The organism is Rhodanobacter sp. DHG33, from assembly GCF_014843005.1.
Lineage (GTDB): Bacteria > Pseudomonadota > Gammaproteobacteria > Xanthomonadales > Rhodanobacteraceae > Rhodanobacter_A.
Genome location: NZ_JACYXM010000010.1, coordinates 1 through 56,093, shown reverse-complemented (window position 1 = coordinate 56,093; position 56,093 = coordinate 1). Strand labels below are relative to the sequence as shown.

Below are 56,093 nucleotides of genomic sequence, written 5' to 3'. Positions count from 1 at the left end.
CGCCCAGATCCGCCGGAGTGAGCCAGTCGATGGCCAGCACGCGGAAACGGGCGAGATCGATCGCCGCATCCTCGGCCACCAGCGGCTGCCACCAGCCCGGTGCGGCGCCAGCCGGCGCGGTAACGTCGCGATTCGCGGAAATCCCGCCCTGCACGATCACCGTTGGCGCATCCGGCGCACCGCACCACAGGTAGTGCACATCGGCCGCACACGCACCCTTGCCGTACTTCGGGCTGAGCGACAGCCGCCGCGTGCTGCGCTGCGCACCCAGCGCGCGCGGCGCCACGGACAGGCCGACCACCTCGGTGGTACAGGGAGTACAGGTTTCGGGCTGCGGCTGGCTCATGCGTCTCTCCGTTCGGCATCGTCCTGCGGATGCCGGAGAGGAGCCCCGCGCGAATGCGGCACGACGCCGCTGCGCAAGCTGCCCATCTGCCGGTGTGCCTAAGCACCACCGCAGGAGTTGGCACCGTCGCGGAACATTCCGCAGGTTGCCCCGGCTTCAAAGGGCCTGTCCCTCAGCCGGTCTCGATGAGTACGACGGATTCTGCATATGACATGTCGACATGTCAATAGACGTCTAAACGTCTGGACGTTCATATGTCCATTCGTCATGGATGCTTCGCGTGCCTAAGAAGCACGTTCGACACGGCTGCCACTCCCCGTCCGCGGAACGCGGAGACGGATGCCGCCGCCGCACACCGGAACCGCCCTCGGCAGCCTCCCTGGAGAAAGGCTTCTCCAGCCAAGGCAACGGTTTTGCCCGCATCCCGCCACGTACCAGCCAGTGCCGCTTCATGCGCAAACTGCTAGTTTGCACGGATGGACCACCCCACCCCTTCCGATCTGCACGCAGCCCTGCGGCTCGACGGCTTCGCCTTCGTCACCGCCGATGCCATGCGCGGCCTGCTCGACGCGGCCACGCTCGCCGACTGGCCCGTGTTCGCCGCGAGCTGGAACGCACTGGGCGACGACCGCTACCTCGCCGAACGCGGGCGCCACCGCCGTCGCCGGCACGCCGTGTTCGCCGCCGATGCCACCGGCACGATCCGCCGCGAACCGGATCAGCCGCACTACCAGAGCCTCTCCTACAACGCCCTGCAGGGCGGCATCGAACGCTGGTTCGAACCGGTGGAACCGGCCATCGCGGACGGCGCCAGCCTCGGGCGCATCCTCGCGTTCTGCCGCGACCGCTTCGACGCGCTGGCCCCGCAGGTACGCCAATGGCGCATCGAGGTGCACCAGTTCCGCATCGAGGCGCGCGCCGACGCGGCCGGCGAACCCACGCCCGAGGGCGTGCACCGCGATGGCGTGGATTATGTGCTGGTGCTGCTGATCGACCGCGAGAACATCGAGCGCGGCACCACCACCATCCACGCGCCCGACGGCAGCGAACTCGGCCAGTTCACCCTCGCCCGCGCCTTCGACGCGGCCCTGCTGGACGACCACCGCGTGTTCCACGGCGTCACGCCGGTGGTGCCGAAGGACCCCGCACAGGCCGCGCACCGCGACGTGCTGGTGGTGACGTTCAAGGCCGCCTGATCCCCATTCCACCCAAGGAACACCATGCCATCACGCTTTCTGCCACGCGCCTTCGCATTCGCCGCGCTGCTGTTCGCCGCGCAGGCCGCTTTCGCGCAGGCGCCCGCCACCGTGCAGCTGCAGGACCTCACCTGGACCGAAATCCGCGACCAGGTCCACGCCGGCAAGACCACCCTCATCATCCCCATCGGCGGCACCGAGCAGAGCGGCCCCTACATCGCGGTGGGCAAGCACAACCGGCGCGCCACGGTGCTGGCCGAGCGCATCGCGCAGAAGCTGGGCAATGCGCTGGTGGCGCCCACCGTCGACTACGTGCCCGAAGGCGGCTACAGCCCGCCGACCTCGCACATGCGCTTCCCCGGCACCATCACCATCCCGGACGCTACCTTCGAACAATTGCTGGTATCGGCCGCCAACAGTTTTGCCGTACACGGCTTCCGCAACATCGTGTTCCTCGGCGACCACGGCGGCTACCAGAAGGACCTGCAACACGTGATGGCGCAGCTCAACAAGCAATGGGCCGGCACGCAGGCGCGCGCCTTCGTGCCGCCGGAATACTACGAGGCGAGTTCCACCGGCTACGCGCAGATCCTGCGCCAGCACGGCATCCGCGACGACGAGATCGGCACCCATGCGGGCCTGGCCGACACTTCGCTGCAACTGGCGGTGGCGCCGCAGATGGTGCGGCTGGACGGCCTGCGCAGCGCGCCGAAGCTTGGCACCGCCGACGGCGTGTACGGCGGCGACCCGCACCGCTCCAGCGCGGCACTGGGCCAGCTCGGCATCGACGCCATCGTGGCGCGCACCGTCGAGGCGATCCGCAAGGACACGTCTGGGCGATAATGGCCCGCTCGCTTCCCCATTCCCACAGCGAAACCGATCATGACCCACCGTTCCCGTCGTTTCCCCCGCCTCGCGCTGCTGGCCGGCACCCTCGTCGGCCTCTGCGCCTCCGCCGCGACCCTGGCGCAATCCGTGACCACCGTGCCCGGCATGCCGCGTGTGGTGAATCCCGCCGACATGTACAGCCAGGCGGGCTTCAACATGTTCAGCCCGGCCGTGGCCGGCGCGCTGCAGCGCATCTACGTGCCGAACCTGCGCGGCGACAGCGTCACCGTGATCGACCCCGCCACCTACAAGGTGGTCGACACCTTCAAGGTCGGCCGCAGCCCGCAGCACGTGGTGCCCGCGTACGACCTCCAGACGCTGTGGGTCACCAACAACGCCGAAGGCCACAACGACGGCAGCCTCACGCCCATCAATCCGAAGACCGGCAAGCCCGGCCAGGCGATTCCGGTGGACGACCCGTACAACATGTACTTCACCCCCGACGGCAAGTACGCCATCGTGGTGGCCGAGGCGCACGCACGGCTGGATTTCCGCGACCCGCACACGATGGCGCTGAAGTTCAGCGTGAACGCGCCCGAGTGCAAGGGCATCAACCACGCCGACTTCGCCATCGACGGCCGCTACGCGATCTTCACCTGCGAGTTCGGCGGCAAGCTGACCAAGATCGACATGGTCAACCACAAGGTGCTTGGCTATCTCGAACTCGACAAGCACGGCATGCCGCAGGACATCCGCGTCTCGCCCGACGGCAAGGTGTTCTACGTGGCCGACATGATGGCCGACGGCGTGTTCCTGATCGACGGCGACAGCTTCACCAAGATCGGCTTCATCAAGACCGGCATCGGCACGCACGGCGAATACCCCAGCCGCGACGCCACCAGGCTGTACGTCGCCAACCGCGGCTCCAACAAGGTGCACGGCCCGCGCCACGGACCCGGCAGCGTGTCGGTGATCGACTTCGCCACGCGCAAGGTCGTCGCCAACTGGCCAATCCCTGGCGGCGGCAGCCCGGACATGGGCAACGTCAGCGCGGACGGCAAGACGCTGTGGCTCTCCGGCCGCTTCGACGACGTCGTCTACGCCTTCGACACCGCTACCGGCAAGGTGCGCATCATCAAGGTCGGCGCCGAGCCGCACGGCCTCGCAGTGTGGCCGCAGCCGGGCCGCTATTCGCTGGGACACACCGGCATCATGCGTTGATGGCCTGAGCCGTTGCCCCGCGCCCGGCCGCGGGGCAACGACTGGATGCCGATCCCTCGTCTCGAAGCGAGAGCAGCCGAACCGCCCTCGTGCCACCATGCGACGCTCCGGCGCAAACCATCGACCGCGGTTTCGACGATGCCCATCCTCCGACTTGCCGATTGCCCGGCCACGCCATGGAAGAACGGCCTGGGCCGCACCCGCGAACTGGCCATCCATCCGCCCGGCGCAGGCATGGACGATTTCCTCTGGCGCGTGAGCGTTGCCGAGGTGGAAAGCGCCGCGCCGTTCTCCGCCTTCCCCGGTATCGACCGCGTGATCGCCCTGCTCGACGGTGCCGGCTTCACGATGAAGATGGACGACGGGCACCACCACGCCCTCACCACGCCAGGCATGCCCTTCGCGTTCCGCGGCGAAACCGGCGTGGACGTGACGCTGGCTGGCGGACCCAGCCGCGACTTCAACCTGATGCTGCGCCGCGACCGCATGCGCGGCGACATCGAAGCGTGGCACGGCGCGGGTACACGGCACGCCGATGCCGGCATCGCGCTGGTGTACTGCATGCGGGGCAACATCGATACCGCCGAAGGTCCGCTGCACGCGGGCGACGCATGGCGACCCGGAAGCGGCACGCTGGTGTTGCACGGCGACGCGCTGGCGCTGGCCGTACGGGTCGCACCGCACTCGTGACGCTGCGCGCGGCCGCCTATACTCCGCGATACCGCCTGCGGAGCCGCCTGCCATGCCTGTGCTGATCCTCGGTCTCGTGCTTTTTCTCGGCATGCATTCGCTGCGCATCTTTGCCGATGACTGGCGTGCGAAGCAGATCGCCCGGCTGGGCCCGACGCGTTGGAAAGGTCTGTACGCGCTGATATCGCTGGTCGGCTTTGTGCTGATCTGCTGGGGCTTCGGGCTGGCGCGGCACACGCCGGTGCTGCTGTACTCGCCGCCGCTGTGGCTGATGCGGCTCAACGCACTGTTCACCCTGGTGGCTTTCGTGCTGCTCGCCGCCGCACGGGTGCCGCGCAACGGCATCAAGGCGCGCCTGCATCATCCGCAGGTACTGGCGGTGAAGACATGGGCATTCGGCCATCTGCTCGCCACCGGCATGCTGCACGACGTGGTGCTGTTCGGCGCCTTTCTGCTGTGGGCCGTGGCGCTGTTCGCCCCCTCGCGCCGCCGCGACCGCCGCGAGGGCACGGTGTACCCGCCCGGCACGCTCAAGGGCACGGCCCTCACCGTCGTCGTCGGCGTGGTGGCCTGGGCGGCTTTCGCGTTCTGGCTGCACGCACTGCTGATCGGCGCGAAGCCGGTGATGTGAGCACAGCTGCGGGGTGCCGAAAGACACTGCGCAGCGCGTCGCGAATCGCGCTACAGTTTTGCCATCCATCCTCTCCTGAGGTCATGTCATGGCCGCTTTCCTGCTCTGGCTCTTGCTGCTGGTGTTCTGCTGGCCGATCGCGCTGCTGGCGCTGGTGCTTTACCCCATCGTGTGGCTGATCTGCCTGCCGTTCCGGCTGGTGGGCATCACCGTAGGCGCGGTGTTCGCCTTCCTCGGCGCACTCCTGATGCTGCCTGCCCGCGTGCTGCGCGGCCGCCCCGCCTGAGCGTCTGCGCCGGGGTGGCATGAAGGCAATCGACACCCTCACACCTTGCCCCTGCGGCCACCCGGCCGGTTACGCCACCTGCTGCGGCCCGCTGCTCGACGGCGCCGCAGCAGCCAGCAGCCCTGCCCAGCTGATGCGTTCGCGCTACAGCGCCTACGTGCTCAAGCGCGAGGACTACCTGCTCGGCACCTGGCACGCCGATACCCGGCCCGCTTCGCTGCGGCTGAGCGCGCAACAGCCCGCGCCAACCTGGCTGGGGCTGGACGTGCGTGGCGAACAGCTGCTCGACGCCGATCACGCCACGGTGGAATTCGTGGCCCGCTATCGCCTCGCCGGTGGCAGCGCCCAACGCCAGCACGAAATCAGCCGTTTCGTGCGCGAGGCGGACCGCTGGTATTACGTGGACGGCGAGTTGCTCTAGGAGCCCTGCGTTCCGAGGGACAGCCGGCTCTCGCCAAGGAAGCGGCCCTCCGGCCCGAAGCGCCGCTCGACGATCACCCCTGACCCATCGTGGCCGATCGCCACCACCGTGCTCGCGCGCGTGCCGTAGTGTTCGCCGCGGATGAAGGCACTGGAAAGCCAGCGCTCGCGCTCCAGGCCCACGCCGGTATCGGGCAGGTCCGCATCGGGTGCCTGCCGCTCGTCGGCGAGCGCGCTGAACAGCGGCGCGAAATCCTCCTCGCGGCGATCGGCCAGCCACGCATCCAGGCGCGCCATCAACGCGCGCGTCTTTGGCCACGGCGTATTGAAATCCGCGTTCGACAGACCATGCACGCCGGGACTCACCGCCTCGGCACGGGACTCCGGGCGATTGCCCAGATAGAACGCGGCATGCGCATCGAACGTAAGCAGGTTGAAGGGACGATAGTCCCCGGCACGGGCACGCAACCGCTCCGCGTGCACTGTCGCGTCCGCATCGCCTGCAAGATAGTCGCTGACGAGCAGGCCGCGCGAGGCGCCCTGCTGCGGATCGCGTGGATCGCGCACGTTGGTGACCACGCAGCAGCGCCCGCCATCCGTCGCGCCCAGCCACGTGCCGCCGGCTTCAAGATCGCGCCCGGCGACGATGGGCAAGTCGGCCCAGCGCGCCAGCTCCGCACTGGGCCGCGCGTGGAATTCGTCGCGATTGCCGGCCAGCACCAGCCGCCAGCGCGGGTGCGCCTGCCAGGCGAAAGCGATCAGGCACATGGGCGGCTCCGAAGAAATCGATCCGCAAGCATAACCCCGCCGACAGCCACGGCATCGCGGCCCTCGTCGTCACTCCGCACATGCATTGCGTGCCGCGTCGACGAAACCCGCGAACGCAGCACCGGCGATGGCAATCAATCCAGCGCGCAAACCCACGCCGGCAAGCAGCCGGAGCCGTTCACGCCGCCGACCGGCGCTGCCACCACTGCCACAGCCAGTACACCGGCGCACCCAGCGCAATGATGAGCAGACTCATGCCCGCATCGTGCGGCGAGGAAATCGCGGTGGCGACGATCACGCCCGTCACAGTGAGCACGAACACCAGCGGCATCAGCGGAAACAGCGGCACGCGGTACGGCGCGGGTTCGTCCACGAACTTCCAGCGATACCAGAACAGCGTGCCGATGCCGACGGCGTGGCCCAGCCACTCGCCCACGGCGGTGTAGTCCACCAGCTGGCCGAAGTTGCCCCACAACACCAGCACCACGGTCCACGCACCCAGCACGACAAGCGCCACCTGCGGCGTGCGCGTGCGCGGGTCGATGTAGCCCACCGCGCGGAACAGCATGCCGTCCGCGCCCATGGTCTGCATCACGCGCGCGCCGCCGGCGATGGCGATGCTGCAATAGCCGAAGGTGGAACAGGCGATGCCGATCGCCATCACCTTCGCGCCGGTCTCGCCGAACAGGCGGCGCATCAGGTCGGCCGCAGGCGCGGAGCTGCCGGCCAGTCCCGCATGGCCCAGGCCGGTGAGGTAGGCCACGTTCGCCAGCACATAAGCCAGCACCACGCCCAGCATGCCGAGCAGCAAGGCGCGCGGCAGCGTGCGCTGCGGATCGCGCACCTCGCCGGCGAGATCGTTCAAATAATGAAAGCCGCCATAAGTGAACAACACCGGCAGCAACGCTCCCACGAAGGCGCCCCCGGACACCGGATGCGTGGTGTCGGTCGCCAGTACGCCGCCGAGATGGCCGTGCGCCAACGCCAGACCCACTGCCACCAGCATCGCGATCGCGGTGAGCTTCAGCACCGCGAAAATGTTCTGCATCATCGCGCCGGCGCGGATGCCGGTGAGGTTCACGCCCACGATGAACACGATCGCAGCCACACCCACCGGCTTCACCCACGGCAGCGGCAGGTCCAGCGCCTTGCAGAAATAATCGGCGAACGTGGTGGCCACCGCCGCCACGCTGCCGGGATAGTTGATCAGCGCCATCGCCCAGCCGAACAGAAAGCCCGGCAGCGAACCGAAAGCCTCGCGAATGTAGAGATAGATGCCGCCCGCGTGCGGCCGCCGCGAGCCCAGTTCCGCGTAGCACAACACGCCGGTGAGCGTGAGCAGCCCGCCCAGCACCCACACCGCCAGCAGCGGCAGGCCGGACGCCGTGCGTTCCGCCACCGTGGCCGGCGTGCGGAAGATGCCGGCGCCGATCACGCCGCCGACCACGATCATCGCGCCGTCCCATACGCCGAGCCGGCGCAGGTAGGCAGGGGAGCTGGTTTCGTTCGTCATCCGGCAACCTTGGCATGGCGAGCCGGGGTTCGACCAGTCCCTGACGGCAGGGACGACTTGCGCCGCCGCACGGCACGGCCCACGCTTCGCACGGGGAAACCGGGGGATACACGATGGGCAAGACCGCGCCTTTGTTGCTGGTGGTAGTGATCGTCGCAGCGACCTACCTGACCTGGCGCCACTACGCGAACGCGAAGGCCCTGCTGCAGGACTGGGCCAGCGCCAACAAGCTGCGCATCCTGCAGGCAAAGTCCAATGCCGTCTGGCTGTCTTTGCCGCTGTCGATGTGGTTCACCACCTCGAGGTACCAGCTGGTCTATCGCATTTCCGCGTACGACGAATGCACCCACCGCATCCGCACAGGCCTGGTGCGGCTTGGCACGCCCATCTGGGGTTTCATGAACCCCGATGCGGTCGAAGTGTTCTGGGACGACGCCGGCTAGAACCCGGCACCGTTCCGGGCTCAACGTCGCGCGCGGCGCAACACGTTCTCGGCCAGGATCGCGAGCAGGCCGGCCGCGAACACCAGCGCGTTGCAACCGCCGCCAAGCCGCAACAGCGGCAGCGCCAGCCACGCCAGCAGCAGCCACGCCACGATGGCGAATGCATAGCGGCCGTCGTCGACGAACAGGCCCCAGAGTTCGGCCAGGATCGTACGCAGCCAGCTCATCGGGCGACTCCCGCCGCCATGCGCCGGCATCCGGCGACGCACAGCATCGCCACTGCCAGGAAGGCGCACATGAGCAGCGGAATGGCGCCGTCCGCACCCGGCCACGCATAGCCCATGCCCTCGCCCGCCCAGTACGTGCCGAACGCGCACAGCAACACGCCCACCGCGAACTTCAAGGTGTTCTCCGGCACGCGCGCCAGCGGCTTGTGCACCGCCACGCCCAGCGCCGCCACCACCAGCAATGCAGCGAGCGCGCCCAGGCTGGCCGGCCACAGCAGGTCGGGACGGCCGGCGCCGATGGCGAGCACGATGAACACCACCTCGACGCCTTCGAGCACGGTGATCTTGAACGCTGCCGCGAAGGCCAGCTTGTCCCACGCATGCGCAGCGACAGCCTGTTCGCGCAGCGCCTGTGCCTCGCGTTCGTAGATCGCCGCCTCGTCGTGCAGCGCGAGCACGCCCGCCGCGCGCAGCACAGCCTTGCGCAACCAGCGCATGCCGAACAGCAGCAGCAGGCCGCCCACCACCAGCTGCAGTTTCTGCAGCGGGATGCGGGTGAGCGCGTGGCCCAAGGCCACGACCAGCAACAGCAATGCCGCCAAGCCCGACGCACTGCCGGCCAATGCGCTGCGCCAGCCGCGCACCGCGCCTACCGCCAGCACCACGGTCAGAGCTTCTACGCATTCCACAAGCGAAGCGAGGAAGGAGGCCAGCATGGACGGCCAGAGATGAGTCCAGTGGATCAACACGTCGTGGTGCCTTCATGCAGGCGATGGGGACCGCGCGAGCATACGCTCTCCATGCAGGGCGCTGCCGCATCGGCAAATTGACACGCTGCAGGGCCGCAAGGAAACTGCACACGTTTGGCGCGCCGGAAACCTTCTGCGCGCCGTCCGGGCCAAGGGGTGCTGCGACGGATCACGATCCGCCACGCTTGGCTCGTGATGACCTCGGCAAGGGCGCCCTTTCCATGATCTTGGAGAGCAACCCATGCCCGTCCAGCTTGCCATCGCCACCTCGGCGGCCTATCCGGCCGTCCAGCCCGACGACGCCCACTTGGTAGCTTCGCTTGCGACGCTCGACATCCAGTCGCAGGTTTGCGTATGGAACGATCCCGGTGTCGACTGGGGCCGCCACGATGCGGTGCTGGTCCGCACCATCTGGGACTACTTCGAACACTACGACGCGTTCCTTGCCTGGCTGGACCGGCTCGAGCGCGCGGGCGTGCCGGTCATCAATCCCGTAGCACTGATGCGCTGGAACAGCGACAAGCGCTACCTGTTGCAACTGGAATCGCTCGGAGTGCCGATCATTCCCACCCGGCTCGCCTCGCACGGGGCTTTGCGCGATGCCCTGGCTCCGTTCCATGGCCAGGACGTTGTGGCCAAACCATGCATCAGCGGTGGCGCGTGGCGCACAGTGCGCGGCACGGCGGGCGACGCCGCGTTCGATCGCGCGGTATCTGAGCTGCCGCCAGGCGAATATTTGCTGCAGCCTTTCGTGCAGGCCATCGTCGACGACGGCGAGTGGTCGCTGCTGTTCTTCGGCGGCGAGTTCAGCCACGCCGTCGTCAAGCGGCCCGCCGCGGGCGACTACCGCGTGCAGAGCCAGTACGGCGGCCGCACCGATGCCATGGAACCCGACGCGGCCATGCTCGCCGCCGCCCGGCACGTGCTGGCGGCCTGCGCTGAATTAGGGCTGGGCGACATCACGTACGCACGGGTGGATGGCGTGGTCGTGGACGGCCGCTTCCTGCTCATGGAGCTGGAGCTGATCGAGCCTTTCCTGTTTCTTGCCGGCCGGCCCGACGCCGCGGAGCAACATGCCCGCGCCATCGCCGCGCAGCTCAAAGCGCTTCGGGCAGAGACCGCCTTGAACAGCGGAATGCAGGCTACTCAGGACTTCGCCGGCACCTTGTAGACCACCCGCAGCAGGCACTCGTAATCGGCCAGCGGCGGAAGGCCCGCAGCAGCGCGACGCTGGTCCACGCGACCAGCGTCCTCCATGGGGCTGGGTTTCAGTTCGCCGTCCTTGATACCCGCGGGGTCGAACTGGGTGCCGTAGCGCTGCAGCTTGTGCTGTGCCAGCAGCACGCGGTCGGTGAGCGTGGCGTACTCCTGCGCGTCGACACCGCCATGGCCGGGGCGGCCCTGCAGTTCCTCCAGCACATGCGCCTGGAAGCCCGGGTCGCGGTCGGCGTGCTGCACGAGCTGCCATGCCGCATGCATGCCATCGCTGCCCACCTGCGCAGGCGTGGGGAAACCCTGCGCCGCATCGATCTGCCTGATGCGCGGCAAATTGCGGCCATCGACGTCGTACGCCGCCTTGAACAGCGCGGGATCCTTGCTGCCGCCAGCGATGGCCGCATTGCGGGCCTTCGCATCCGCGTCGCCCATCTGCAACAACGCCTTGCGCAGCATCGGCTGGCTGGGGCTCGCTGGCGGATGCACTTTCCTCTCCGCGGCGACCCTGGTCTCCTGCACCTTGGCCCATGCCGCCATGCCTGGGCATGACTGCGCCCATTGCGCATCGCTGTCGTCGGCCGCATGCGCCGCCATCAGCCAGCCCGACATCAGCACTGTCGTTCCCATCAGCCATACCTTGTGCATCGCCCCTCCTCGACCAGCCCGCGCCCACCGGCTCGTGCGGCTTCGACTCGGCAGTCTAGAATTGGTTCCTCATCGGGCATCCATCGACCGCATCGTGTCCGCTCCGCCGCGCAAAATCCTCCACATCGACATGGATGCGTTCTACGCATCGGTGGAACAGCGCGACGATCCTTCGCTGCGCGGACTGCCGGTCGTGGTGGCGTGGAAAGGCGCGCGTTCGGTGGTGTGCGCGGCGAGCTACGAGGCGCGCAAGTTCGGCGTGCGTTCGGCCATGCCGGCCGTGCGCGCGGAGCGGCTGTGCCCGCAGGCGATCTTCGTGCCGCCGGATTTCACGCGCTACAAGGCGGTGTCGCGGCAGGTGCAGGCGATCTTCGCGCGGCACACGGAGCTGATCGAGCCGTTGTCGCTGGACGAGGCCTACCTCGACGTCACCGAGACGAAGACCGACCTGCCCTCGGCCACGGCCACCGCCGAAGCGATACGCGCGGCGATACGCGAGGAAACGCAACTCACGGCCTCCGCCGGCGTGGCGCCGAACAAGTTCCTCGCCAAGATCGCCTCGGACTTCCGCAAGCCCGACGGCCTGTTCGTGGTGCGCCCGCGGGAAGTGCTGGATTTCCTCGCCCCGCTGCCGATCGGTCGCCTGCCCGGCGTGGGCAAGGTGATGGAAGGCAAGCTGACCGCGCTGGGCCTGGACACCGTGGGCGACTTGCGCGCGTTCGCGGCGGAAGAGCTGGAGCAGCGCTTCGGCCGTTGGGGGCGACGCCTGCACGAGCTGTCGCTGGGCATCGACGATCACCCGGTGACGCCCGACCGCCCCACCTTGCAGGTATCCGCGGAGGACACCTTCGAGCACGACCTCACGCTGGATGAGCTCGAGCCGCACATCCGCCGCCTCGCCGAAAAGGCCTGGGCCGCGCACCAGCGCGAGGCACAGGAGGGGCGCATCGCACGCACCGTGGTGCTGAAGCTGAAGACCGCGGATTTCCACACACTCACGCGCAGCCTCACACCCACACAGCGGCCGGGTTCGGAGCGCGAACTGGCCGAGCTGGCCTGCGCCCTGCGCGCACGCGTGGAGCGCCCTGCCGACAGCCGCTACCGCCTGGTCGGCGTGGGCTTGTCCGGCTTCGTCGATGCCGACAGTTACGCGGCGCAGCGGGATTTGTTCGACACCGTCTGACACGACAGCACACATCACTGCGGGCCATCGTGCAGCACGGCGAATCGTATCTTTTTGCGAACATCCGCCATTCATCCTGCAGGCCGGATCCCGGCCTATGGTGATGGGGCCATGCCCCCATGGCCTGCCCAAATGGAGGTTACGTCATGACCAAGACCATCGCCGCCGCACTGATCGCCAGCGTTTTCGCGCTGCCTGTCTCGTACGCGCTTGCCGCCCCGCAGCACAGCGGCGGCCACGCCCCTTCCGACCATTCGTCCATGCCCATGTCATCGATGCACATGAACCAGGACATGCATGGCGACGCGGTGTCCGGCACCGCACACATGGCCAAGGCCAACGGTACCAAGGTCGGCAAGACCGTCAGCCCGGTCGCCAGCAGCAAGAACAAGGGCAAGCACGAGGCCAAGGGCCACGCCAAGACCCATCACAAGCACTGAGCTTGCCGCGCCCATGCGCAACCGGGGCCGGATCGAGGGATCCGGCCTTGGTTCCATGACCGCCCGGCAGACGCAGGTTCGGGCGGCTTCGTCGACACCGGCGATCACCTGAGCAACACAACCCACCCGAGGGCAGCCAAGCCGACACACTCGACCGGCACACCGCCTTCCGTCGCAGAAAATTATCTTGCAATTAAATAGCACGCTATTTATATTGCACCCATGAAGACTCGCCCCGCCACGGCCACCGCGAACTCCCCCTTGCTGCTCGACCAGCAGGTCTGCTTTGCGCTGTATGCGGCGAATCTGGCGATGGGCAAGCTCTACCGCAAGCTGCTGCATGCGCTGGAACTCACCTATCCGCAATACCTGGTGATGCTGGTGCTGTGGGAGCGCGATGGTCTGACCGTGTCGGAGATCGGCGAGCGGCTGTACCTGGATTCGGCCACGCTCACGCCCCTGCTCAAGCGGCTGCAGGCCGCCGGCCTGCTCGACCGCGTCCGTTCGGCCGAGGACGAGCGCCAGGTGGTGATCACGCTTACCGCGGAAGGGCGCGCGCTGAAGAAACGCGCCAACGCCGTGCCGAACGAAGTGCTGTGCGCCGCCGGCTGCAAAGCGGACGAGCTGCGTGGCCTCAAGCGCGACCTCGACCGGCTGCGCTCCCACCTGTCCAGCGATTCCTGAGAACGGCCGCCACAGGAATTTCAACGCTTTATTAAGTAGTGCGCTATTAAATAACGCTATAACTTTAACCCGAAGCACACCAAGCGCTCACACACCATCCCCCAGGCTGATGACACAGCCACCCACCCGAGAGGCAACCACCATGTCCATCGAAAAAGTCCTGTACCGCGCCCATGCCAAAGCCACCGGCGGCCGCGACGGCCACGCCACCTCCTCCGACGGCGTGCTCGACGTCAAGCTGACCGTGCCGAAAGAACTCGGCGGCAACGGCGCCACCGGCACCAACCCCGAGCAATTGTTCGCGGCCGGTTACTCGGCCTGCTTCCTCGGCGCCATGAAATTCGTCGCCGGCCAGGACAAGCACACGCTGCCCGCCGACACCTCCATCGAAGGCGCGGTCGGCATCGGCCAGATTCCCACCGGCTTCGGCATCGAGGTGGAACTGAAGATCCACGTGCCCGGCATGTCGCGCGAGGAAGTGGAGGCGCTGGTGCAGAAGGCCCACGTCGTCTGCCCGTATTCCAACGCCACCCGCGGCAACATCGACGTGAAGCTGGTCGTGGCCTGAGCCCGCCGCAGCGATCCTCGTGCAAAGCGAAGCCCGGGCCAGCCCCGGGCTTCGCTTTTGACCCACATCAGACTCAGCCCAGCTTGCGCGCCACCAGGTAGAACACCAGGTTGCCAAGCCCCGTGGCGCCGGCCAGCACGGCCACCAGCCCCGGCGTGACGTCCTGCCAGCCGAACCACTGGATCAGGCCGAAGCCCAGCGCCACCGACAGCAGTACGATGCCCCAGCGCAGCGAGGAATGGCGGCGGCGCAGCTCTTCTTCGCGCAGCAGGGAGGCCACCAGTTCGGGCGAGCTGCCCGCGGTCACCACGCGCCGGCGCACCATCGCGTCGACGCAGACCTTGATGGCGTAGGCAATACAGACAAACAGCGAAATCGGAACCAGCTCGATGTGCATGGGAACCTCCGGGTAGATAAGTGGAAATAATGGCCTTCGGGGACATGGATACCGGCCGCCGGCCAACGGTTGCAGTGGATGCGCTGCAACCGTTGCGCGCCTGCCTGTATCCCTTGCGTCATGGATGACGCCCACCCCAACGATCGCGCCCTGGCGGAAGCCGTGCTGGCCAACCGGCCCGGCGCGTTCGAACGCCTTGTGCGCGAGTACCAGGGCCTGTGCTGGCACATCATCCAGCGCATGGTGCGCAACCCCGAGGATGCGCGCGAGCTGTGCCAGGACACCTTCCTGCGCGTCCATCAGTGCCTGCACCAGTACCGTGGCGAGAGCGCGCTGAAGTCGTGGATAGGCCGCGTGGCCTGGACCATCGCCCTGCGCCATCTGCAGCACAAACGCATTCCGCTGGTCGAGCCGCATGGCGATGACGAAGGCGGCACGCTGCTGGAAAGCATCAGCGACGGCTTCGATCTCGAAACCGCCTGCGCGGACGAGGAAACCCAGCGCCACCTGCACGAAGCCATCGAGACGCTGCCGCCTTTGCAGCGTACGGTGCTCACCCTGTACTACCTCGACGAACTGCCCATCCCCGAGATCGCTCGCATCACCGGGCTGGCCGGGGGTACCATCAAAAGCCACTTGTTCCGTTCACGCCTGCGCCTGCGCGAGGCGCTGGAAAACCGGACAGGAGTTGCGGCATGAACCACGACGACATCATCCCTTTCGACGACCCCGCGCAGGAGCGCGAATGGCAGGCGCAGGAGCGCGCCTTGCAGGCCGAGCGCCTCGGTCTCGATCCGTCCAGCGGCGATCACCGTGTGCGCCGCTACCGCATGCTGGCACGCACATTGCGCGAGCCCATGCCATCGGCCCTGCCCGATGATTTCGCTCAGCAGATGGCGGCGCGGGTGGCCGCTGCGCCGGCGCGCGACGAAGCCGCCGATTCGCGCTTCGAGTTCATCCTGACCAGCGTGCTGGGCATCGTGCTGGTCATAGCGGCTGGCGTGGTGACCGCCGACTATGGCGCTGCCTGGCTTCCTGCATTCCGTCCGTTGCTGCCCACGGCCGGTTCATCCGCGGCAGGGTGGCTGTTGTCGCTGGGAGGCTGCGTGGCTGCGACCTGGTTGCTCGGATTACGTCCGGGGCGACGCCTGGTGGGCTGAGCCGCCCTGCCTTTTCACCGGTTCCGTGCCGGAGCGATGCGTTCGCAATCCCTTATCCCCTGCAGAGTCTGGCCGCCCCCATTCGCAAGCGGCCGCATTTCGCTTGTGACGTTCCCGCAGCCCCCCCCCGAGCCAGAAGGTTCGCCCGTATGCAGATGACCGAAACCGCCAGTCGCTTGCGGAAGTAACGATCCGTTACGCTTCACAGCCGACCAAGCCCATGCCGGAGGGAGCATGCACATCGAGCCGCCAAACGCCCGGCTGGGATCCACCAGGGATTTCGCCAAGCACTACCTGATGATCGTGCTCAGCATCCTCACCGCCCTGGGGCTGGAGGCGTGGATCGAACACGCGCACCACGCCCGCGCAGCCGAGGAAGCCAACCAGCACATCCGCACCGAATTGCTGGCGAACCTGGCCGACATACGCAAATCGATCAAGTCCAACGAGAGGCTGATGGCTCCGCTGCAGCACCTCGACGCAACCGTCGCCGCAGACATCCACGGCAACCTGCCCGCCGCGACGATCAACCAGCATATCCAGGCGCAGAAAAGCGCCTTCACGCTGAGCATCAACTGGCCGACGTTCGCCTCGCAATCCTGGGACGTGGCCGTGGCCAACCAGTCGGCCAGCTGGATCGACGACGCCCAGTTGCGCCGCTATTCCCAGGCCTACGCCGACCTGCGCGAAACCTCGGACTGGTTCACGCACGACGGCGTCATCCTGCTCGACGTACCGGCCATGGAGCGGCTGCACACGCGCATCGACTTCGACGCCTCCGTGGATCCGCTCGAGTTCGCCGGCAGCGTGCGGCAAATGCTGCACACTTCGACGGAAGCCCAGTCGCACCTCCAGCAACTGGAAAACCACCTCCTGGACGCGCTGGGCAACGATGCCGGCGGCGGAGCGCCGCACTAAGCGGCATCGCCCGGCGCCGCGCACGGCAATCCCGGCCGGGTAATCCGCTACGCTTCACAGCCGATCAAGCCTGTGCCGGAGAGAGCATGCACATCGAGCCGCAGAACACCCGGCTGGAATCCTCCAGGGATTTCGCCAAGCATTACCTGATGATCGTCCTCAGCATCCTCACGGCGCTGGGGCTGGAGGCGTGGATCGAACATGCGCACCATGCGCATGCGGCCGCGGCTTCCAGCGCACGGATCGAGGCGGAGATCCGCATCAACCTCAGCCAGACCGAAGCGTCGTTGAAGAAGGATTCCGCGCAGTTGCAGCGGCTCACCGCGATTCGCGATGCCGTGTCCACCGATATCAAGACGCACGTGCCGGACGAGACGATCAGGCAACATATCCTGGCGCTGACCCACAATAGCTTCGATCTCAATCTCAACTTTCCGCAGTTGCGCCACGAAGCGTGGGACGTGGCGGTGGCGGACCAGTCGGCCAGCTGGATCGACCACGATCGCATGCAACGCTATTCCATCGCCTACGCCAGCCAACGCGACACCCTCAGCATGCTCAACGAGAACACCTCGCTCATCATGAACGGCTCGGCCATGGTCAACACCATTGCCGACCTGGATACCGGCGACGTGCAGCCGCGCGACTTCCTGCACACCATCAGCCAGATGCGCGCCATGCTCGACCAGACCACGCAGAACCTGCGCTTGTTCGTAGGCACGCTCAAAGCGGCGCTGTCTCCGGAGAGCACGGACCCGACCGAGCAGGCCGGGCACGCCTGAGCGTTCAGAACTCCAGCACCGCGTCCAGCCCGCGGTGCAGGCCGACAAGGCCCGGCACCTTGCGGATCGCCAGCAGCGCGCCATCCACATAGGGTTTCGCACTGCCGCCCGCGTTGTGGCGGATGCTCAGGGTCTGGTCGGGCAGGCCGAAGAGGGTTTCGGCGCCGAGCACGAAGCCCGGCAGGCGCACCGCATGCACCTGGCTGCCGGCCAAGGTGCCTCCGCGTGTCTCGCGCAGGCCGCGGGTTTCTTCCAGCGGCACTTCCAGCCGCGGCTGGCGCACCTTGCCCATGCGCATGGCCAGCTCGCGCACGGTGCCGCTGGGCGCGTCCGGCTTGCCGGCGTAGGCGTAATCGATGATTTCCCACTGCGGCAGGATCTTCGCCGCCATCTCGGAAAACTTGATCAGCAGCACCGCAGTCAAGGCGAAGTTGCCGCAGGCCAGTACGCCGCGGCCGCGCTCGCGCGCCACGGCGTCGATCCGCGCGTAGTCCGCGTCGCCCAGCCCGGAGGTGCCCACCACTACATGCGCGCCGCGTTCCAGCGCGGCAAGCACGTTGGCTCGCGCGGTGTCGGGGTGCGTGTATTCGACGAACACATCGCAAGGCATGGACAGCGCTTCGGATGCGCTGGCGAATACCGGCGCGGCGATCCCGGCATCGCCCAGCGCGTCACCGAGAGGTTGGCCGGCATGCCGGCGCGATACCGCAGCGACCAGTTCCAGGTCCGCGCTGGCGGCGATGCCGCACGCCAGCTCCGAGCCGGCCCAGCCGGTGGCGCCGGCAAGACATACCTTCAACGACATGGTCACCTCGCAGATCCATGCGCTACGCCGGAACGCGGCATGGCAATCACTGATTTATCTGGCATATGGAGACCGATGGTACCCACGCAGACACCCGGCGTCATACTTCTGCACCCGCGCCCGACGCGACTGGCGCAGACCGGAACCAGGCGATCCGCTACGCTCGTGCGGTCCCGCCTTCGCTGGAGCCATCATGCATCTCGAACCACCGCACGCCGAACTGACATCCTTCAAGGACTTCGCCAAGCACTATCTGATGATCGTGCTCAGCATCCTTACCGCGCTGGGACTGGAGGCGTGGATCGAACACACGCATCGCACGCACGCGGCAGCCACGGCCAGTGCGCAGATCGAGGCGGAACTGCAGACCAACCTCGCCGATATCGAGCGGATGCGCGGTGCCGATGCGCAACGCCTGGCCATGCTGACACAGCTGGACGACTACCTGGTCCAGGCGGTGAAGGACCACACCGACGCGGCCACGATCAAACAGCACATCGATGCGCAGACGTCAGGCGATTTCTCTCTGGGACTGCAGTTGCCGAAGCTGCGGCACGAGGCCTGGGACGTGGCGGTCGCCAACCAGTCGGCCGGCTGGATCGATGCCGGCCAGCTGCGCCACTACGCCACGATCTACGCTTACCAGAGCGATTTCGAGCGGCGGGTCTCGTTCAATACCAGCGTCAACCTGCAGGACTCGAAGATGAACGACATCGATGCCGACCTGAAGGCCGGCACCCTCCAGCCGATCGAAGTCATGCATACCGTGAACTCCATGGCCTCCTCGATAGGCGATACCGTCATCGCGCTGGACTCCATGGAGCGGGCTTTCAAGCATGAACTGCCGGATCTCGTCGCGACGGCACCCGCTGCGCCATCGCACTGACGCTTTATCGCGACAGATGGGTTGCCCCACGAAAAAGCCCGGCCGAAGCCGGGCTTTTTCGTGCATGCCGACCGCGGTTCACTTCTTCTTCGGAATGTAGAGGTCGGTGATGGTGCCTTCGTAGACCTCGGCCGCCATGCCCACCGACTCGCCCAGGGTGGGATGCGGGTGCACGGTGAGCGCGATGTCGGCCGCCTCGGCGCCCATCTCGATCGCCAGCGCCAGCTCGGAGATCAGGTCGCCGGCGTTCACGCCGACCACGGCGCCGCCGACGATGCGATGGGTTTCCTCGTCGAAGATCAGCTTGGTGAAACCCTCGGTGCGCGCGATGCCGATGGCGCGGCCGGATGCCGCCCACGGGAACTTGCCCACGCCCACCTTGAGGCCTTTCTCCTTCGCCTCGCGCTCGGTGACGCCCACCCAGGCCACTTCGGGATTGGTGAACGCGACGGACGGAATCACGCGCGCATCGAAGTGCGCCTTGTGCCCCGCCGCGACTTCCGCCGCCACATGCGCCTCGTGCACCGCCTTGTGCGCCAGCATGGGCTGGCCGACGATGTCGCCGATGGCGAAGATGTGCGGCACGTTGGTGCGCAGCTGCGTGTCGACGTTGATGAAACCGCGCTCGGTCACCGCCACGCCGGCCTTGTCCGCGCCGATCTTGTTGCCGTTGGGCGAGCGGCCCACGGCCACCAGCACGCGGTCGAACACGGTGGTCTCGGGGATGCTCTCGCCCTCGTAGCCCACCTCGATGCCTTTCTTGGTGGCCTTGGCGGTGGTCACCTTGGTCTTGAGGTGGATGCCCTTGACCTTGCCGCCCAGGCGCTTGGCCAGCGGCTTCACCAGGTCGGCGTCGGCACCGGGGATGATCTGGTCCATGAACTCGACCACGGTCACTTCGCTGCCCAGCTCGGCATACACCGTGGCCATTTCCAGGCCGATGATGCCGCCACCGACGACCAGCAGCTTGCCCGGCACGTCCTTCATCTCCAGCGCACCGGTGGAATCCATCACGCGCTCGTCGTCCCAAGGGAACGCGGGCAGCTTCACCGACTGCGAGCCGGCGGCGATGACGGCCTGCTCGAAACGGATGAGCTTGGTGCCTTCGCCCGTCTGCACTTCCATCTCGTGCGGCGACACGAAGCTGCCGGTGCCGACCACCGTGCGCACCTTGCGCTGCTTCGCCATGCCGGCGAGGCCCTTGGTGAGCTGGCCGACCACGCTGGTCTTGAATCCGCGCAGCTTGTCGATGTCGAGCTTGGGCTTGCCGAAGGTGACGCCGTGCGCGGCCATGGCCTCGGCCTCGTCGATCACCGCCGCGGCATGCAGCAGCGCCTTGGATGGGATGCAGCCCACGTTGAGGCAGACGCCGCCCAGGGTGTCGTAGCGTTCCACCAGCACGGTGTCGAGACCGAGGTCGGCGGCGCGGAACGCGGCCGAATAGCCGCCTGGGCCGGAGCCGAGGACGACGAGCTGGCAAGTGATGTCCGCGCTGCGGCCGGAGGCTCCGGCCGCCTGCGGCGCCTTCGCTTCGGCCTTCGGCGCAGGCGCTGAAGCGGGTGCAGGGGCCGGCGCTGCAGCAGGCGCGGCCGGCGCAGGGGCTGCGGCACCCTCGGTTTCGAGCAGCAGGATGACCGTGCCCTCGGACACCTCGTCGCCCAGCTTCACTTTGAGCTCCTTCACCGTGCCGGCGGCGCTGGAGGGCACTTCCATCGTCGCCTTGTCCGACTCCAGCGTGATGAGGCTCTGTTCCTTCGTCACGGTGTCGCCGGCCTTCACCAGCACCTCGATCACCGGCACGTTGTCGTGGCCGCCGATGTCGGGAACCTTGATTTCGATCGTGTTCGCCATGGGAAATCCTTTGTTCTTGTTCGCTGCCTGTTGCGCCGGTGTCGCAAGCACCCGCCCCTCACCTTGCCCTCTCCCCCGTTCACCAAACTTGTTTACAGGGAGAGGGGAAAAGCAGGAGGTCAGAGCAGCAGGCGGCGGATGTCGCCCAGCTGCTTCGCCAGGAAGGCGGCGAAGCGCGCGGCGAGCGCACCGTCGATCACGCGGTGGTCGTAGGAGAGCGACAGCGGCAGGATCAGGCGCGGCGCGAACTCCTTGCCGTTCCACACCGGCTTGATCGCCGACTTGGAGACGCCGAGGATGGCCACTTCCGGCGCGTTGACGATGGGCGTGAACGCGGTGCCGCCGATGCCGCCGAGCGAGCTGATCGAGAAGCAGCCGCCGGACATGTCGTTCGGACCCAGCTTCTTGTCGCGCGCCTTCTTGGAGATCTCGCCCAGCTCGCGGGCGAGATCGAGCAGGCCCTTCTTGTCCACGTCGCGGATCACCGGCACCACCAGGCCGTCGGGCGTGTCCACCGCGATGCCGACGTGGAAGTACTTCTTGAGGATCAGCTTCTCGCCGGTCTCGTCCAGCGAGGCGTTGAACTGCGGGAACTCCTTCAGCGCCGCCACCACCGCCTTCATCTGGAACACCAGCGGGGTGATCTTGAGGTCCTTGTTCTCTTCGCCGAGCTTCTTGCGGAAGGCCTCCAGCTCGGTGATGTCGGCGTCCTCGTGCTGGGTGACGTGCGGGATCATCGCCCAGTTGCGCGCGAGGTTGGCGCCGGAAATCTTCTGGATGCGCGAGAGCGCCTTCTCCTCGACCGGGCCGAACTTGCTGAAGTCCACCTTGGGCCACGGCAGCAGATTGAGGCCGCCGCCGGCGGCGACCGCGCCGCCCTGCACCGGCCGCGCACCCGAGGCCAGCGCGTGCTTGACGTAGGCGCTGATGTCCTCGCGCACGATGCGGCCGCCGCGCGCGCTGCCCTTCACCTGCTGGATGTCCACGCCCAGCTCGCGCGCGAAGGCGCGCACCGCGGGGCTGGCGTAGGGCGCGTCGCCCGGCATCACGATGTTGGCGTCAAACGGCGGGCGCACCTGCGGCGGCACGTCGCCTTCCGGCGGATTGCCCGGCAGCACGCTGCGGCCACCCTGGGGAGCCGGCTTTTCTTCGGCCTTCGGGGCCGCGGCGGGTGCGGGCGCCGGGGCCGCAGGGGCCGGGGCAGCCGCGCCGCCTTCGGCCTCGATCAGCGCGATCAGCGCGCCCTCGGACACCTCGTCGCCCAGCTTCAGCTTCATTTCCTTCACCACGCCGGCGAACGGCGCGGGGACTTCCATCGTGGCCTTGTCCGATTCCAGCGTGATCAGCCCCTGGTCCTTGGCGACGCGGTCGCCCGCCTTCACCAGCACTTCGATCACCGGCACGCCGCTGTGGCCGCCGATATCGGGCACGCGGGCTTCGCGAACGCCGCCGCTGGCGGCAGCCTGGGGTGCGGCAGCTGGCTGCGGGGCGGGCGCCGGAGCCGGTGCAGGCGCCGCAGGTGCGGGCGCGGAGGCGGCCGCCGGTTGCGGTGCCGGGGCGGCGGCAGCGCCGTCGGCTTCGATCAGCGCGATCACCGCGCCTTCGGAAACCTCTTGGCCCAGCTTCACCTTCACTTCCTTGACGGTGCCCGCGAACGGCGCCGGGACTTCCATCGTGGCCTTGTCCGATTCCAGCGTGATGAGGCTCTGTTCCTTTTCCACCCGGTCGCCGGGTTTGATCAGCACCTCGATCACCGGCACGTTGTCGTGACCGCCGATGTCGGGTACGCGGGCTTCTTGGATGGCCATGGAGTCTCCTGCGGATGGCGAGGGCAGACCGCGGGGGACAGGGAGCGGTCGCAAGACTTACATGATAGCGAACGAGACATCCCGCGGGAGCACTACTTTCGCCGTGCCTGCACATGCGCATACGTATGCAGTGCGTGACGAATGACCCCGTGACGTGCAGCCCATGCGGCCTACCGCTCCGCTGCCCCACACTGCGCGCGCCAGCCCATGGAACCAGGCAACCCATGCTCAGCATCAGCCATCTGTCCAAGACCTACGCCAACGGGGTGCGCGCGCTGCGCGACATCTCGCTGGAGATCCCCAACGGCATGTTCGGCCTGCTGGGGCCGAACGGGGCCGGCAAGTCCTCGCTGATGCGCACCATCGCCACCCTGCAGGACCCGGACGAGGGCAGCATCCGGCTGGACGACCTGGACCTGCTGGCCGACAAGCAGGCCACCCGCCACCTGCTCGGCTACCTGCCGCAGGAATTCGGCGTGTATCCGAAAGTTTCCGCCGAGGCGATGCTGGACCATTTCGCGGTGCTCAAGGGCGTCGTCGCCAAGGGCGAGCGGCGCGATCTGGTGGAGGCGCTGCTGCGCCAGGTGAACCTGTGGGATGTGCGCAAGCGCAAGCTGGGCACCTATTCCGGCGGCATGCGCCAGCGCTTCGGCATCGCGCAGGCGCTGATCGGCGACCCGCGGCTGGTGATCGTGGACGAACCCACCGCTGGCCTCGACCCGGAGGAACGCAACCGCTTCCTCAACCTGCTGGCCGAGATCGGCGAGCGCGTGGTGGTGATCCTCTCCACCCACATCGTCGAGGACGTCACCGACCTCTGCCAGCGCATGGCCATCATCGGCCAGGGCCAGGTGCTGCTCGCCGGCGAGCCGCACGAAGCCATCCGCGCACTGGAGGGCAAGGTCTGGCGGCGCAGCATCGACAAGACCGAACTGGACGGTTATCGCGCCCGCATGAACATCCTCTCCACCCGCCTCGCCGGCGGCCGCACCCTGCTGCACGTGCTGGCCGACGAGCGGCCCGACGCGGGCTTCGAGCCGGTGGCGCCCGACCTGGAAGACGTCTATTTCGGCCGCCTGCGCGCGCAGGCCACGGTCAACGCCGCCTGACGCCGCCCGCCATGTTCTTCGAGATCCTCCGCTTCGAACTGCGCCAGCAACTGAAGGCGCCGCTGTTCTGGATCATCGCCGCGGTGTTCGCGGGGCTGGCTTTCATCCTCACCTGCACCGACGCGGTGATGGCGGGTGGCGCCAGCGGCAACGTGCTGCGCAACGCCCCGCTGGTGATCGTGCGCCTGCTCAACGCGCTCGCGCCGCTGTGCATGCTGCTGGCGGCCGCCTTCGTGGCCGGCGCCGCGCTGCGCGACTTCGACCTCGGCACGTCCGAGCTGGTGTTCTCCACACCGCTGCGCAAGCGCGACTACCTGGGCGGCCGCTTCGCCGCGGGCCTGCTGGTGATGGTGGCGATCATGCTGCTGTGCGCACTGGCGCTGGCCCTGGGCGGCAGCATGCCATGGATCGACGCGGCGCGGCTGGGCCCGTCGGACTGGCGCGGCTACGCGTGGGCATTCGGCGTGATGGTGTTGCCCAACCTGTTGTTCATCGCCGCGGCGCTGTTCCTGCTCGCCACCGCCACGCGCTCGCTGCTGGCTACGCTGATCGGCGTGCTCGCCTTCATCGTGCTGCTGTCCATCGCGGGTCTGCTTACGCAGGACGTGAACCACTACACGCTGGCGGCCATCCTCGACCCGTTCGGCAGGCGCACGCTGCAGATCGTCACGCGCTACTGGACGCCGGAACAGACCAACCGCCAGCTGCCGCCGCTGGAGGGCCTGCTGCTGTTCAACCGGCTGCTGTGGACCGGCGTCGCGGTAGTACTGGCCGGCACCGCGTTCGCGCTGTTCCGCACCGACCGCGAAGGTATCAGGCTGCGCCGCCGCACCAAGCGCGCCGAGCCGCCGATGCTGCGCCCCGCCTTCATGGCCAGCGCGATGACGCTGCCCGCGGCACGCCTGGCCAGCGACTGGCGCGCGCGGCTGGTCCAGCTGTGGCACCTTGCGGTATTCGACACCTGGAGCGTGCTGCGCGGCGTGCCGTTTCTGGTGATGGTGGCCTTCGGCCTCATCAACCTCGTGTTCTCGCTGGCGCTGAGCGGACGCATCTACGGCACCGCCACATACCCGGTGACGCACAGCGTGCTGGACCTGGTCGCCGGCAGTTCGCACTGGCTGCTGTACGTAATCGTGATGTTCTATGCCGGCGAGCTGGTGTGGCGCGAACGCAGCCAGCACAGCGCCGAGGTTAGCGATGCGTTTCCGCTGCCCGACTGGATCTCGCTGGCCGCCAAGCTGGGCGCGCTGCTGGCGGTGATCGTGCTCTACATGCTGGCCGGCGCCGTGTTCGGCATCGGTTGGCAGCTGGCCCACGGCTACACGCACATCCAGCCCGGGCTCTATCTCGGCATGCTGGGGCTGCAGGCCATTCCGATGCTGCTGCTGGCGGCGCTGGCGCTTTTCCTGCAGGTGGCCACCAACAACCGCTACCTCGGCTACCTGCTGGTGATCCTCTGGTTCGTCAGCCAGTTCGCCCTGTCATGGCTGCACTGGGACCACAACCTCTACAACTACGCCGGCGCACCCGACGTACCGTATTCGGACCTGAACGGCTTCGGCCACTTCCTGGTCGGCGCGCTGTGGTTCTACGCCTACTGGGCCTGCCTGGCGCTGGCCCTGGCGCTGCTGTCCGCGCTGCTGTGGGTGCGCGGCACCGAGCGCAGCTGGGCGGAGCGGCTACGCGAGGCTCGCTCGCGCATGCGTCCCGCCCTGGCAACGGTGCTGACCCTCGCATTGCTCGGCTTCGTCGGCCTCGGCGGCTGGATCTTCTACAACACCAATGTGCTCAACCATTACGAGAACGCCACGACGCAACAGCGCAAGCACGCCGACTACGAAAAACAGTACGCGAAATACGCCGACCTGCCGCAGCCGCGCATCACCGCGGTGAAGGCCGACGTGGATATCCATCCGTACCGGCGGCAACTGCATATCCATGCGCACTACACCCTGGTCAACCGGCACGACGTGCCTGTCACCGAGCTGCTGGTGAACTACACCGACGGTTTCGAACCGAAGACGCTCGCGTTCGCCCCGCACGATACGGAGAGCTTCGACCATCGCCTAGGAGTGGCCATCTACAAGCTCAAGACGCCGCTGGCGCCCGGCGCGTCGATGCCATTCGACTTCGACCTCGACTACGCCCCCAAGGGTTTCACCAACGGGGTCGGCGAGACTTTCCTGGTGCACAACGGCAGCTTCTTCAACAGCTCGGTGCTGCCGCATTTCGGCTACCAGACCAACGAACAGCTCACCGACCGCAATGACCGTCGCAAATACGGTTTGAAGGGCGATGCGCCGCGCATGCCCAGGCTGGGCGACGAAAAGGCGCGCGCCAACACCTACATCGCCAACGATGCAGACTGGATCGACTTCGACACCACCGTCTCCACGTCCGCCGACCAGATCGCCCTGGCGCCCGGCACGCTGGTGAAGGAATGGACGCAGGGCGACCGCCGCTACTTCCACTACACGATGCAGCAGCCGATGCTGCCGTTCTTCGCCTGGCTGTCGGCGCGCTACGCGGTGAAGACCGTGGACTGGAAGGGCGTAGCCATCTCGGTCTACTACAACCCCGACCATGCCTGGAACGTGGACCGGATGATCGAGGGCATGAAGGATTCGCTGGACTACTACGACGCCCACTACACGCCGTACCAGTTCAAGCAGCTGCGCATCGTGGAGTTCCCCGACTACGCCTCGTTCGCGCAGAGCTTCGCCAACACCATCCCGTTCTCCGAATCCATCGGCTTCATCGCCGACCTGCGCGACACCAGCCGGATCGACTACGTGTACTACGTGACGGCGCACGAAGTGGCGCACCAGTGGTGGGCGCACCGCGTGATCGGTGCGGACATGCAGGGCTCGACCATGCTTAGCGAGTCGTTGTCGCAGTACAGCGCGCTGATGGTGATGAAGCAGAGGTACGGCGCCGACCAGATGCGCAAGTTCCTCAAGTACGAGCTGGACAGGTACCTGGCCGGCCGCAGCACCGACAAGGTGGCCGAGGAGCCGCTGGCGAAGGTGGAGAACGAGCAGTACATCCACTACAACAAGGGCTCGGTGATCTTCTACGCGCTGCAGGACTACGTCGGCGAGGACAGGCTGGACGCCCTGCTCAAGCAGTTCCTGGTCGACAAGGGCTTCCAGCCGCCGCCCTACACCACCTCGAAGGAATTCATGGATGCCCTGTCTGCCGGGCTGGAGCCGCAGCGGCAGCCGCTGCTGGACGACTTCTTCTGGAAGATCACCCTGTTCGACGACCGCATGCTCAGCGCCACCGCGAAGAAACTGCCCAATGGCAAGTACGCGGTGACGATGAAGGTGCACGCCGGCATGACCCATGCCGACGGCAAGGGCAAGGAAACACCGGCCGCGCCCAACATCCCCATCGACATCGGCGTGTTCGCCGCCTCGCCCGGCGACGGCAAGGACGGCAAGCCGCTGTATCTGGAAAAACGCCTGCTGCCCGATGGCGACAGCACCCTCACCGTCACCGTGGATGGCAAACCCGCCATGGTCGGCATCGACCCGTACAACGAGCTGATCGACAAGGTGCCGGACGACAACCGCATGACGGTGACGGTGGAATAGCCACGCCTTCAGTCAGTGCCGCGTTGCGCGCGATCCGTCGCCTCGCCGCATGAAGCTGCGCCGGAGGTCCGGCACCGAGCTCAGCGGCTGCGCTCGTCGATATCGCTGACGCGCCCGTCGACCAGAGTGATCACGATCACGTGACCATCCTGGCGGTACTGCCATTGCTCGCCGGTCTTCGTTCCCGCAGCAACGGCGCGCGTGCGCTTCCCGCCACGACTGTTGCCGCCCGTACCGCCGCGGTGCGACTTGTACGAAGGCTTGCCGAGCAGTTCGGCCACCGTGGCCGCGCTGTCGCCGACCACCAGCACGCGATTGCCTACCCGCAGGCTGCTGGAAGCAGCGGCATGGGTGGCATAGGCAAAAAAGACGAGGCCCGACAGGGCAGCCAGCAGACGACGATGCATGATGCGCTCTCCGTGCGAAGGCGCCGCGCGCCCGGTCATGCAGGCTAGTCCGGCCGTCTCGCGGCACGACACAGGCGCACTCCGCCATCCCCGTGGGCGCGGCGCACGCATTCACGTAGTCGTATTCGTCTGCGCCGACATCGCCGGGCGTATCGCTCGCCACCGAACGCTGAGAAAAGCCGCCGGATGGCCCTGACTACGTGAGCCATCGCGACTGCCGATACGGACAGCAAGGCGTCCGAAAAATCAGGAATGCGCTGCGCCGCCCAGGTTGTGCATGTCCAGATGGATGCCGCGCAGGCGTGGCAACTGCCGTCGGAGGTTCCCGGCGGACTCTTCCGGCAACTCGGTGATGGCGCGCTCGAAGGCTCGCAGCAGCGCGGCTTCGTCTTGCGCCAACGCACGGATCCAGACGCTGTCGCGCCGTGCCGCAGCATGCGCCATGGTTTCCACCAGGCGGCCGCGCACTCCCGCGCGCCAACTGCCGTTCGTGCGCGGCGTGCCGCCGGATCGCTCCACTTCATGCTGCAGCTCGACGACAACGGCGGCGAGCGCCTGCGCGTCCTCGTCCAGTACCGCTCGCAAGCCCGGCTCGCCCGCCGCATGCGCGGCACGCCGATACAGGCGGCACAGATCGATGCCGCGGCGGATCAACTGATTGCATGTGGTACGGGTGTCGTTCATCGCGAGTGCCGTCCCGATCGGCTGCCGGGTTAGGTGGCTTCATCCTCCGACACGGCTACTTAGCCGGAGATTAATCCGCGTCGCGGCGGTGGCGGCTGTCGCAATCTCCCGGCGCCTGTTCGCTTCTCTTGCCGCACGCTGCCAATAGGCCTTGGGCCAGCGCTTGGCCAGGGTTCAGCCGCCGATCTGCAACAGATCCAGCTCACGCCCCCGGTTGTCGCGCACCCCCTGCTGCAGAGCGGACAGCTGCCTGAGCGCCGGGCACAGCGCCACGATCTGCGGCCGCAACGCCTGCATCCGCTGGCGCATGCGCGGCTCCAGCTGCGTGGCGAGGTTCGCCGCACGATCGCGCAGGTCGGCAGCGGTCTGCAGGTCGCCGTTCATTGCGGCGTTCAGCGCCTGTTGCCCCAGGTCGCCGGCAACCAGCGGCAACAGGTCGCTTTCGATCCGGCTGACGTACTGGTTCATCGCATCGCCCTGCCAGTCCTTCGTGCTCTGGCTCGCCGCGATGCGCTGCTTGAGATTGGCGGCATCCGCCGCCAGCCGCTGATCCAGCTGGGCGCGCGTATCGGCGCCCAGGCCCATGCTGCCCATTTCTTCGTGCAAGCCCTGCGCCGCGATGTCCACGCCGTGCTGTGCCACTGCGCGCACGCGTGGCGCCAATGCCCGCAGGTCGCGCTCGAACAAGGTGAGGCGATCCTGGTCCTCCGCATTCAGGGGCACCGCTGCGCCATCCACGCTCAAAGCGCCCTGGCTGAGCTCCACCTGCGTGGGTGTGGGCGAAGAGCGATCGAACAGCAAGCTGTGCGGCCGCAACGTCACGTCGTAGCTGCTCGTGGCATGGCAGGTGGCGGCCAGGTCCTGTGCGTGCAAGGGCAGCACGGCAAACAGGGGCAGCAGGAACAGAGGCAGACGGAGGGGGCGCATCGAAAGGGTTCCGCGAACAGGTGACGCAGCGATACCTTCAGCCGAGGCAACCCATGCTGAACACGGGAACATCCGCGATCAAAATATCCTGTCGGGGAGCGTTTCCCGGCACGAAGGCGGCCCCGCCATCTTGGCTTCCCTGCTCAGCGGCGCTGGCGGAACTGCATGCGCGCCGCCGGCGTGCCCAGCCGCCATGCCAGCCAAAGCAGCAGCGGGATGGCGACGGCCTTCAACACCAGCGTGATGCGATAGACACGCCGCGCATGCAGCACCGCGCTGCGCATCAAGGCGTCGCTGCCGAGCTGGGCCAGCGCATCCGCACTGGCGCGGTCGAACTGCGGCCAGCGCGCCAGCATCATGCCTCCGCCGACCAGCGCCCACAGTGCCAGCAGACCGCACGCCACACGCAGCGGCGTACGCGCCCAGGCCTGGCGCAGGATGCACCCGGCGCAGAGCACGATGACCGCGAAGGCCACCACGAAATAGCCCACGTCCCATGCCAGCATGCCATGCAGCGCGGCGCTGTCCGCAGGCGACGCGTCCGCCTGCTGCGCCCACATCAACTGGGCGTGGCCGATGTACTGCACGCAACCGAACGCGGCCAGCAGCAGCAATAACCACACCGCCACGCGCCAGGGAGCGAAACCGCGCACAGCGGGTGCGGAATCCGCCGGCATCAGGGCGCGGCCTTCTTCAGCGTGGCGAGGTCGGTCAGCACCTGGCTGGAATTCGCCTTGGGGTCGACGTCCACATAGACCTTGGCGATCTTGCCCTGCGGGTCGATCAGGAAGGTGGTGCGCTTGGCGTAGTGCATGCCCACCATGCTGCCCAGCACGCCATATTCGGTGGCCGTCTTGCGATCCGAGTCGGCGAGCAGCGGAAACGGCACGTGGTACTTGGCGGCAAAATCCGCATGCGACTTCACGTCGTCCAGGCTCACGCCCACCACCGACGCGCCCGCCTGCCGCAGCTTGGCGACGTCGTCGCGGAAGGTGCAGACCTCGGTGGTGCAGCCGGGCGTGAAATCCTTGGGGTAGAAGTACAGCACCAGCCAGTGGCCCTGGTAATCGGCCGGGCTGCGCCAATGACCATTCTGGTCCTGCAGGCGGAAGGTCGGCGCGGTGGTGCCTGCCTGCGGCATGGCATCGGCGGCAGTTGCGCTGTTTGAGAACGCGGGGGCGGCGAACAGGCCGCAAAGCAGGGTCAATGCAAACAGCAGCGACAGGCGGCGCATGGCGGCACTCCGTGGAACGAGTCGCCCAGTGTACGCCGCCGCACAAACGAAGGGCGCCGTGCGGCGCCCTTCGTTTCCGTCATGCATCCTTCGCTCAACGCGGGCTGATGGTGAAGCGGCCCACCGACACGCCGAGGTTGATGCCCTCGCCATTGCCGGCCAGCGCCAGCGAGGTGGTGCCCTTGGTCAGCACCTGCGCGGTACCGCTCTTCACTATGCCGGCTTCGGCGCCAGCCTGCGCGTAATCGCCAAACACGTCCTTGATGCCGCGCACGTGCGTGATGTCACCGGTGCCATGGTCGATGCGGTACTTGCCGGCGGTGAGGCCGCCGCCGATCACTGCAATCTTCACCGCGGCCTCCTGGCCGTTGTCGCAACGTACGGTGCCGCTGCCTTCGGCGTGCTTGTAGATGATCGACCAACCAGACAGATTGAAGTCGAGGTGGCACTTCACGTTCGCCTCGGCAGCATGGACGGGCGCGACCGGCACGGTGGCCAGAACGCCTGCGCCCAGCAGCAGGGCGGCAGTCAGGACGAGGGTACGCTTGCTCATCGTCGTCTCCTTCGGTTTACGGGGTTGTCGCGGCCCGGCCGGAACTTTCGGCCGGGGGCGCACGAAAGAGCGTCGGCGCAATATCGTGACGGCGATGTGAGCTTCGCGCGCTTTCGTTCATTTTGATGTTTCGCTAACACGACGCGCCCCACACTGCGTTCAACGGCGCCCGCCGCAACAGGAGTGGACATGCCCAAGTATTCGCTGGTCGGTTACGACGGCTCGGACGCGGCGCGCCGCGCCTTCGCGTTCGCGATGGAACTGGCCCGTGGCTGCGGCGGCCGGGTGCGCGTGGTATCGGTGCTGCAGGTGGCCGAAGGCGGCGACACCTGCGCCCTGATGATGACCGACTCCGGCACCCAGCGCATGCAGGAACTCCAGGAAGAACTTGTTGCGCTCGATGCCGACACCGGCCGCCTCGTCGATATCGAACTCACCCACGGCAGCCCTGGCGACGTACTGCTCAGCCAGGTCGACCAGCGCGGCATCGACCACATCGTGATCGGCCACACCGAACGCGGCACGCTGGCGCGCTGGCTGGTCGGCTCGGTTTCCGACAACGTGCTCGCCAGAGCCCACGTGCCGGTGACGGTGGTGCGCTGACCGCGGCTACTGCTGCGGCGCAGTCGTCGCCGGCTCGCGCGGCGCGGACTCGATCTTGCGCTGCGCCTCCTGCTCCAGCTTCAGCCTGGCCACGTCGACCGGACGGATCTTCGTGATGAAGCACGGCGGAAAGCCCCGGCCGGTGATCACCTTGTCGAAATTCACCGACACCTCGCCCGTGAACGCGGTGAGCCCGATGGTGTTGGCGAAACCCAGGTTCGGGCAGTTGCCCACGTCCAGCAGCCACGCGCGGTTGGCCTGCGTATAAACGACGAGCTGGCTATTGCCCAGCGGTTCCCACGAATACAGGTTGTAGAAGTTGAAGCTGCGTACCGGCGCGCCGGCCGCGGCCGCATAAGCGGCCTGGCGCTGAGCCTGCCGCTGCGCATACGGCACGCTGGAACACGCGCCCAATGCCGTCGCCAGCGCGACGACTGCCCACGTGGCTTTGCGGAACATGGCTGCATCTCCTGTCGTCGATGCGCATGGGAACGCGCGAATGACCGGCGGGTGTACCTAAGTTACTTCTTGCCGCCTTTCTTCGGCAGCGCTTGCCACTGGTCGGGCACGAAGCCGCCCACTTCGTAGAGCAGATCCACCTTCTTGCCGTCCTGCATGGTGACGGGCAGGCTGATCTTCTTCGACTTCTGCAGCAGCGCGATGAAACCCTTGTCGTCGCGGATCATCAGCGCCGGCTCGCCCGTGGGCGGCGCATAGGCCTTGATCGGATGCAGCTTGTCGTCGAACTTCGCCGCGACGGTGCAATCGCCCTTGCAGATGAAGCCATGGGTATCGCTGAACAGGAACGCGCTCTGGCCCCAGCTGGTATGCCGGCGCAGCACCAGCCGCACGTGCACGTCGGTGGGCTGGCTGTCGTAGATCGCCGCGGTGGACTGCGTGCCGCCTTCCATCGGCGCCACTTGGTACTGCCACAGCGCGGTGAGCCGCGCCTTCTCGCTGGCTTCCTTCCAGCGCTTCTCGACGTCGGGCAGCGTCTGCTGGACTTCCTTCGCCGCGGCGCTGTTGGGGAAGCGCTGCACGATGTCCTCGCCCATCGACGCCGCCATCTGGTCGTTGTGCATGCTCAGCAGCTTGCGGTAGGCGTCGAGGTTGCGCGATGCCTCGTCGGCCTGCGCCTGCGCCGGTGGCTGCGCGGCATCCGGCGCGGGCGCGCCCTGCGAACAGCCGGCGAGGATCAGTGTGCCGGCAAGGGCGGCGAATGCGTAACGGGAACGAAGCGGCGCGACAGTCATCGGCGAACATCCGGGGCGGAACCAGCGGTTAGCTTGGAACGATCCCGCGCCGCGGCGCAAGCTCATTCGCCCGCGGCAGGGCCGCCATAGCGCTCGCGCAGCGCGGCGCGGTAACGGCGGCTGCACGGAATCGTCGTGCCGTCGCGCAGGCGCAGGCGCGCATCGCCGGTTTCCAGCGGCTCGATCTCGGCGAGGTAGTCGAGGTTGACGAAGTAGCCGCGATGCACGCGCAGGAAACGCGCCGGATCCAACCGCGCCTCGATGCCGGCCATGGTGCTGCGCAAGGGATAGTCGCGCCCGCGCACGTGCAGGTTCACGTAGTTGCCAGCGGCCTGCAGCCACTCGATCTCGCTGGCGTTGACCAGGAACTCCTTGCCCAGCTTGCGCACCAGGAAGCGCTCGGGCCGCTCCACCGGCTCCACCGGCGGACCGTCGTCCGGTTCGACCAGCAGTTTCGCCTCGCCCTGCTGACGCAGCAGCCACAGCCGCGACAGGCAGATCATCGCGACGATGGTGAAATAGCTGCGGATGTCCTTCAGGTACTCGTAGCCGAAGCCCGGCCACCACTCGCCGAAACGGTAGTGCTGGCCGACCGCCGCATAAGCCAGCCTGCGCACCTCGACCATGCCCGCCACGTGCACCAGGCTGAACACCACGCTGGCCAGCAGATGCCACGGCAGGCTGTGGCGCCACGTATCGAAGCGGAACGGCCAGCGCCGCTCCACCGCCTTCACGAAGGGGATCAGCAGCAGGACCAGCAGCGAGCTGCTCGACTCCCACACCCACGGCTCCCAGGCCGCCGTATGGGCATGGTCGATCCGCGCGACGATCCCGTTGAACACGGTGTTGAGGGTGTACAGAACCACCCAGAAGGCGACCTCGACCGAGGGCGGCCACCGCTGAAAATCCCTGTATCCGACATCCGCCTGCTCGTTCATGCCGGCGATTCTACGTGGCTGCGGCAAAATCCCCGCGCAGCCCGTCCCGCACCGGCGTCGGCTCGTCCCTGATGGCCGGCGATCCGTCACTCCACGCTGGGAACAACGGGCACGCCGCACCATGCTGACCGCTGTCCATCCAGCCGGAGCCACCCACGATGAAAAGGCGCGATTTGCTGAAGGCCGCCGCCACCCTGCCCCTGCTGCCCCTGCTGATGCGCAGCGGCACGACCCTGGCGCGCGGCGCCGGCGGCCTCGCGACAACGCTCCGTTCGCGGCTGCGTCCTGGCCAGCCGGGCTGGCCCACGGCCGCGGAATGGGGGCAGCTGAAGCAGCAGGTCGGCGGCCGGCTGCTGAAGCTGGAACCGCCATTCGCCGCCTGTGGCGCGTCGCCGTCGGACAGTGCCTGCGTGCAGGCACTCAAGCAACTGGACAACCCGTTCGCGATGGGCGACAACCCCGCGCTGACCCAGACCAGCGGCTGGGCCGATGCCTGGACTTCGCAACCCAGCGCCTACGCGGTGGCGGCGGAAAGCGCCACCGACGTGGCTGCAGCCGTCGACTTCGCGCGTCGGCATCGCCTGCGACTGGTGGTGAAAGGCGGCGGCCACAGCTACCAGGGCACCTCGGACGCACCGGATTCGCTGCTGGTGTGGACGCGCCACATGAACCAGGTGAGCTTGCACGACGCCTTCGTGCCGCAAGGCTGCACCGGCTTCGTGGCACCGCAGGCGGCGGTGAGCGTGCAGGCGGGCGCCATGTGGATCGACGCCTACCACGCCGTGACCACCCAGGGTGGCCGTTACGTGCAAGGCGGCGGCTGCACCACGGTGGGCGTGGCCGGACTGGTACAGAGCGGCGGCTTCGGCAGCCACTCGAAGCGCTGGGGCACGGCGGCGTCCAACCTGCTGGAAGCGGAGGTCGTCACCGCCGACGGCCAGGTGCGCATCGCCAACGCCCACACGAACCCGGAGCTGTTCTGGGGCCTCAAGGGTGGCGGTGGCGGTAGCCTGGGCGTGGTCACGCGACTGACCCTGCGCACTTTCGAACTGCCCGAATTCCTGGGTGGCATCAACGTCACCGTCAAGGCCGACTCGGATGCAGCCTATCGCGCCCTGATCGCCGAGGCGGTGGGCTTCTACCGGCGCGCGCTGTTCAATCCGCACTGGGGCGAGCAAATGCGATTCTACGGTGGCGACACCCTCGACATTTCCATGTCGGTCCAGGGCCTCACCCAGCAGGAAGTCGAACAGACCTGGGCGCCTTTCCTCGACTGGGTGCGTGCGCGCAAGGATTGCCGCATCACCACACCGTTCCAGGCGCGGCTGGCACCGGCCCGGCACCTCTGGGACGCCGACGTCCTGCGCAAGTACGCGCCGGACGTCATCGTGTCCGACGACCGGCCGGGCGCACCCAGCTATCACATGCTGTGGGCCGGCGATCATGACCAGGCCGGCTGGTTCATCCATGCCTACCAGTCGGCGTGGCTGCCGGCTTCGCTGCTGGAACCCGGGCGACAGGCACAGCTGGTGGAGGCCTTGATCACCGCTTCGCAGCGCTGGGGCTTTTCCCTGCATTTCAACAAGGGGCTGGCCGGCGCACCGGCCGACACGATCGCCCGCGCCCGCGATACCGCCACCCATCCGCAGGTGCTCGATGCGTTCGCATTGCTGATCTGCGCCAACGGCGGTCCACCCGCCTACCCTGGCCTGCCGGGCGCGAAGCCCGACCTGGCCAAGGCGCGGCGCGAAGCGACCGCCATCGACCAGGCGATGGACATCATCCGTGCCGTAGCGCCGGACGCCGGTTCCTACGTCTCGGAAAGCGACTACTTCCTGCGCGACTGGCAGCGGGGATTCTGGGGCGGCAATTACCCGCGCCTCGCCGCGGCCAAGCGCAAGTACGATCCGGATGGCCTGTTCTTCGTGCACCACGGCGTCGGCAGCGAGGATTGGAGCGCAGACGGCTTCACCCGCGTGCGGACCTAGAAAGCGGACCGGCAGGCACTCAGTTTTCGCTGCCCAGCGTGGAGTCGAGGTGCTCCACGCTGGCGATCTCGTCCAGCCACATCCAGCGGTGCCAGTCAGGCTGGTCGGGGCGCTCCAGCCGCAGCTCGCCGTTGATGCCCTGGTGCTGCTCGGTGGGGTCGAAATAAACCTGCACGGTGGCGCGCTCCGCGACCACGCCTTCGCACGCGCCGCCGTCTTTCAGTCGCAGGCGCACATGGCCATTGGCGGGCAGCTCGCTCGCAAGCGCCTGGAGGGCCTGCACGTCCGCCGGGGCGGAATAGACATGTTTGGCGGATCGGCCCATCGGCGCGCTTCTCCTCGGGGAAAGTCGCCTCCACCCTACCCTCGCGCGGAGAAAGCCCGGATCAAATCCGCGGCAAGCTGGCGTCAAGCCGCCTTGCCTGCCGGCGCATGCGACGCGACTACAATGCGCGTTCCCCGAGGATTCCCATGCCGAACTCCACCTCCCCGTCCGCCGCAGCGGACTCGCTGCTGCGCCACCCCGCCTTCGTGCAGTTCTGGTGCTCGCGCATCGCTTCCGGTTTCGGCTTCCAGATGCTGTCGGTGGCGGTGGGCTGGCAGGTGTATGCGATCACCGGGCGCGCCTTCGACCTCGGTCTGATCGGCCTGGTGCAGTTCATCCCTTCCGTGCTGCTGGCGCTGCCGGCGGGGCACGTGGCCGACCAGTTCGAACGGCGGCGCGTGGTGCTGCTCGGGCAGATCGTGGAATGGACGGCCATCGTGCTGCTGGCCGCGCTGACCTTCAGCGGGCGCATCCACGAAGCCGGCATCCTCGCCCTGGTGTTCGTCATCGGCGTGGCCAAGGCGTTCGAATCGCCGTCGATGCAATCGCTGCTACCGGCGCTGGTGCCGCCGGCGCTGCTGCCCCGCGCGGTGGCGGTGAGCGGCTCGGCCTTCCAGATGGCCACCATCCTCGGTCCCGCGGTGGGCGGCCTGCTCTACGCGGCAGGCCCCGGCGTGGTGTACCTGAGCGCCGCGGCGCTATACCTGGTCGCGGCGACGACAATGGCAATGCTGCGCTACGAACAGGCGCCTCCGCGACGCGAGCCAGCGACACTGAAGACGTTGTTTGCCGGCGTGCATTTCATCCGCGAGCGCAAGGACGTGCTGGGCGTGATCTCGCTGGACCTGTTCGCGGTGCTGCTGGGCGGCGCCACCGCGCTGCTGCCGATCTTCGCACGCGACATCCTGCATACCGGCCCGTGGGGGCTGGGCCTGCTGCGCGCGGCGCCGGCCGTGGGCGCGCTGCTGATGTCGCTGTGGCTGGCCAGGCACGAACTGCAACGCCGCGTGGGCATGATCATGTTCGCTTCCGTGGCCGGCTTCGGCGTGGCCACGCTGGTGTTCGCCGTTTCCTCCACGCTGTGGCTGTCGCTGGTCGCATTGTTTGCGTTGGGCGCATTCGACATGGTCAGCATGGTGATACGCGGCGCACTGGTGCAGCTCGACACGCCCGATGCGATGCGCGGCCGCGTGAGTGCGGTGAATTCGATCTTCATCAACACCTCCAACCAGCTCGGCGAATTCGAGTCCGGCATGCTCGCCGCGTGGTTGGGCGCGGTGGGTTCCGCGGTGGTTGGCGGCCTCGGCACGCTGGTGGTGGTGGGCCTGTGGATGGGGATGTTCCCCGGCTTGCGGCGGCGACAGAAGCTGCACATGGAAACCGCCACGGACGATGCGCAGGCTGCGGGCGATACGCTCTAAAAGCCTGGGCGGTTGTGCGGCACGCCTCATCCAGCGAAGCTTTGTCGCATTGCCGTCGTCTTGGGGAGCACCGCATGTCCACGCCACCGCCGCTGCGTTCCAGCTTCGTCACTGTGCTGGCATGGATATTCATCGGCATGACCGGGTTCGCCACGCTGATCTCTCTGCTGCAGAACCTGATGCTGCAGTGGTTGTTCCTGCCAACGATGCAGGCACACCCCATGCCACCGCTGCCGCCTGACATGCCTGCTCCGATGCAGTGGATATTTGCGCACATGGCCTGGCTCTTCCGGGCCTTCCTGCTGGTCTCCAGCGTCACGTTGATCGCCGCCATCGGTCTGCTGCGCCGGAAGGAATGGGCGCGACGACTGTTCATCGGCCTGATGGGGCTCGCCATCGCCTATCACCTGCTAGGCCTGGTATGGCAGTGGTGGTTCATGGGGTCGATGGAAACGATCATGCACACACCCAACATGCCTGCCGACGCGGAAGCAATGATGCATGGCTTCATGCGGGTGGCACAGGTGTTCGGCATGCTGATGGCGCTGGTTTTCTGCGCGCTCTTCGGATGGATCATCCATCGCCTGCGCAGTGCGCGGGTGCGCGACGAATTCCGCCCCTGGCCCCCGTCACGCTGACTGCTTCCTGACGGGCCCGCGGCCCGTACACGTTTGGCTAACGTGACGGCTGGCAGTGTGGATCGGGCTTAACAAGGAGAATCCCATGAGCAAGTCACGCGACCTCGAAAGCCATATGGACGAACTCGGCGACCGCGCGCGCCGCTACGCCAACGATGCCGGCGATACCGCGCGCGGTTGGGTTGCGCGCGGACGCAGCGCCGCAGCGCGCTTCGACGGCGACGGCTACCGCCGCCGGATCGCGCGTGCCGCCGAGGATCTGGCCGACGAGACGAGCTACCGCTACCGGCGCGTGAAGCGCCACGTGAGCCGCCACCCGGTGGCCACCGCCGCGATCGTGGCCGGCACCATCGGCGCGTTCCTGCTGCTGCGCCAGGCGCTGCGCGGCAACGACGAGGATTGAGCCTACCGCTGCCGTTGTCGCCCGAGGCGGATCCTGCATCGCGCGGGGATAGTCCGGAGGGCTACCGCCAAAAGCAATCACCCAAAAGAAAAACCCGCCGGAAGGCGGGTTTTTCTTTTATGGCCGATCGGCTCACACGGTAAGCGGATTGGGCTTCTCCGGGTCGAGCTTGTACTCGCGGATGGCGCGCGCCACGTCCTTGGCGTTGACCTTGCCGTCCTTCGCCAGCGCGGCCAGCGCCGCGTGGGCGATCCAGTAACGGTCCACCTCGAAGAAGCCGCGCAGGTGCTCGCGCGTATCCGAGCGGCCGAAGCCGTCGGTGCCGAGCACGGTGTAGCGCATGCCATCGGGAATGAAGGCGCGGATCTGGTCGGCGTATTCGCGCACGTAGTCGGTGGCGACGACGGCCGGGCCCTGGCGGCCCTGCAGCAGGCCGGTGACGTGCGGCACGCGCTGCTCGGCTTCCGGATGCAGGCGGTTCCAGCGCTCCGCGTCGAAACCGTCGCGGCGCAGTTCGACGAAGCTGGGGCAGGACCAGATGTCGGCGCTGACGCCGAAGTCCTTCTGCAGCAGCTCGGCGGCGGCGATCACCTCGCGCAGGATGGTGCCCGAACCCAGCAGCTGCACGCGCGTCTCGCCCTTCTTCGGCTTGCCGGCGTCCTTGAACAGGTACATGCCCTTGATGATGTCCGCCTCGACGCCCTGCGGCAGGTCGGGGTGGCTGTAGTTCTCGTTCATCACGGTGATGTAGTAGTAGACATCCTCCTGCTCTTCCACCATGCGGCGGGTGCCGTCCTGCAGGATCACCGCGACCTCGTACGAGAACGTGGGGTCGTACGACTTCACGTTCGGGATCGCACCGGCCATCAGGTGCGAGGAGCCGTCCTCGTGCTGCAGCCCTTCGCCGTTGAGCGTGGTGCGGCCCGCGGTGCCGCCGATCAGGAAGCCGCGCGCGCGCATGTCGCCGGCCGCCCAGGCCAGGTCGCCGATGCGCTGGAAGCCGAACATCGAGTAGTAGATGAAGAACGGCAGCATCGCCTGGTTGCTGATGCTGTAGCTGGTGGCCGCCGCCATCCAGGCAGCCATGCCGCCGGCCTCGGAGATGCCTTCCTGCAGCACCTGGCCCTTCTGGTCCTCGCGGTAGTACAGCAGCTGGTCGGCGTCCTGCGGACGGTACTTCTGGCCGAACGGCGCGTAGATGCCGATCTGGCGGAACATGCCTTCCATGCCGAAGGTGCGCGCTTCGTCGGCCACGATGGGCACGATGCGCTCGCCGATCTGCTTGTCGCGCAGCAGCAGGTTCATGCCGCGCACCAGCGCCATGGTGGTGGAGATCTCGCGCTCGCCGGTGCCCTTGGTGATCTGCTCGAACGCGGCGAGCTCCGGCGCCTTGAGCTTGGCGTCGGCGTGACGGCGGCGCTGCGGCAGGAAGCCGCCCAGCGCGCGGCGGCGCTCCATCATGTATTCCACTTCCGGCGAGTTCTTGCCCGGGTGGAAGTACGGCACGTCGCCCAGCTTGTCGTCGGTGACCGGGATGTTGAAGCGGTCGCGGAAGTGGCGCACGGCGTCGGCGTCCAGCTTCTTCTGCTGGTGCGTGGGGTTCTGCGACTCGCCGGCCGCGCCCATGCCGTAGCCCTTCACCGTCTTGGCGAGGATCACCGTGGGCATGCCCTTGGTGTTCACGGCCTGGTGGTAGGCGGCGTACACCTTGTGCGGATCGTGGCCGCCGCGGTTGAGGCGCCAGATGTCGTCGTCCGACAGGTTGGTCACCATCTCGCGGGTTTCGGGGTACTTGTTGAAGAAGTGCTCGCGCGTGTAAGCGCCGCCGAAGGCCTTGCACGCCTGGTATTCGCCGTCGATGGTTTCCATCATCAGCTTGCGCAGCACGCCGTTCTTGTCGCGCGCGAGGAGCGGATCCCAGTAGCTGCCCCAGATCACCTTGATGGCGTTCCAGCCGGCGCCGCGGAACACGCCTTCCAGTTCCTGGATGATCTTGCCGTTGCCGCGCACCGGGCCGTCGAGGCGCTGCAGGTTGCAGTTGATCACGAAGACCAGGTTGTCCAGGCCTTCGCGGCCGGCCAGCGAGATGGCGCCCAGCGACTCGGGCTCGTCGGTCTCGCCGTCGCCCATGAAGCACCAGATCTTGCGGTCGCTCTTGGGGATCAGGCCGCGGTGCTCGAGGTACTTCCAGAACTGCGCCTGGTAGATGGCCTGGATCGGGCCCAGACCCATCGACACCGTGGGCACCTGCCAGTAGTCCGGCATCAGCCACGGGTGCGGGTAGGAGGACAGGCCACGGCCCTTGCCGGCCACTTCCATGCGGAACAGGTCGAGCTGCTCTTCGCCGATGCGGCCTTCCAGGAACGAGCGCGCGTAGATGCCGGGGCTGGAATGGCCCTGGTGGAACACCAGGTCGCCCGGGTGGTCGGCGCTGGGCGCGCGCCAGAAATGGTTGAAGCCCACGTCGTACAGCGTGGCGGACGAAGCGAAGCTGGCGATATGACCGCCCAGTTCGCCCGGCTTGCGGTTGGCGCGCACCACCATCGCCATCGCGTTCCAGCGGATCAGCGTGCGGATGCGCCATTCCATCGCCGCGTCGCCCGGCATCTTCGCCTCGTTGGCGGGCGCGATGGTGTTGACGTAGGCGGTGGTGGGGTCGAACGGCAGGTAGCCGCCGGCACGGCGCGTCGAATCGACCATCTGCTCAAGCAGGAAGTGCGCGCGCTCGGTGCCGTCGTGATTGATGACCGCGTTGAGCGAGTCGATCCACTCGCGGGTTTCGGTGGGATCGAGATCCTGGCTGAGGATGTCGTCGAGTTGATCCATGGGGGATTCTCCGCGGCGCCGGATGGCGCAATGCCTGTAGGGAAAGCGGTCGCCGTGGGGGATGGCGGGCCGACGCCCGAGTTTAGCTTTCGCGGCTGGTTGCTGCCAGTTGGACGTCCGTCTAGGGAGGCACATGCGGCGGCGAATGGCGCACGGCTCACCCTCGTCCCGTGTGGGGAGAGGAGGCGGTACCAGGTGTCGAGGAATGGCAGCATCCAGCGCCCTGCATCCTCTCCCCTCCGGGGAGAGGGCTGGGGTGAGGGGTCACGCTGGCGAGATGGGAACTACGAAGCACGCTTCGATGAGTGCCTTCGCGAGCACCCGCCCCTCACCTCAATCCTCTCCCCGGAGGGGAGAGGAGGCGAAGGCGGTTGGCGGGTTCGCCTGCCAGGCGCCCGGAGTTCGGCAATGCCGGGCTTCGGTGCTGGCTTCATCTTTTGCGCAGCTGACAGGCCGTCCCTGACGGCCTGTCAGCTGCGCGCGCGGATCTGCGCATCCACCGCGGCGATGGCCGTCATGTTCACCACGCGGCGCACGCTGGCAGAGGTGGTGAGGATATGGGCCGGCCGGTTCACGCCCATCAGGATCGGGCCGATCGCCACGCCGTCGGTCATCACGCGCACCATGTTGTAGACGATGTTGGCGGCGTCGAGGTTGGGCATCACGAACAGGTTGGCGCGACCGCTGAGCGTGGTGCCGGGGAACATGCGCCGGCGCAGCGTCTCGTCCAGCGCGGTGTCGGCCTGCATCTCGCCGTCCATCTCCAGCTTGGGCGCACGCGCCATCAGGATCTCGCGCACCTTGCGCATCTTGGCCGCGCTGGGAGTGTCGTGGCTGCCGTAGTTGGAATGCGACAGCAACGCCACCTTGGGCTCGATGCCGAACAGCTTGAGGCGGTAGGTCGCCTGCATCGTGGCCTCGGCGATCTGCTCGGCGGACGGGTCGGCCTGCACGTGGGTGTCGAGGAAGAACCACGCGCCCCGCTCGTTGATGACGCCGGTCATCGCCGAAGTGCACGACACGCCCGGATCGAGGCCGATCACGCTGCGCAGGTAGCCGAGCTTCTTGTGGTAGCGGCCCACCAGACCGCAGATCAGCGCGTCGGCTTCGCCGCGCTCCACCATCATCGCGGCGATCAGCGCAGTGCGCGTGCGCATCAAGGCCTTCGCCGCGTCCGGCGTGACGCCGCGGCGCTCGGTCATTGCGTGGTACTGCTGCCAGTACTCGTTGAAGCGCGGATCGTCGTTGATGTTGGTCAGCTCGAAATCCACGCCCGGGCGCAGACGCAGGCCCAGGCGCTGGATGCGCATCTCGATCACTTCGGGGCGGCCGATCAGGATCGGGAAGGCGAGCTTCTCGTCCACCACCGTCTGCACCGCGCGCAGCACGGTTTCTTCCTCGCCCTCGGCATAGACCACGCGCTTCTGGTCGGCGCGGGCGCGGTCGTACACGGGCTTCATGATGAGGCCGGTGCGGTAGATGAACTGGCCGAGCTTTTCCTTGTACGCCTCCATGTCGACGATGGGCCGCGTGGCCACGCCGGAGTCCATCGCCGCCTGCGCCACGGCGGAGGACAGCTCCACCACCAGCCGCGGATCGAACGGACGCGGAATCAGGTAGTCCGCACCAAAGGTGGGCGGCTCGCCGCCGTACACCGAGGCGAGGTCGCCCGCCTCCATCCGCGCCAGCCGCGCGATGGCGCGCACGCAGGCGATCTTCATGTCCTCGTTGATGGCGGTGGCGCCCACGTCCAGCGCGCCGCGGAACAGGTACGGGAAGCAGAGGACGTTGTTGATCTGGTTGGGATAGTCGGAGCGGCCGGTGCCGATGATCGCATCGGGGCGCACCTTCTTGGCGTCCTCCGGCAGGATCTCCGGGTTGGGGTTGGCCAGCGCCATGATGATCGGGCGCTCGGCCATCGTGGCCACCATCTCCGGCTTGAGGATGCCGCCTGCGGACAGGCCGAGGAAGATGTCCGCGCCCTCGACGATCTCGGCCAGCGTGCGCTTGTCAGTGTCGCGCGCGTAGCGCTGTTTGTCCGGATCGAGGTCGGTACGGCCGCTGTGCAGCACGCCGTCGCGGTCCAGCGCCAGGATGTTCTCCGGCTTCAGGCCCAGCGCCACCAGCATGTTGACGCAGGAGATGCCGGCCGCGCCCATGCCCGTGGTGGCGAGCTTCACGTCGCCGATCTTCTTGCCCACCACGTCCAGCGCGTTGATCACCGCGGCGCCCACGATGATCGCGGTGCCGTGCTGGTCGTCGTGGAACACCGGGATCTTCATGCGCTCGCGCAGCTTGCGCTCGACGATGAAGCACTCCGGTGCCTTGATGTCCTCGAGGTTGATGCCGCCGAAGGTGGGCTCCATCGCGGCGATGATGTCCACCAGCTTGTCCGGATCGCGCTCGGCCAGCTCGATGTCGAACACGTCGATGCCGGCGAATTTCTTGAACAGCACGCCCTTGCCTTCCATCACCGGCTTGCCGGCCAGCGGACCGATGTCGCCCAGGCCCAGCACCGCGGTGCCGTTGGTGATGACCGCCACCAGATTGGCGCGCGCAGTCAGCTCGCTGGCCGCCTGCGGGTCGTCCACGATGGCCTCGCACGCATAGGCCACACCCGGCGAATAGGCCAGCGACAGGTCGCGCTGGGTCAGCAGCGGGGTGGTCGGGCTGACCTTGATCTTGCCCGGGCGCGGATGGCGGTGGTATTCGAGCGCGGCTTGGCGCAGGTCGTCGGGATGGGCCATGAGTGGGGCTTTTCGTGGGGTCGGTGGGCCGCGGATCGGCCGCGTGATGTTAGCACCGCGCTCCCGGCTACACGCCGCGCGACAGGTCGTCGGCGCCCACTTTGCCCATGCGGATGGCATTGACGAACACCGAGAACGCGAGCTTGCCGGCCAGCCCGTGAACGTGCTGCATCCATGGCGGCAGCCAGCGCGGCGGCGCCAGCACGCCGCTGGCGAAACACGGCTCCAGGCTCAGCACATCGGCCAGCGCCAGCTTGCCCGCGAACAGGTAGCGCAGCAGGTCCATGCGCCGCTCGCGGAACGCCCAGCGGAAGAAGGTGTGCACGGTCAGCAGGCCGCTGAGGTACACGTTGTCCTTGGCGAAGGCCGCCCCGCCGGTGGTGGGCACACCGCGGAACACGCGCTGCGCGGAATGGAAGCTGTCCGCCACGCCCTGCCCGCAGGCGTGGAAGAATTTGTACACCTCCACGAAGTCGGCGCCGTCCAGCGCCATCTCGATGGCGAGGATGCGCAGGCTGACGCGCTTCAGCCGCGCGATGTCGATGGCGCCCGACATCAGCTCGGCGAACACCGCCAGCCCCTCCTGCGTGGCCGTGACGCGCGGCGAGGTGCGCGCCAGCGAAGCCAGCAGCGGCTGCTCGCGCCCGTTGAGCGCGGTGAGGGTATGCACCAGCGCCTCGTGCGCCAGCAACTGGTGGCGGTCGTAGTCGCTGAAGCTGGCACCGCCACGCAGGCGGATGCGGGTGGCGCCGGCGGCGGCCTTGGCGGTGAGCTCGGGATCGACCTCCACCCTGACCCGGCCCGCGCCGAAGAAATCGTCCAGCGTGCGCGCCATTTCGTCGCGCAGGGTTTCGGCGCTGATGCCTTCGCGCGCGTCGTCCGCGATCAGGTCGGCACCCAGTTCGTCCGACAGCTCCACGAAATAGCGCGCCGCGTCGAGGTTGCTGCGCGCGCTGCCGGGAATCGTGTCGCCGGGGCGGCCATACAGCAGGATCGACGGCTCGCACACCTGCGCCGTGCCCACCGCCTCCAGCATCCCGGCCGCGATGCGCCACGACTCGGCGGTGTGCGCCAGGTATTCGCCCAGAGCGCCGCCCTGCGCCAGCGCCTCGCGTTCGATGGCCTCTAGCTCGGTGCGCTCGGCGGTGAGATCGGGCCGCTGGTACTGCACCTCGGGCAGGACAAAGCGCTCCGCGGCGAAATCCGCGATCAGCCGGTTCTCCAGCGAGGCCGGCCACGCCACCGTGGGCAGGATGCGGATGCCCCTCACCGCGGCCAGCAGGCGCTGGTCGAGGGAGGCGATATGTTGCAGGTCGGGGCTCAAGTCGCTCATGTGTGCCGCCGCACCTGGGCGATGCGCTGGCGCAATTCGATGCCAATGTCCCGCCCGGCACGTGGAGCCGCGAAGAAACGGACACAGTTCCCCAGGGCGCAAGGCAGGCCAAGCTCCAATGTAACAAGGCCACCCACGCGCTCCGCCTCCACCGATGCAATGCTGGCCAGTGGCATCCGAATGGGCTGATCGGCGCGCTTGAGCAGCAACTCGTCGCCATCGATCCAGGCTTCGTCGACCACTTCGGACGCAAGCAGCCGGCGGCCGCGAACCGACAACACCGGGATGATTGGCAACACGCATACGAGCATTGTCGTCCATGGCACCGAGCCGCCATGACCCCTGCCCGGCCACGCCGCCATCACGGCCAGCACAGCCATGGCCATCAAGGCCAGCGTGATCGCACGGTCGTAACGTGGCTTGATCACCGAGGAAAGCCGTCTCACGTCAGATGCTCCTTGCCGGATTGCCCCTCATGCTTGCCCTCACTCCCGCTCGCGCTTGCCGCGCGGCGCATGCGGCCGCTCGATGGGCCTCCCGCCGCGCTGGCGGCGCAGCTTGGCCTCCAGCGTGCTGGCCTGCTCCTCGCGCTCGTCGCGCAGCTTGAGGTAGTTGCGCCAGCGCTCGGGCGACAGTTCGCCGCTGTCCAGCGCGGCCTGCACCGCGCAGCCGGGCTCGCTGCCGTGGCCGCAGTCGGCGAAACGGCAGTCTTCGGCCAGCTCCTCGATGTCGGCGAACAGGTCGAGGTTTTCCTCGCCGGTGAGCTTCAGTTCGCGCATGCCGGGCGTGTCGATCAGGCAGCCGCCGGTGGGCAGCTGCAGCAACGCGCGATGCGTGGTGGTGTGGCGGCCGCGGCTGTCGTGGTGGCGCACCGCGCCGGTGGCCATCTTGTCGATGCCCAGCAGGGTGTTGGTGAGCGTGGACTTGCCCGCACCGGAGGACCCCACCAGCACCGCGCTGTCGCCGGGCTGCAGGTACGGCGCGAGCTGCGCCGCGCTCGCCGCATCCTTGCCGTTGATCGCGTGGATCGCCGTGCCGGGCGCCAGCCGCGCGCGCAGCTCGGCGATGCGCTCGGCGGCGTCCTCGTGCAGGTCGGTCTTGCTGAGCAGCACCACCGGCCGTGCGCCGGAATCCTCGATCAGCGAAAGGTAGCGCTCGATGCGCGCGGGGCTGTAGTCGCCGTCCAACCCGGTGAGCACCAGCACGCAGTCGATGTTGGTGGCGATGATCTGCTTGGCGTAGCGCTCGCCCGCGGCGGCGCGCGACAGTACGGTGCGCCGTGGCAGCACGGTGACGATGTGCGGCGGCTGGCCGGCCTCGATCTCCACGAAATCGCCCACCGCGGGCCGTTCGCCAGGATCGAGGCTGCGCTTCAGGAAATGCCCGGCCGGCTGCGCGCCGAAGCTCTGCTCGCCGTCGTGCAGCTCGTAGCCGGCGCGATGCTGCGCCACCACGCGCGCCAACCGCCGGCCGGCCGCGGGCAGGGTTTCGCCGCGCCAGCCGATGCGCCGCAACCGCTCTATCGTTTCGGCATCGCTCATGAGTCTGGGGACTTCGACATGTGGGCCGATTATGCCCTGCCCTGGAAATGCCCGTGCAAAGCCAGCCCGGCGGCTCGCGCTGCACCGCACCACGCTGCTAGGATCGACGGCGACCCGGCCGTGCGCCGGCCAAACCCATGAGGATTCCGGCGTTGGCTTCGATCAAACCCAGCACGCATCTGGCGGACGTGCGTTACGAGATCCGCGGCGCACTCACCCGGCGCGCACGCGAGCTGGAAGCTGCCGGCCGCGACATCATCAAGCTCAACATCGGCAACCCCGGCCGCTACGGTTTCGAAACGCCCGCGCATCTGCGCAACGCCATCGCCGGCCACCTGCGCGACAGCGAGGCCTATGGCCACGAGCAGGGCCTGGACGCCGCCCGCGATGCCATCGCCGCACAGCAGCGTGCGCGCGGCGCACGCCACGTGGACGTGGAGCGCATCTTCATCGGCAACGGCGTCAGCGAGCTGATCGACCTCAGCCTGCGTGCCCTGCTGCAACCCGGCGACGAAGTGCTGCTGCCCAGCCCCGACTATCCGCTGTGGAGCGCCGCCACCATCTTGAACGGCGGCAAGCCGCGCTATTACCGCTGCCTTGCGGAGAACGGCCATCTGCCCGATCCCGACGAGATCGAAGCATTGGTGACGCCGCGCACCCGCGCACTGGTGCTAATCAATCCGAACAATCCCACCGGCGCGGTGTATCCGCGCGCGCTGCTGGAACGCATCGTGGCGGTGGCCGCGCGGCATGGCCTGCTGTTGCTGACCGACGAGATCTACGACGAGATCCTCTACGACGGCACGCCGTTCCAGCCGCTGGCGGAAGTGGCCGGCGAGCTGCCCTGCGTGAGCTTTGGCGGCCTGAGCAAGGTACATCGCGCCTGCGGCTACCGCGTGGGCTGGCTGTCGCTTTCCGGCGACCCCGCGCGCAGCGCCGACTACCGCGATGCGCTGCAGTTGCTGGCCGCGCTGCGCCTGTGCGCCAACGTCACCGCGCAATGGGCGGTGATTCCGGCGCTGCAGGACGCCCCCACCATCACCGCGCTCACCGCGCCGGGCGGCCGCCTGCACGAGGCGCGCCGGGCCGTGCTGGATGGCGTGGCCGCGAGTGCCTACCTCGACGTGGTCTCGCCGGCCGGCGCACTGTATGCCTTTCCGCAGATCCGCGCCGACGCCATACCTTCCTTCGACGACAACGCCTTCGCGCTGCGCCTGCTGGAAGAGGAGTCGGTACTGGTGGTGCCTGGCAGCAGCTTCAACGTGCCCGCCAGCCGTCACCTGCGCCTCACCCTGCTGCCGCAGCCCGCGCAGTTGCGCGAAGTGTTCGCGCGCATCGAACAGGTGCTGACACGCATGGCGGCGGAGCAGCCGCGCCGGGCCGCCGTCGCTTGACCACCTACCTCGCCCTCGGCGACTCCTACACCATCGGCGAGAGCGTGCCCGCCGAGGGCCGCTGGCCGGCGCAACTGGCCGCCATGCTGCGCACCGAAGGCAAGGCACTGGCCGAGCCGGGCATCGTGGCTACCACCGGGTGGACCACCGATGAGCTTTCCGCCGCGATGGATGACACCAGCTTCGCGCCGCACTACGACCTGGTCAGCCTGCTGATCGGCGTCAACAACCAGTACCGCGGCCGCAGCGTGGACGATTACTGCGAGGAATTCCGCGCCCTGCTGCAGCGTGCGATCGCCCTGACCGGCGCCCGCGCCGGCCGGGTGCTGGTGCTGTCGATCCCCGACTGGGGCGTCACGCCGTTTGCGCGGGACAGTGGCCGCGACACCGCACGCATCGCCGCCGAACTCGATGCCTACAACGCCGCCGCCCAGGCGGAGACGCTGCGACTGGGCGCGCACTGGGTGGACATCACCCCGATCTCGCGCCGGCACCCCGGCCTGCTCGCCGACGACGGCCTGCATCCCTCGGCCGCGCAGTACGCCTTGTGGGCCCAGGCGGCGCTGCCCGTGGCCCGCGTCATGCTCGCGACTTGAAGCCGCACGGCGGAGCCGGCATATCGGCAGGCGGTATCATTGCCCTTTATTTGCCGGAAGCTCCCCCATGTCCCTAGACGCCGCCACCCGCGAACGCATCGAAACCCTGCTTAAGAGCCACCACGTGGTGCTGTTCATGAAGGGCCATCGCCAGCAGCCGATGTGCGGCTTCTCCGCCGCCGCCGTCAACACGCTCAACGAGCTGCTGCCGGACTACCACACGGTGAACGTGCTGGACGACCCGGAGATCCGCGAGGGCATCAAGGCCTACGGCGACTGGCCCACCATTCCGCAGCTCTACGTCGAAGGCGAACTGGTCGGCGGCGCCGACATCATCCGCCAGATGTATGGCAGCGGTGAGCTGCACACGCTGTTCGGCGTCTCCGCGCCGGATCGCACCCCGCCGGAAATCACCATCACCGACGCCGCCGCCAAGGCCATCCGCGAAGGCACCGCGAACGCGCAGGGTCTCGCGCTGCACCTGGAAATCGGCCCCGACCACAGCGCCGGCTTCCAGCTCGCCCCCGCGAGCGAGCACGACATCGTGGCCCACGCCAACGGCCTCGAGGTGCACTTCGATCCCGCCAGCGCCCAGCGCGCCAAAGGCATCGTGATCGACTGGGTGTCCACCGTGCAGGGCGAGGGCCTGAGCCTGAAGTTCCCGGGCGCGCAGGAAGTGAAGTCGCTGACCGTGCAGGAACTGCAGCAGCGGCTCGCCGCCGGCAGCATCACCCTGATCGACGTGCGTCCCGCCGCCGCGCGCGCGGAGCTGGCTCCGCTGCCGCAGGCACGCATCCTCGAGGACGAAGGCTACGAAGCGCTTGCCGCCCTGCCCAAGGACACTGCGCTCGCCTTCATCTGCACCCGCGGCATCTCCAGCCAGGGCGTGGCCGAGCGCTTCGCCGCGCACGGCTTCAGCAATGTGTACAACGTGGCGGGCGGGATGCTGGCGGTGGATGAAAATCGTTGATGTACCTCCGCCCTCCCCTTCCCCGGGGTGGGTTTGAAGCAAACCAGAACCCTCCATGCCTCCTACCGATAACGCCCCGCTGAGCGATCTGCTCGCGACCGCATCCCGCGCCATCGCAACGCAAAAGCTGGCGACCGCGGAACTGACCTTGAGGCAGGCTGTAGGCGCCGCGCCGGATTCGTCCGAAGCGCAGCGGCTATCTGGCGTCGTACAACTCATGCGCGGCAACGCCGGCATGGCCGTAGGCCATCTGCGCCGCGCCGTTGAGTTGAAGCCCGACGACTTCAACGCGCACATGACCCTCGGCAGCGCGCTGTTCCAATGCCAGCTTCACGATGCGGCCTTTGAAAGCATGCGCCGTGCCTGCGAACTGTCTCCCGAGACGGGTGCGCCTTGGTACAACCTTGGGCATGCCTTGCACATCACGCGTCGCACTGAGGAAGCACGCCCGGTGTTGGAACGGGCGATGGCGCTCGACCCCTCGCATCTCATGACGCGAACGACCTTGGCCAATGTACTGAGCAGCCTCGGGGACATTGCCGAAGCCGCCAGGCTTTATCGCGACGTCTTGCGAAGCCATCCGGACCACGTCAGAGCTTGGCATTCATTGGTCAATCTCAAGTCCGTGAAACTCGACGACGCCGAGATTCAACAGATCAAGCAACTGCTGGAACGCCCCAACCTCTCCGCCGACGATCGCGTGTGGCTGAGCTTTGCGCTGGCCAAGTCCCTCGAGAACCAAAACGATCTGGCGGCTTCCTTCCGTACCCTGCAAATAGCAAATGCCATCAAGCGTCGCATTACCCCGTGGGACATCGCGACCGAATATCGCCGAATCGACAGTTTCATCGAGGCTTTCCCCCCCCCACTCCCCCCTGCCGTGGATCCAAACCTCGGCAGTGAAGTCATCTTCATTGCCTGTCTGCCTCGCTCTGGTTCGACGCTCGCCGAGCACATTCTTGCTTCCCACTCCTTGGTGGAAGGTGCCAACGAAATACCAGATCTGACCGCTGTCCTACGGGGCGAATCCGAGCGCAGGCAGCAAACACTTGGACAATGGGCCCCCTTGGCCATGGCCGAAGACTGGCACCGCCTCGGCTGCGAATACATGGAGCGCACCGCGCGCTGGCGCACGCGCAAACCCCGTTTCACCGACAAGAACCTCGGTAACTGGGCACTGGTCGGCCCTGCACTGACCATGTTGCCTGGCGCGCGCGTGGTGAATACCCGGCGCGATCCGCTGGAAACCTGCTTCTCCTGCTATCGCGAGTTGTTCAGCGTCGGCGGTGAGTTCAGTTACGACCTCGAATCCGTGGCGCACTACTACGCCGGATACGACCGTATCAGTCAGTTCTGGCGGCAGCGCTTCCCAGGGCGCTGCTTCGACCACGTCCACGAAGACCTACTGGCCGACCCGGAAAGCAGTATCCGCAAACTGCTGGAGTTCTGCGATCTGCCATTCGAACCGGCCTGTCTCGAACCCCACAAGACCAGCCGCGTCGTGTACAGCAACCGCCAAGTGCGGCAACCATTGCAATCGGATATAGCCCGATCAGCCCGCTATGGCACCTTGCTGGACCCGCTACGCGACCTGCTGCGGCAATTGGGTGTTTCTGACCATGCCTACACCCTGTAGCCGGTTGCCGTTGCCATGGCGTTATCACTGTGCTTTTTCTACGACATGACTCAACGCGACTTCGTCATCGGCGCATGACTGGCCAGCATGGCGACCACGCGGGTCTGCCAGCTTGCATCCGACGCCTTCCGGCGAACCAGCACACCTGACAGGATGCACAAAGGTGTATCCACTACATTCGCCGGCCTCTTGTCAGGGCAACGTGTGCGTTTGACGATTTCAGCCACTGCAGCCTGCGCTTCGGCACGTGCGGCCACCCTGTCACCATGACGCCACACCGCGTTCTCGAAAAACCCGTCATCCGGCAGTGGCGCATCTCCCGGGTCAACCCATTAGGCAACTGAATTTTTGGGCTTCGCCTTCATGTGCATACCTTATGCCGATAATGCGGCGAACTTCACCACGCGACGTGCAAACCGGCACCACCCGACGGTCTTCAGCCATTCCCACGGTGATGATGCGTAATTCACCGTAGTCCTTCCGGTCGTTGGGCGCAGAAATGGCATGATCTGCGAAGACCTGACCAGCATCAGCGAAATCCAACCCACGCTCCATGAGGATTGGCTGACGCTTGGCATCGTCGAACTCGATTCGCATGGATGCATGGCAGCAAAACGGATTTTTATCTATACGCTTTGATGTATGCACGCTCATCTCCAGCGTCATCCATCCCGAACCACCGCAACCTTGCCGTGCGGCTTTACCAAGCAGTAGCAACAAGGCCGCCGGTTTCCCGGCGGCCTTGTTGGTTTCCAAGCCCGGATACCAGGGCCTTGCATTGGTTATCAGTAATCGTAGGTGACGCCGACCTGCAGATAACGCGGCGTTTCCAAGCCGACCGGCAACCGATAGTAGGCACTCGGGTCTGCCGTCGTGCCGTACGAGCTGTCGTACTGCAATACGTGCTGCTCGTTGAACACGTTGTGGACCTGCAACTGGAAGTCCAGACGGTTCTGGGCGAATGCCGGGCGGTAGTCCAACTGCAGGTCCAACTGGTGCGTCCACGGCGTGAAGCCACTGGAACCCTGCGGCGACGGCACGCCACCACACCAGTGGTATGCGTTGCCATATTGATTGTAGTTGGTCTGCTCCGGGCCGTACCAGCCCAGACAGGTTACCGGTGTCCCCGAAGCGATGCGGTAAACGGCGCCAACCTTCCACTCCGGATTGATCATGTACGAACCGTATATGCGCAACTGGTGCTTCTGGTCGTTGGGCAGCAGGCCATTGCTGTATTGCATGATCTGCGAGAAATCCCACTGCTCGGTGCCGGACTGCGAGCTGCCGCCCTGGCCGATGTTCGACTCCACCGGACCCTCGGTGGTGCCGTAGCTGCGCGAGAACACGTAGTCGATCTTGCCGTACCACTTGCCGTCAAACACGTGCTCCAGATAGAGATCCAGCGAGTAGTAATTGCGCGACGCCTTCGGGTAGCCGAAAGCGGAGCCCGGCATGGTCACCTGGGTCCAGCCACCGCCGGTGGTCGGAACGGTCAACACGGCGTGGCTACCCGGGTTGATCAGGGTGCTGCCACTGAGCGTAGCCGTGTTGAGAGTCAGGCCCTGGGCCGCAACCAAAGACGCAATTTCCGATTCATAGACCTGCGGATCGAAGTCGTCGATCATGCGGCCCAGCTTGTTCACGGTGCCGGTGACGCCGTACACCCAGCTCTGGCCGAACATGTTGAACTGCTGCTGCATGCCCAGTACAAACTGATCCTGGTATTCCGCCTTGATGTTGCCAGCAGCGGCCGTCTTGGGGTTGACCAGGCTGCCATCTTCATTGTTGACGTAGTAGATATTCCCAGCGGCACCACCGCCACCGATATCTATCGGCGACAGGTTCTGCGGGATGCCGGTGGCGCTGACACCGGTGTAGTTGAAGAAGGTAAGCGTGTAGGTCGGCGCACTGGCTTCGCGCAACGCCACCGAGGTGGGCATCGCCAAGTAGTAGCGACCCATGTTGCCGAACACCTTCATGGTGGAATCGCCGAACACGTCCCAACTGAAGCCGAGGCGCGGCGCCCACTGCGGCGAGGTCAGGCGCAGGTAGGCCTGACCCACCGGGTTGTAGTTGGTGAACGTATCATTGCGCAGGCCGATGTTCAGCAGCAGGTTGGGGGTCACCTGCCAATTGTCCTGGATGTACTGGGCGCGTTGCCTGATCACCAGCGACGGGGTGACCGTATCGAACCGGTACTGCATCACGTAGCCAGCGGCGGCGTACTGCCAAGCGTAACCCGGGCCGGTCATCGCCGCACCATCCATGCGGTCCACGCTGTTCTGGTTGTCGATACCGAACTGAATGTCGTGGTCGCCCAGCTTCCAGTCGAAATCGACGCGCAAGTTACGCTCTTCCGACGTGTGGTTCGCCTCGTTGATGTTGGTATTGACATTGGCGTTGCTGCAGCCGCTGCTGCACGGCGAACCAACCTGATACTCTGGAGAAAGGATATTCGGCAGGTCGGTGCTGTAGCCCGGGAAGGTCGGCTGGTCGGTGTAGTACTTGCCGCTCATCTTGCCGTACAGGACGTTCAACGTCAGGTTATCGGTGATGTACGAGGTGTACTTGCCGATCCAGATGTCGAAGGTGTTCTTCTGTTCCTGACCCAGGCTCGCGAATCCACCCTTCGTGTACGTACCGCTGCTCTGGTCGTAGTTGTAGTAGGAGTAGGTGGCCGGATCGCGGGTCCATGCGTTGTAGATGTTCGTCAACGAGAGGATGTTGCTGTCGTTGATGTTCCAGTCCAGCTTGGCGTAGTACTTGGGCTTGCTCTGACGCTGGTTGTAGACCTGGCTGCTACCGACGCTTAGCGGCGCGTTGCTCAACTGCGTCTTGTCAGCTTCGGCACCGATGAAGAAGAACAGCTTGTCCTTGATCAGCGGCCCGCTGAGGTAAGCGTCATAGACGGTGTTCCACTGGGTGAAGCCAGCCTGCTTGTTGGGCGAGTACATCTGGCCGTAATAGCTGCTGCGCGGGTTGCTGTAGTAGACGTCGTCGGTACTATCCTGCGCAAACGCCGGCGACCACAGCACCTGGCCACCGAAGTGCCAGTCGTTGGTACCGCTCTTGCCGATCTGGCTGATCACGCCACCAGCCGAGCGACCGTACTGGGCGCCGTAACCGCTGGTGAGTACCTGCTGCTGGTCGATGACGCCATAGGGCAGCGCGATGCCACCGGTGTTGCTGAGCGGATCGGAGGTGTTGAAGCCATTGATGTAATAGGCGTTCTCGACGATCGACGAACCACCGAACGAGATCGGCGAACCACCGGTAGGAGTACTGCCTGAAAAGTAGGGCGAGCCCTCAATAGTGCCTGGCGCCAGCAGGGCGATGGCTTCCGCACTGCGCGCCAACGGCAGTTCGGCCAACTGCTTCGAGGTGATGGTCAGGTTCTGCGTGGTGGAGGTCACGTCGATCGCAGGTAGCGCGTTCGCCGTCACGGTCACCGTGCTCAACGACTTGGCGTTCTGGCCGCCGGCCTGCACGAAGTCGGCCTCGAATGCGCCACCGGCGGCCGGGCTGACATTGCTGTGCGACTGCGCGACAGCACCATTCTGCAGCAGGTTCACCGTGTAGCTGCCGACTGGTACGGTCAGCGAATAGTGGCCGGTGCTGTCGACCGCTACGGTACGGTTGAAGCCCGAGCCACCGACGACCTGTACGGTGGCACCGGACGCGGGTGCACTGCCGAAAATGGTGCCGGTGGTGGCCTGCGCCAGCACCTGGCCGGTCATGCCGACGCCGGCGACGACGGCCATGGCCAACGCGGTCCGACGGAATGCCGAACGACGCATTTCACTATTGGATTTCTGGACATTCATGAGATCGAAAACTCCCCAGTAAACTTTAAGATGCAAGAAAGCAATGTCAGTCCTCAATAAATGCGTTATGCCACTCAGAGCACAATGCAGGTTGGAACCGAGCAAGCCTGTCCACAGTAACTGCCACACCCTTCAGCTAATGCTGCTACTTGAATGTTGCTACCTGGCCTCTCGACATTACGCATTCACGTAACACAAAGTCAACGTTTAAGAAATTGCGATTTAATGTAATCGCATTATTTTGCGATTTTCGAACAATTATTTTCATCAAATCCTGACCGTCGCTATCATGCGCGCATTCCAGAAACGACCTCTCTTATGTCGCCTACCCCTTCGACTATCGGCCCATTGCTCGCAGAAGCCGGCAAAGCGCTCAACCAGGGGAGGGTCGATCTTGCCCAGCGCGCGCTGGCGCAAATTATTGCGAAAGACCCCGGGCATACCGACGCCCAATTTCTTTACGGAGTCGCCTGCCTGATGGGCGGCG

At 66.8% G+C, this 56,093-nt stretch carries 56 protein-coding genes and 2 riboswitches (1 of these 58 running past the window's edge); of the genes, 29 read left to right on the top strand and 27 right to left on the bottom strand.

The genetic code is table 11. From position 1 onward, the window contains the following. Positions 1–346, bottom strand: the beginning of a protein-coding gene (locus tag IHE46_RS16225) for a homoserine O-succinyltransferase (RefSeq protein WP_192165878.1). The gene continues 671 nt to the left of window position 1, outside the view; the window shows 346 of its 1,017 coding nt (coding positions 1–346); the start codon lies at positions 344–346; the stop codon falls past the left edge of the window. Between the two features lie 79 nt (positions 347–425). After that, a riboswitch (SAM riboswitch) is annotated at positions 426–538 on the bottom strand. A gap of 284 nt (positions 539–822) precedes the next feature. Between IHE46_RS16225 and IHE46_RS16220 the strand changes: the two genes are divergently transcribed. The 7 genes from IHE46_RS16220 (at position 823) to IHE46_RS16190 (ending at position 5,619) form a co-directional block, all read left to right on the top strand. Then, positions 823–1,542: a 2OG-Fe dioxygenase family protein gene (locus IHE46_RS16220; RefSeq protein WP_192165876.1), complete on the top strand. Its 720-nt coding sequence runs from the start codon at positions 823–825 to the stop codon at positions 1,540–1,542. A gap of 24 nt (positions 1,543–1,566) precedes the next feature. Further along, positions 1,567–2,385, top strand: coding sequence for a creatininase family protein (locus IHE46_RS16215; RefSeq protein WP_192165874.1), 819 nt, complete (start codon positions 1,567–1,569; stop codon positions 2,383–2,385). A gap of 39 nt (positions 2,386–2,424) precedes the next feature. Continuing rightward, a complete protein-coding gene (locus IHE46_RS16210) occupies positions 2,425–3,591 on the top strand; it encodes a YncE family protein (protein WP_192165872.1) in 1,167 nt (388 codons plus the stop codon). Between the two features lie 138 nt (positions 3,592–3,729). After that, positions 3,730–4,281, top strand: a complete 552-nt coding sequence (locus tag IHE46_RS16205) for a HutD family protein (RefSeq protein WP_192165870.1) — start codon at positions 3,730–3,732, stop codon at positions 4,279–4,281. 52 nt (positions 4,282–4,333) lie between these two features. Next, positions 4,334–4,912: an NnrU family protein gene (locus tag IHE46_RS16200; protein ID WP_192165868.1), complete on the top strand. Its 579-nt coding sequence runs from the start codon at positions 4,334–4,336 to the stop codon at positions 4,910–4,912. A gap of 88 nt (positions 4,913–5,000) precedes the next feature. Then, positions 5,001–5,198 (top strand): hypothetical protein, encoded by a 198-nt coding sequence (locus IHE46_RS16195; protein ID WP_192165866.1) that lies wholly within the window; start codon positions 5,001–5,003, stop codon positions 5,196–5,198. A gap of 19 nt (positions 5,199–5,217) precedes the next feature. After that, positions 5,218–5,619, top strand: coding sequence for a YchJ family metal-binding protein (locus tag IHE46_RS16190; RefSeq protein ID WP_192165864.1), 402 nt, complete (start codon positions 5,218–5,220; stop codon positions 5,617–5,619). On the opposite strand, the gene IHE46_RS16185 is transcribed toward IHE46_RS16190, so the two are convergent. Continuing rightward, positions 5,616–6,386, bottom strand: coding sequence for an NRDE family protein (locus IHE46_RS16185; protein WP_192165862.1), 771 nt, complete (start codon positions 6,384–6,386; stop codon positions 5,616–5,618). The genes IHE46_RS16190 and IHE46_RS16185 overlap by 4 nt on opposite strands. A 178-nt stretch (positions 6,387–6,564) precedes the next feature. Beyond that, positions 6,565–7,899, bottom strand: coding sequence for an amino acid permease (locus IHE46_RS16180; protein ID WP_192165860.1), 1,335 nt, complete (start codon positions 7,897–7,899; stop codon positions 6,565–6,567). Positions 7,900–8,012: 113 nt separating this feature from the next. Between IHE46_RS16180 and IHE46_RS16175 the strand changes: the two genes are divergently transcribed. Further along, the gene (locus IHE46_RS16175; protein ID WP_192165858.1) at positions 8,013–8,342 is read left to right on the top strand and encodes a hypothetical protein; all 330 of its coding nucleotides are present in this window, start codon (positions 8,013–8,015) and stop codon (positions 8,340–8,342) included. A gap of 20 nt (positions 8,343–8,362) precedes the next feature. Here IHE46_RS16175 and IHE46_RS16170 read toward each other — a convergent pair whose 3' ends face one another. Both IHE46_RS16170 and IHE46_RS16165 read right to left on the bottom strand, forming a co-directional pair. Next, entirely contained in the window at positions 8,363–8,569 is a 207-nt protein-coding gene (locus IHE46_RS16170) for a hypothetical protein (RefSeq protein ID WP_192165856.1), read from the bottom strand. Further along, positions 8,566–9,318, bottom strand: coding sequence for a hypothetical protein (locus IHE46_RS16165; RefSeq protein ID WP_343230047.1), 753 nt, complete (start codon positions 9,316–9,318; stop codon positions 8,566–8,568). Before IHE46_RS16165 ends, IHE46_RS16170 begins: the two co-directional genes overlap by 4 nt. A gap of 145 nt (positions 9,319–9,463) precedes the next feature. Further along, positions 9,464–9,541, top strand: a riboswitch (S-adenosyl-L-homocysteine riboswitch). Positions 9,542–9,559: 18 nt separating this feature from the next. Between IHE46_RS16165 and IHE46_RS16160 the strand changes: the two genes are divergently transcribed. Beyond that, positions 9,560–10,489, top strand: a complete 930-nt coding sequence (locus IHE46_RS16160) for a hypothetical protein (protein WP_225563120.1) — start codon at positions 9,560–9,562, stop codon at positions 10,487–10,489. On the opposite strand, the gene IHE46_RS16155 is transcribed toward IHE46_RS16160, so the two are convergent. Beyond that, on the bottom strand, positions 10,465–11,178 hold the full coding sequence (locus IHE46_RS16155; protein WP_192165854.1) for a DUF6624 domain-containing protein: 714 nt from the start codon (positions 11,176–11,178) through the stop codon (positions 10,465–10,467). The two genes, IHE46_RS16160 and IHE46_RS16155, sit on opposite strands and share 25 nt — an antisense overlap. A gap of 94 nt (positions 11,179–11,272) precedes the next feature. On the opposite strand from IHE46_RS16155, the gene dinB reads away from it, so the two are divergent. From dinB to IHE46_RS16135, 4 genes are all read left to right on the top strand, one after another. Then, positions 11,273–12,361 carry a DNA polymerase IV gene (gene dinB / locus IHE46_RS16150; RefSeq protein WP_192165852.1) on the top strand — a complete coding sequence of 363 codons (1,089 nt, stop codon included), beginning with the start codon at positions 11,273–11,275 and terminating at the stop codon, positions 12,359–12,361. 146 nt (positions 12,362–12,507) lie between these two features. Next, entirely contained in the window at positions 12,508–12,801 is a 294-nt protein-coding gene (locus tag IHE46_RS16145; protein WP_192165850.1) for a hypothetical protein, read from the top strand. Positions 12,802–13,023: 222 nt separating this feature from the next. After that, a complete protein-coding gene (locus tag IHE46_RS16140; RefSeq protein ID WP_192165848.1) occupies positions 13,024–13,485 on the top strand; it encodes a MarR family transcriptional regulator in 462 nt (153 codons plus the stop codon). A gap of 142 nt (positions 13,486–13,627) precedes the next feature. Further along, on the top strand, positions 13,628–14,053 hold the full coding sequence (locus IHE46_RS16135) for an organic hydroperoxide resistance protein (protein WP_192165846.1): 426 nt from the start codon (positions 13,628–13,630) through the stop codon (positions 14,051–14,053). Positions 14,054–14,126: 73 nt separating this feature from the next. On the opposite strand, the gene IHE46_RS16130 is transcribed toward IHE46_RS16135, so the two are convergent. Then, the gene (locus IHE46_RS16130; RefSeq protein ID WP_192165844.1) at positions 14,127–14,450 is read right to left on the bottom strand and encodes a hypothetical protein; all 324 of its coding nucleotides are present in this window, start codon (positions 14,448–14,450) and stop codon (positions 14,127–14,129) included. 120 nt (positions 14,451–14,570) lie between these two features. On the opposite strand from IHE46_RS16130, the gene IHE46_RS16125 reads away from it, so the two are divergent. The 4 genes from IHE46_RS16125 (at position 14,571) to IHE46_RS16110 (ending at position 17,310) form a co-directional block, all read left to right on the top strand. Next, a complete protein-coding gene (locus IHE46_RS16125; RefSeq protein ID WP_192165842.1) occupies positions 14,571–15,149 on the top strand; it encodes a sigma-70 family RNA polymerase sigma factor in 579 nt (192 codons plus the stop codon). Continuing rightward, positions 15,146–15,610, top strand: a complete 465-nt coding sequence (locus IHE46_RS16120; RefSeq protein ID WP_192165840.1) for a hypothetical protein — start codon at positions 15,146–15,148, stop codon at positions 15,608–15,610. The genes IHE46_RS16125 and IHE46_RS16120 overlap by 4 nt, the downstream gene beginning before the upstream one ends. Positions 15,611–15,844: 234 nt before the next feature. Beyond that, entirely contained in the window at positions 15,845–16,528 is a 684-nt protein-coding gene (locus IHE46_RS16115; protein WP_192165838.1) for a hypothetical protein, read from the top strand. An 86-nt stretch (positions 16,529–16,614) separates the two neighbouring features. Next, positions 16,615–17,310 carry a hypothetical protein gene (locus IHE46_RS16110; RefSeq protein ID WP_192165836.1) on the top strand — a complete coding sequence of 232 codons (696 nt, stop codon included), beginning with the start codon at positions 16,615–16,617 and terminating at the stop codon, positions 17,308–17,310. A 4-nt stretch (positions 17,311–17,314) separates the two neighbouring features. Here IHE46_RS16110 and dapB read toward each other — a convergent pair whose 3' ends face one another. Beyond that, positions 17,315–18,115: a 4-hydroxy-tetrahydrodipicolinate reductase gene (dapB, locus tag IHE46_RS16105; protein ID WP_192165834.1), complete on the bottom strand. Its 801-nt coding sequence runs from the start codon at positions 18,113–18,115 to the stop codon at positions 17,315–17,317. 193 nt (positions 18,116–18,308) lie between these two features. Between dapB and IHE46_RS16100 the strand changes: the two genes are divergently transcribed. Then, positions 18,309–19,001: a hypothetical protein gene (locus IHE46_RS16100; protein ID WP_192165833.1), complete on the top strand. Its 693-nt coding sequence runs from the start codon at positions 18,309–18,311 to the stop codon at positions 18,999–19,001. A 78-nt stretch (positions 19,002–19,079) separates the two neighbouring features. Here IHE46_RS16100 and lpdA read toward each other — a convergent pair whose 3' ends face one another. Then, positions 19,080–20,852, bottom strand: a complete 1,773-nt coding sequence (lpdA, locus tag IHE46_RS16095; RefSeq protein ID WP_192165831.1) for a dihydrolipoyl dehydrogenase — start codon at positions 20,850–20,852, stop codon at positions 19,080–19,082. A gap of 119 nt (positions 20,853–20,971) precedes the next feature. Then, a complete protein-coding gene (aceF, locus tag IHE46_RS16090; protein ID WP_192165829.1) occupies positions 20,972–22,660 on the bottom strand; it encodes a dihydrolipoyllysine-residue acetyltransferase in 1,689 nt (562 codons plus the stop codon). Between the two features lie 224 nt (positions 22,661–22,884). On the opposite strand from aceF, the gene IHE46_RS16085 reads away from it, so the two are divergent. Together IHE46_RS16085 and IHE46_RS16080 are read left to right on the top strand one after the other, a co-directional pair. Beyond that, positions 22,885–23,769 carry an ABC transporter ATP-binding protein gene (locus IHE46_RS16085; protein WP_192165827.1) on the top strand — a complete coding sequence of 295 codons (885 nt, stop codon included), beginning with the start codon at positions 22,885–22,887 and terminating at the stop codon, positions 23,767–23,769. A gap of 11 nt (positions 23,770–23,780) precedes the next feature. Continuing rightward, positions 23,781–27,365: a M1 family aminopeptidase gene (locus tag IHE46_RS16080; RefSeq protein WP_192165825.1), complete on the top strand. Its 3,585-nt coding sequence runs from the start codon at positions 23,781–23,783 to the stop codon at positions 27,363–27,365. A gap of 80 nt (positions 27,366–27,445) precedes the next feature. On the opposite strand, the gene IHE46_RS16075 is transcribed toward IHE46_RS16080, so the two are convergent. The 6 genes from IHE46_RS16075 to IHE46_RS16050 all read right to left on the bottom strand — a co-directional run bounded on the left by IHE46_RS16075 (position 27,446) and on the right by IHE46_RS16050 (position 31,170). Continuing rightward, positions 27,446–27,772 (bottom strand): DUF2845 domain-containing protein, encoded by a 327-nt coding sequence (locus IHE46_RS16075; RefSeq protein WP_192165823.1) that lies wholly within the window; start codon positions 27,770–27,772, stop codon positions 27,446–27,448. A gap of 246 nt (positions 27,773–28,018) precedes the next feature. Beyond that, positions 28,019–28,456: a PA2169 family four-helix-bundle protein gene (locus IHE46_RS16070; RefSeq protein WP_192165821.1), complete on the bottom strand. Its 438-nt coding sequence runs from the start codon at positions 28,454–28,456 to the stop codon at positions 28,019–28,021. Positions 28,457–28,630: 174 nt separating this feature from the next. Then, complete coding sequence (locus IHE46_RS16065) at positions 28,631–29,383, bottom strand: DUF2884 family protein (RefSeq protein ID WP_192165819.1); 753 nt, start codon at positions 29,381–29,383, stop codon at positions 28,631–28,633. 143 nt (positions 29,384–29,526) lie between these two features. Continuing rightward, positions 29,527–30,060, bottom strand: coding sequence for a hypothetical protein (locus tag IHE46_RS16060; protein WP_192165817.1), 534 nt, complete (start codon positions 30,058–30,060; stop codon positions 29,527–29,529). Then, on the bottom strand, positions 30,060–30,617 hold the full coding sequence (locus tag IHE46_RS16055; RefSeq protein ID WP_192165815.1) for a peroxiredoxin: 558 nt from the start codon (positions 30,615–30,617) through the stop codon (positions 30,060–30,062). The genes IHE46_RS16060 and IHE46_RS16055 overlap by 1 nt, the downstream gene beginning before the upstream one ends. A gap of 94 nt (positions 30,618–30,711) precedes the next feature. Then, entirely contained in the window at positions 30,712–31,170 is a 459-nt protein-coding gene (locus IHE46_RS16050) for a hypothetical protein (RefSeq protein WP_192165813.1), read from the bottom strand. Between the two features lie 189 nt (positions 31,171–31,359). On the opposite strand from IHE46_RS16050, the gene IHE46_RS16045 reads away from it, so the two are divergent. Beyond that, entirely contained in the window at positions 31,360–31,773 is a 414-nt protein-coding gene (locus IHE46_RS16045; protein WP_192165811.1) for a universal stress protein, read from the top strand. Positions 31,774–31,779: 6 nt separating this feature from the next. On the opposite strand, the gene IHE46_RS16040 is transcribed toward IHE46_RS16045, so the two are convergent. The 3 genes from IHE46_RS16040 to IHE46_RS16030 all read right to left on the bottom strand — a co-directional run bounded on the left by IHE46_RS16040 (position 31,780) and on the right by IHE46_RS16030 (position 33,964). After that, a complete protein-coding gene (locus tag IHE46_RS16040) occupies positions 31,780–32,232 on the bottom strand; it encodes a DUF6491 family protein (RefSeq protein ID WP_192165808.1) in 453 nt (150 codons plus the stop codon). Positions 32,233–32,294: 62 nt separating this feature from the next. Continuing rightward, positions 32,295–33,026 (bottom strand): hypothetical protein, encoded by a 732-nt coding sequence (locus tag IHE46_RS16035; RefSeq protein WP_192165806.1) that lies wholly within the window; start codon positions 33,024–33,026, stop codon positions 32,295–32,297. 62 nt (positions 33,027–33,088) lie between these two features. Beyond that, positions 33,089–33,964: a LytTR family DNA-binding domain-containing protein gene (locus tag IHE46_RS16030; protein WP_192165804.1), complete on the bottom strand. Its 876-nt coding sequence runs from the start codon at positions 33,962–33,964 to the stop codon at positions 33,089–33,091. A gap of 158 nt (positions 33,965–34,122) precedes the next feature. Between IHE46_RS16030 and IHE46_RS16025 the strand changes: the two genes are divergently transcribed. Beyond that, on the top strand, positions 34,123–35,952 hold the full coding sequence (locus tag IHE46_RS16025) for an FAD-binding oxidoreductase (RefSeq protein ID WP_192165802.1): 1,830 nt from the start codon (positions 34,123–34,125) through the stop codon (positions 35,950–35,952). Positions 35,953–35,971: 19 nt separating this feature from the next. Here the strand turns inward: IHE46_RS16025 and IHE46_RS16020 are convergent, their stop codons facing one another. Continuing rightward, positions 35,972–36,277: a DUF3247 family protein gene (locus tag IHE46_RS16020; RefSeq protein ID WP_192165800.1), complete on the bottom strand. Its 306-nt coding sequence runs from the start codon at positions 36,275–36,277 to the stop codon at positions 35,972–35,974. Between the two features lie 146 nt (positions 36,278–36,423). Here IHE46_RS16020 and IHE46_RS16015 point away from each other — a divergent pair, with 146 nt between their 5' ends. From IHE46_RS16015 to IHE46_RS16005, 3 genes are all read left to right on the top strand, one after another. Then, the gene (locus IHE46_RS16015; protein WP_192165798.1) at positions 36,424–37,698 is read left to right on the top strand and encodes an MFS transporter; all 1,275 of its coding nucleotides are present in this window, start codon (positions 36,424–36,426) and stop codon (positions 37,696–37,698) included. A 74-nt stretch (positions 37,699–37,772) separates the two neighbouring features. Next, positions 37,773–38,336, top strand: a complete 564-nt coding sequence (locus IHE46_RS16010; protein WP_192165796.1) for a hypothetical protein — start codon at positions 37,773–37,775, stop codon at positions 38,334–38,336. A gap of 85 nt (positions 38,337–38,421) precedes the next feature. Further along, positions 38,422–38,739: a hypothetical protein gene (locus IHE46_RS16005; RefSeq protein ID WP_192165795.1), complete on the top strand. Its 318-nt coding sequence runs from the start codon at positions 38,422–38,424 to the stop codon at positions 38,737–38,739. 132 nt (positions 38,740–38,871) lie between these two features. Here IHE46_RS16005 and aceE read toward each other — a convergent pair whose 3' ends face one another. From aceE to rsgA, 5 genes are all read right to left on the bottom strand, one after another. Next, entirely contained in the window at positions 38,872–41,565 is a 2,694-nt protein-coding gene (aceE, locus tag IHE46_RS16000; protein WP_192165793.1) for a pyruvate dehydrogenase (acetyl-transferring), homodimeric type, read from the bottom strand. Between the two features lie 470 nt (positions 41,566–42,035). Continuing rightward, positions 42,036–44,312, bottom strand: a complete 2,277-nt coding sequence (locus IHE46_RS15995; protein ID WP_192165791.1) for an NADP-dependent malic enzyme — start codon at positions 44,310–44,312, stop codon at positions 42,036–42,038. A 67-nt stretch (positions 44,313–44,379) separates the two neighbouring features. After that, a complete protein-coding gene (locus IHE46_RS15990) occupies positions 44,380–45,645 on the bottom strand; it encodes a flavohemoglobin expression-modulating QEGLA motif protein (protein ID WP_192165789.1) in 1,266 nt (421 codons plus the stop codon). Continuing rightward, complete coding sequence (locus IHE46_RS15985; RefSeq protein ID WP_192165787.1) at positions 45,642–46,091, bottom strand: hypothetical protein; 450 nt, start codon at positions 46,089–46,091, stop codon at positions 45,642–45,644. Before IHE46_RS15985 ends, IHE46_RS15990 begins: the two co-directional genes overlap by 4 nt. Positions 46,092–46,130: 39 nt before the next feature. Further along, positions 46,131–47,186 (bottom strand): ribosome small subunit-dependent GTPase A, encoded by a 1,056-nt coding sequence (gene rsgA, locus IHE46_RS15980; protein WP_192165785.1) that lies wholly within the window; start codon positions 47,184–47,186, stop codon positions 46,131–46,133. Positions 47,187–47,338: 152 nt separating this feature from the next. On the opposite strand from rsgA, the gene IHE46_RS15975 reads away from it, so the two are divergent. The 4 genes from IHE46_RS15975 to IHE46_RS15960 all read left to right on the top strand — a co-directional run bounded on the left by IHE46_RS15975 (position 47,339) and on the right by IHE46_RS15960 (position 51,782). Next, positions 47,339–48,580: an aminotransferase class I/II-fold pyridoxal phosphate-dependent enzyme gene (locus tag IHE46_RS15975; protein ID WP_192165784.1), complete on the top strand. Its 1,242-nt coding sequence runs from the start codon at positions 47,339–47,341 to the stop codon at positions 48,578–48,580. Beyond that, on the top strand, positions 48,577–49,176 hold the full coding sequence (locus IHE46_RS15970; RefSeq protein WP_192165782.1) for an SGNH/GDSL hydrolase family protein: 600 nt from the start codon (positions 48,577–48,579) through the stop codon (positions 49,174–49,176). The genes IHE46_RS15975 and IHE46_RS15970 overlap by 4 nt, the downstream gene beginning before the upstream one ends. A gap of 67 nt (positions 49,177–49,243) precedes the next feature. Then, the gene (gene grxD / locus IHE46_RS15965; RefSeq protein ID WP_192165780.1) at positions 49,244–50,146 is read left to right on the top strand and encodes a Grx4 family monothiol glutaredoxin; all 903 of its coding nucleotides are present in this window, start codon (positions 49,244–49,246) and stop codon (positions 50,144–50,146) included. Between the two features lie 55 nt (positions 50,147–50,201). Next, complete coding sequence (locus IHE46_RS15960; RefSeq protein ID WP_192165777.1) at positions 50,202–51,782, top strand: tetratricopeptide repeat-containing sulfotransferase family protein; 1,581 nt, start codon at positions 50,202–50,204, stop codon at positions 51,780–51,782. A 324-nt stretch (positions 51,783–52,106) separates the two neighbouring features. Here the strand turns inward: IHE46_RS15960 and IHE46_RS17060 are convergent, their stop codons facing one another. Then, on the bottom strand, positions 52,107–52,538 hold the full coding sequence (locus IHE46_RS17060; RefSeq protein ID WP_225563118.1) for a BrnT family toxin: 432 nt from the start codon (positions 52,536–52,538) through the stop codon (positions 52,107–52,109). Positions 52,539–52,567: 29 nt separating this feature from the next. Beyond that, positions 52,568–55,543 (bottom strand): TonB-dependent receptor, encoded by a 2,976-nt coding sequence (locus IHE46_RS15950; RefSeq protein ID WP_192165775.1) that lies wholly within the window; start codon positions 55,541–55,543, stop codon positions 52,568–52,570. Positions 55,544–56,093: the final 550 nt, after the last annotated feature.

Coding starts and splice junctions, on each gene's coding strand:
- IHE46_RS16220 (WP_192165876.1), top strand. CDS start 823: ATGGACCACCCCACCCCTTCCGATCTGCACGCAGCCCTGCGGCTCGAC.
- IHE46_RS16215 (WP_192165874.1), top strand. CDS start 1,567: ATGCCATCACGCTTTCTGCCACGCGCCTTCGCATTCGCCGCGCTGCTG.
- IHE46_RS16210 (WP_192165872.1), top strand. CDS start 2,425: ATGACCCACCGTTCCCGTCGTTTCCCCCGCCTCGCGCTGCTGGCCGGC.
- IHE46_RS16205 (WP_192165870.1), top strand. CDS start 3,730: ATGCCCATCCTCCGACTTGCCGATTGCCCGGCCACGCCATGGAAGAAC.
- IHE46_RS16200 (WP_192165868.1), top strand. CDS start 4,334: ATGCCTGTGCTGATCCTCGGTCTCGTGCTTTTTCTCGGCATGCATTCG.
- IHE46_RS16195 (WP_192165866.1), top strand. CDS start 5,001: ATGGCCGCTTTCCTGCTCTGGCTCTTGCTGCTGGTGTTCTGCTGGCCG.
- IHE46_RS16190 (WP_192165864.1), top strand. CDS start 5,218: ATGAAGGCAATCGACACCCTCACACCTTGCCCCTGCGGCCACCCGGCC.
- IHE46_RS16185 (WP_192165862.1), bottom strand. CDS start 6,386: ATGTGCCTGATCGCTTTCGCCTGGCAGGCGCACCCGCGCTGGCGGCTG.
- IHE46_RS16180 (WP_192165860.1), bottom strand. CDS start 7,899: ATGACGAACGAAACCAGCTCCCCTGCCTACCTGCGCCGGCTCGGCGTA.
- IHE46_RS16175 (WP_192165858.1), top strand. CDS start 8,013: ATGGGCAAGACCGCGCCTTTGTTGCTGGTGGTAGTGATCGTCGCAGCG.
- IHE46_RS16170 (WP_192165856.1), bottom strand. CDS start 8,569: ATGAGCTGGCTGCGTACGATCCTGGCCGAACTCTGGGGCCTGTTCGTC.
- IHE46_RS16160 (WP_225563120.1), top strand. CDS start 9,560: ATGCCCGTCCAGCTTGCCATCGCCACCTCGGCGGCCTATCCGGCCGTC.
- IHE46_RS16155 (WP_192165854.1), bottom strand. CDS start 11,178: ATGCACAAGGTATGGCTGATGGGAACGACAGTGCTGATGTCGGGCTGG.
- IHE46_RS16145 (WP_192165850.1), top strand. CDS start 12,508: ATGACCAAGACCATCGCCGCCGCACTGATCGCCAGCGTTTTCGCGCTG.
- IHE46_RS16140 (WP_192165848.1), top strand. CDS start 13,024: ATGAAGACTCGCCCCGCCACGGCCACCGCGAACTCCCCCTTGCTGCTC.
- IHE46_RS16135 (WP_192165846.1), top strand. CDS start 13,628: ATGTCCATCGAAAAAGTCCTGTACCGCGCCCATGCCAAAGCCACCGGC.
- IHE46_RS16130 (WP_192165844.1), bottom strand. CDS start 14,450: ATGCACATCGAGCTGGTTCCGATTTCGCTGTTTGTCTGTATTGCCTAC.
- IHE46_RS16125 (WP_192165842.1), top strand. CDS start 14,571: ATGGATGACGCCCACCCCAACGATCGCGCCCTGGCGGAAGCCGTGCTG.
- IHE46_RS16120 (WP_192165840.1), top strand. CDS start 15,146: ATGAACCACGACGACATCATCCCTTTCGACGACCCCGCGCAGGAGCGC.
- IHE46_RS16115 (WP_192165838.1), top strand. CDS start 15,845: ATGCACATCGAGCCGCCAAACGCCCGGCTGGGATCCACCAGGGATTTC.
- IHE46_RS16110 (WP_192165836.1), top strand. CDS start 16,615: ATGCACATCGAGCCGCAGAACACCCGGCTGGAATCCTCCAGGGATTTC.
- dapB (WP_192165834.1), bottom strand. CDS start 18,115: ATGTCGTTGAAGGTATGTCTTGCCGGCGCCACCGGCTGGGCCGGCTCG.
- IHE46_RS16100 (WP_192165833.1), top strand. CDS start 18,309: ATGCATCTCGAACCACCGCACGCCGAACTGACATCCTTCAAGGACTTC.
- lpdA (WP_192165831.1), bottom strand. CDS start 20,852: ATGGCGAACACGATCGAAATCAAGGTTCCCGACATCGGCGGCCACGAC.
- aceF (WP_192165829.1), bottom strand. CDS start 22,660: ATGGCCATCCAAGAAGCCCGCGTACCCGACATCGGCGGTCACGACAAC.
- IHE46_RS16085 (WP_192165827.1), top strand. CDS start 22,885: ATGCTCAGCATCAGCCATCTGTCCAAGACCTACGCCAACGGGGTGCGC.
- IHE46_RS16080 (WP_192165825.1), top strand. CDS start 23,781: ATGTTCTTCGAGATCCTCCGCTTCGAACTGCGCCAGCAACTGAAGGCG.
- IHE46_RS16075 (WP_192165823.1), bottom strand. CDS start 27,772: ATGCATCGTCGTCTGCTGGCTGCCCTGTCGGGCCTCGTCTTTTTTGCC.
- IHE46_RS16070 (WP_192165821.1), bottom strand. CDS start 28,456: ATGAACGACACCCGTACCACATGCAATCAGTTGATCCGCCGCGGCATC.
- IHE46_RS16065 (WP_192165819.1), bottom strand. CDS start 29,383: ATGCGCCCCCTCCGTCTGCCTCTGTTCCTGCTGCCCCTGTTTGCCGTG.
- IHE46_RS16060 (WP_192165817.1), bottom strand. CDS start 30,060: ATGCCGGCGGATTCCGCACCCGCTGTGCGCGGTTTCGCTCCCTGGCGC.
- IHE46_RS16055 (WP_192165815.1), bottom strand. CDS start 30,617: ATGCGCCGCCTGTCGCTGCTGTTTGCATTGACCCTGCTTTGCGGCCTG.
- IHE46_RS16050 (WP_192165813.1), bottom strand. CDS start 31,170: ATGAGCAAGCGTACCCTCGTCCTGACTGCCGCCCTGCTGCTGGGCGCA.
- IHE46_RS16045 (WP_192165811.1), top strand. CDS start 31,360: ATGCCCAAGTATTCGCTGGTCGGTTACGACGGCTCGGACGCGGCGCGC.
- IHE46_RS16040 (WP_192165808.1), bottom strand. CDS start 32,232: ATGTTCCGCAAAGCCACGTGGGCAGTCGTCGCGCTGGCGACGGCATTG.
- IHE46_RS16035 (WP_192165806.1), bottom strand. CDS start 33,026: ATGACTGTCGCGCCGCTTCGTTCCCGTTACGCATTCGCCGCCCTTGCC.
- IHE46_RS16030 (WP_192165804.1), bottom strand. CDS start 33,964: ATGAACGAGCAGGCGGATGTCGGATACAGGGATTTTCAGCGGTGGCCG.
- IHE46_RS16025 (WP_192165802.1), top strand. CDS start 34,123: ATGAAAAGGCGCGATTTGCTGAAGGCCGCCGCCACCCTGCCCCTGCTG.
- IHE46_RS16020 (WP_192165800.1), bottom strand. CDS start 36,277: ATGGGCCGATCCGCCAAACATGTCTATTCCGCCCCGGCGGACGTGCAG.
- IHE46_RS16015 (WP_192165798.1), top strand. CDS start 36,424: ATGCCGAACTCCACCTCCCCGTCCGCCGCAGCGGACTCGCTGCTGCGC.
- IHE46_RS16010 (WP_192165796.1), top strand. CDS start 37,773: ATGTCCACGCCACCGCCGCTGCGTTCCAGCTTCGTCACTGTGCTGGCA.
- IHE46_RS16005 (WP_192165795.1), top strand. CDS start 38,422: ATGAGCAAGTCACGCGACCTCGAAAGCCATATGGACGAACTCGGCGAC.
- aceE (WP_192165793.1), bottom strand. CDS start 41,565: ATGGATCAACTCGACGACATCCTCAGCCAGGATCTCGATCCCACCGAA.
- IHE46_RS15995 (WP_192165791.1), bottom strand. CDS start 44,312: ATGGCCCATCCCGACGACCTGCGCCAAGCCGCGCTCGAATACCACCGC.
- IHE46_RS15990 (WP_192165789.1), bottom strand. CDS start 45,645: ATGAGCGACTTGAGCCCCGACCTGCAACATATCGCCTCCCTCGACCAG.
- rsgA (WP_192165785.1), bottom strand. CDS start 47,186: ATGAGCGATGCCGAAACGATAGAGCGGTTGCGGCGCATCGGCTGGCGC.
- grxD (WP_192165780.1), top strand. CDS start 49,244: ATGTCCCTAGACGCCGCCACCCGCGAACGCATCGAAACCCTGCTTAAG.
- IHE46_RS15960 (WP_192165777.1), top strand. CDS start 50,202: ATGCCTCCTACCGATAACGCCCCGCTGAGCGATCTGCTCGCGACCGCA.
- IHE46_RS15950 (WP_192165775.1), bottom strand. CDS start 55,543: ATGGCCGTCGTCGCCGGCGTCGGCATGACCGGCCAGGTGCTGGCGCAG.